The following is a 57,671-nucleotide window of genomic DNA, read 5'->3' as shown; positions in this document are numbered from 1 at the left end:
CATGAGGGATATCGAAACTAAGCATCATACTATTGGTGTGTTTCATGACTTTCCTTTTTTTAAATTACAATTTGAAATTGAAGGTTCTAGTTTATACACTCCTACAGATCCTCAGGAAAAAGAAGTTTATATACCAAAAGGGCATTATAATTTGTTTTATATTCCTAAAGTAGAAGGAACATTAACCTATGAGACAGATAGTAGAAAAACAGTAGAAATATTGTTTACAGAGCAATACCTAAAAAGATTAATCGGTAATGATTTTAAAGAATCTCTTACTCTCTTTGGAAACGCTATTGAAAATAAACAATCGTTTAAGATGTGGTCAAAAAGTAAACCTATTTCTTCAGAGCTATATAAGTGTATTCATGAAATTACAAATTGCAACTATAAAAAAAGTATAAAAAAGCCTTTTTTAGTAACTAAAGTAAATGAATTGTTACTTGTCTTACTGGCTAAAACAGATGAAACAACACAAGAGAACAAACAGTTAGCTGTAAATGACTACATAAGAATTCTTGAAATAGAAAATTACATAAAAAAGAATCTAAAAAAGCCTTTAACCATAAATAAGCTAGCCACTGGGTTTGGCATCAATACTTCAAAATTAAAACATGATTTTAAGGTTGTATTTTCTACTACCATTTTTAAGCATATTACTGCTTTAAGGATGGAAGAGGCCAAAAACATGCTACAATATAAAGGGTTTTCTGTTTCTGAAACTTCATATGAGGTAGGCTATAAAAACCCACAACATTTTACAGTCGCTTTCAAAAAAGTATACGGAATCCTACCAAGCTTATTGATGTCTAATTCTATATAAATGTTTGTTTAGCACACAAAGATCATATTTTCTTTGTCAATACATATTGTTCTCCTTTTATACCAATGATTACTTTATTATCGTCTATATATCCTGATTTGAGATAGGTATAATATGCATTTTTGTTTTTAAAATTAACTGACAATACTATCTCATTAATTTGAGGAATCTGATCTTTGATAAACTGCGTTGTCAATTGCATTGCATACTTCCCTATTCCTTTACCTTGATATTTTGGGTTTATTGATAACGAACGAATTAATATTGATTTTGGATTATCGGTTAGTTTGTATTTATCATTTCCTTGATCAAAAACAAAAAAACCAACTGGTAATTCCTCAAAAACAATTACTACCAATGTTTTCTCTGGGTTTTCCAAATCTTTCCTCTCATATAAACAATACTCTAAACTTGCTGTAAAATCAGATTGTTTTTTATCTAGACGGTATGAATTGAGAGCTTCAAAAAAAAGAGGAGTATATTCTTTTAATTCTACATTCATAAAAACAATAATCTTATTTATTTTTTTACTCTTATCAAAGATATCAAAAAAACACCCTCATTTATTCACAAAATAAATACCTTGTATCTATATATAAATATACATTTAACCTTGCTTCTGCATTAATTATGTTTTTTTTAACATGCTTTATACTAAATTTTAATGCAAATTTGTTGCGTTAAAACTCATAAAGTGATTTCTACAGAAAATTTACAATTCTCATATCCTAATGGTGGCGTTCAGTTACGTTTTCCAGATATATCTCTTGACAAAGGAGAGGAGCTTTTAATTTTGGGTAAATCAGGTATCGGTAAAACTACATTACTTCATCTATTGGCAGGGTTATTAAAACCTGACTCAGGGTTCATAAAAATTAACGATACAACTACGCAGTCACTTAGCAATCGTAAAATGGATCGTTTTCGGGGAGAAAACATAGGTATTGTTTTTCAGAGAATGCATACTATCCCCTCATTAACTGTAATAGAAACCTTAAAACTCAGACTGTATTTAGCAAAAAAAAAGAAACCGTATACTCATTTAGATACGATCCTGAAACAACTTAATCTCAGTACTCACAAAAATCATCGGGTAACAGAGTTAAGTACTGGTCAATTACAACGATTAGGTATCGCCTGTGCTGTTATTCATTCTCCTTCATTAATTCTTGCTGATGAACCTACTTCTAGCTTAGATGATGATCACTGTAATCAATCTATAGAATTGTTGAAGTCACAAGCCAAACAATCACAAAGTAACTTGATTATTATTACTCATGATACTCGTATAACTGCTGCTTTTGATACCATTATAACGTTATGAATATTTTTCTTCTAGCCATCAAAAACAGCACATCCAAAATGCTGTCAACATCTTTAAGCTGTATTCTTCTTGCCCTGAGTATAGGGCTATTGCTTTTTATCAGCCAAATTAATAAGGCACTTGATCATCAATTACAAAATAACTTTGCAGGAATCGATATGGTAGTAGGTGCCAAAGGAAGTCCTTTGCAACTCGTACTTTCTTCTGTTTTTCATATTGATAATCCTACAGGAAATATCACCTATGATGAATACACTAAACTAAAAAAACATCCTTGGACAAAAGAGGTGGTGCCTATATCTCTGGGGGATAATTATAATGGATACCGAATTATAGGTACTACAGCAAATTTTGCTTCTCTCTATAAAACTACGCTCGAAAAAGGTAAAAATGCTACAAATCCTATGGAAGTAGTTCTGGGGAGTCAGGTTGCAGAACAATCAAAGCTTACATTGGGTGATAAAATTCATGGTACACATGGGCTTCTGGCAAATCAAGAAGGAGGTAAACATGAGGAGCATATGATGATTGTGGTAGGGATATATCAATCTACGGGAAAAGTAATTGATCGACTTATCACAACACCACTAGAAACCATATGGATGCTACACCATGAGGATACCGAGGATGGGCATACTGATCATGAAGAACAACATCATGATCCACATAAAGAGGAACACCACTCATATGAAGAAGAACATCATAATCTACATGAAGAGGAACACCACTCACATAAAGGTGAAACTCATATTAAGGAGGTTACCGCTTTGCTTGTATCGTTTAGAAATCCAAGAGCTCTATTGATGTTACCCAGACATATAAACGATACTACAGGAACCATGGCTGCCTTACCTAAGTTTGAAATGGATAAGCTTACCCAAACTACTGGAATTGGTACTCAAACTATTCAATGGATTGCTTATATCATATTAGGTATTTCTGTATTGAGTATTTTTATACACCTTTATAAAACTATCAAAGAGCGTTCTTATGAATTGGCATTAATGCGTACTTATGGTGCTTCTAGATGGCAATTAGTACAATTAGTTGGCTATGAGGGGATATTAATTACTACTCTAGGGCTTCTGTTAGGAATTCTTTGTTCACAAATTGGTCTCTCTATCATGTTTACTGTTATAGAAAATCAGTATAAACAATCTATAACTACCATACATCTATATATAGATATTATTCAGGTTTCTCTGATACTCGCACTAGTCATATCAATCGTTATCCTATTTGCTATGTACCCTATTACAAAAATGGATATATCAAAAATTTTAAGTCATGAGAATTAAACATCTTATTATTGTAATATCAATATTTCTGGTATCTTCTCAATCGATGATCTGCCAAGAAAAAATAACATGGGATCATCTGGCAAAAGTTACTTTTACCGAAAAATACTTTCCTGCATGGGATACCTATTTTTTATATCCACATTATAAAGAGTCTGTAAAGCAATTGGAAGGAAAAAAAATAACCATCTCTGGGTATTTTCTGGATGTTGACCCCGAAGGAAAATTGTTTTTAATTTCTAAAAACCCAATGGCTTCTTGCTTTTTTTGTGGGGGTGCTGGTCCCGAAACAGCAATGGAAGTGCAGTTTAAAAAGATGCAAAAATTTAAAACCGATGATGTCGTTACATTTACAGGGATTCTCAAATTAAACCCAGATGATCCAGAGCATTTTAATTACATATTGACAGAAGCAGTAGGGCGTTTTAAATAATGTTCTTGATAGTATTTTATATAGTTCGTATTGATATCCTGAAATAATTCAGATAGTACGAATTTGTACGTTAAAACAAAAAACCGCTACATTGCTGTAACTGGTTCTTTACTTTTATTACTCGTACTGCTTACTCTTACCCGCCAATCTTTGACGCCACGAAGCACAGCTTCGCGGTAGCGGAGGAGTTTGATCTATTACAGCTTATCAACTAATAAAGAAAATTTTAAAAGATTTCTTGCAGCTTCAACAGCTTATTTTTATTATTTATAATATTCTCTAACTCTAATTTAGATTTGCTTTTAAATTTAACCATTAAGTCTTTAACTCAACTATCATATTGTTTAGAAAAATTACGAACAACCTTAGAATCAGGCTTAGTAATTACTTGAAAAATTCGTCTTCTTCTCTCTATCAGGTTTTTTGGAATAAGTGTCTCTATTTCATCACACAATAAGCAAGTAATAATTATGCTTTTGCCATTTTTTAGTTTGATCTCAGCATAATAATACTCATCCCAAAAAAACAATCGTATGTCCCTATGATATAATGGGAAAGAAAGATTTAATACCACCTTCTCAATATCAGAAAAAGAAAATTCAATGGTTTTGTTTTTCTTCTTGTATGTAAACTTATTATTTATTACTTCCAAAATAGTTTTATTGTTCTCTTTCTTATAATTAAAAAACAAGACAAGTAATGGAAGTAAATAACCGACCACTCCCCATAATAAAGCAACTTGAATAATTGTAAAAACAGTATTCATTGAGTCGCTAATTAAAAAAAATAGAAACATACCAACACTTACTATTCCCATTATTGTCAATGGCCTATACAGAAAAACTTTTTTGTATAATAAATTGCTATATTCTTTTCTCATTTTTCTATTTGAGATTAATGAAGTATCCTAACCAGATAGCGCTGATTTATACCTTAAAACCTGATAGCGCGGATTTGTACCTTAAATCCGCGCAGACAACTCAGAACATATCCAAAACCCGAGCCATAGAGTTACAAATTCACGCTATCTGGTTATATTTTCAGAACTAATAATATTTCCTACATCAAATCCATCGTAACAATCTATATTATTTTGTTCGACAAATAAGTATAGTTCTTTATTTCTCGCATCAATTGTATCTACACTATGATGTTCTACTTTTTCAATATGCAAATAATACTCTTGAACATCATCATCGTTTTCTTTTTCAGCCTCAAATATATTAACATATCGATAACCTTCTTTAACAAGTTTTTCTGCCGCCTTTTCTAACTTTTTCTTATCGGAATCGAGGAAAAAAAAACCCCAAAGTAGCTTGCTAGAAGTATCAAACTCATCTCCATTATTTACGTTTTCAAAAAAATCTTCTATTGTTTCTCTAATTATCATCTGGTTTTGATCTTATTTGTCCTGGGGCTTTTTTACCCGTTTCTTTATAATTTTGATTTACATCACTCTTTTACCATTCTAATATAGATTTCCTAGAACCAGATAGCGCGGATTTGTAATCCGTGCATGACGACTCAAAACATATCTAAAAGTACAACCTCTAATTCATAATCCAAATCTGCATAATTTCTTGCTGAACTAAAAACATAATCTTCTGGAGCAGCTACAATCTTATCTTTTACTGGATTATTATGAATGTAGTTAATTTTTTGTTTTATAAACCTATTGGTATTTACAACTTCTGCATGATATCCATTCTGCCAAACTTTATATTGTTGCTTTCTTTTTAAATGCTTGCATGCATTACTAAAATAGTCAAGCATCCATTCTCTCCTACTTTCAGGGTGTTCTAGTATCGTTTTTATTATTTTTTTTGAGGTAAACTTTTTTAAATCTCTAATAATATCTGATAATATATAATTTTCTTCTGCTTTACATAGCATATGTATATGGTTAGACATAATACAATAAGCGTATACCTCTAAACCTTTGTGTTTTTGGCAATACTTTATACTATCAATGATAACATACTTTTGCCGTAATCTTGTAAAAACATCTAACCAACCAACCGTCGTTATTGTAATAAAATACCCTTTATCGGCATTGTAGCTTTATATTTAGTAGACATAATAAAATTATAAAACATATATAGTACAATGATACCATATATCAGTTTTATTTTTCGAAACTAGGTATGAATTGAAGCAAAAAATATTTTTATTACTACTTATAATATTTAACCTCTCTTAAAACAAAAAAAACAGTTACAGATTAACTTACTGTAACTGTTTTTTTTTATTTCTTGCTCTTACCGCTTACTCATACGCTGCACAGATTACAAATCTGCGCTATCATATCCGAGCTATCGGGATAATTCCTTAACTTAATGACATTGGCTTCGCGGTAGCGGGGGAGTTAATCCAGAATCAAATAATCATCAATAAAATCTTCTTCATCTAACGAATATTGAGTTTTATAAGAGCCTATTTTATCTTTATTTACTAATAAATCAAAGATTATAAACATTGTAATTTCTTCCCTATTAATATGAAGAGTAGTCTCATTATATGAAATTTTAACATCCTTCAATTTACTCCCTTTAGGTAATTCATTAGATAATTCTTCTTCCAATTCATTATCTAAAACAATGCTTGCGAACATATCAAGAGAAAGATATTCTAGCTTTTCTAAATCTATTTTACACAAAAACTCTTCTAAGTTATTTTTCATATCTTCAAACTATATTAGTGTCCAGTTAATTTTCTAAACACAATATGCCCATTATCTCCAATGGTACCGTAAATTCTTAAATCTCCGCTTTTTCCCAATATTTTAAGTTTATGTGTAAAACCAGTAGACTTAGCTTCAGTTGCAGTTAATTTAATAATACCCTGTCTTCCTTTTGGTGAAACTATACCCTTACTAATTGCACTAACAAATTTAGCCTTCGTTGATTTATCTAATTTGTTCCATACATTTCTGACTATCCAACCAGATGTTTTAACTGTTCTGGCACTACCTCCAGATAATAATTCAGCTATCAATGGGTTAACAACGGCTACTTGCCTCTCTTTAAGTACAGTATTATTAGGCTCGTTAAAAATATAATCAATAAGATTAGCTATACTAAAACTATCATAACCATTTACACTTCGGTAAAATTCATTATAAATCTCAACTAATTCATTTGAGTTAGTTGTAGTATCATCTATCGCTAAAGAATATAGTTTCGCTGTCTCAAAATCACTATCATTTACCTCAATCGTTTTATCTATACCATCTTTAACTTCCACTGTTTCTCCAGTATCAGAATTTTTATATATAGTATCATCAGGATTGTTATTATTACTTCCATCTGCATTACCTCCATTTTGAGCATATGCAATAGCTTCATCTTGTGATACCACTTGTCCATTTATTACATATTGACCTGTATCAAAATTATAAATAGAGTCGGCTCCACTTGGGTCTGAAAAAAACACAGGGTTATTATCAAATGCGCTATATGTGCTTGCTGAATAATGAGTAACAGGATCAACAGAAGTCCATCGAGCAATTGCAGGATCATATTGGCGTAGTGGCATTTCATAAAGATCAAATCCTAGTGCTTCTTCATGCTCTATACCATTATACTTAAACTTCTGTGCAGTACTATTTCTATGAGAAGACATAATTTCATTATACCCTCTTTGCTTTAATCCAAAGGGGTAATAATTATTTTCCTCTATAATCTCATCTTGAGTAATTGATCCATTACCGTTAGCATCTTTATAAGATAGTCTGATGTTCCCTAAATGGTCTTTGTATTGATAAACATACTTATATCCATCTGCTTCTTTCTCTACGATCCCTTCTGGCTGGTTAAAGAACTCTAATACACCATTTTTATAGATATAATTACCTGTGTAATCAGTCTCTGTTGATGAACTTCCCTCTGTAACGATCTTTTTTAGTTTCACTCCAGTGGCGTCATAAATATAAGTAATATTTCCTGTTCCTGTAGTATTACTAATTCTTATTGTTTCTGGTAGATTTAAATGATTATAGATAATCCCTGTAATTCCTTTGTTAAAATCTGTAATCATATTCCCATTGGCATCATAGATATAATCATCATTGGTATTGGTACCATCTTTAAAACCAAAGGTTTTATTACCTGTATCAACCACCTTTTGTAGTGTATTACCTTCATTATAATGATAGGTAAGTATATCCATACCTGTATAGTTAGCCCCGTTTTGAAAGCCATTTCGAGTTAGAGACTCGATATTACCCATCTTATCATAGGCTACATTACTCAGGTTGTAATTAGTAGTATTTCCTGTAGCACTATTAATTCTATTTAATGCATCATAAGAATACCTATACCATCGTTGTGTATGATCATTAGCAGTTTTCCACTCTGTTTCTGCTATATTACCATTAAACAAAGGAGTAGCATTATGAGTTGATGTGTTATAATTGATCTTAAAACCAAATAAATCACCATTGGCAGTAGTTCCGTTATTGATCGATTTTAACCAGCCTCGTACATTATAATCATAGGCTATATCTTGTAATCCTCCTCCTACTTTTTTGGATGCTAATTGCCCCAAGGCATCATAGGTATTTGATACAATCGTTTCTGGAGTTTGCTCATTGATCTTTTGGGTTTGAGTAAGCAGTCTACCCATATGATCATAGGTAAAAGTATCTAGTGTAACTATTGCTGTATTTGCTCCTTTGGTATGACTCGTTTTGCTTTGTTTTACTTTTCCTACAAAATCAAATTCACTCTCTGTAACATCTGTTGTAGACAGATATTCATTTGTACTAGCTATATAAATTGCGCGTCCTTTTTGATCGTAATAGCTTACTGAGGTAATCCATTGGTTCATATCCAATACTTTTACCTTACTCCCTGTAGGTAATGATTTGGTAGTATTTACAGTAGGTTCTCCATAAACAGTTGCGGGTTGTACAAAAGGTTGTGCAGGAGTGGTGCCTAAGAAATCATAATTATCATAGTAATTAATGGTTAACACCTCTGCTGTAGTAACTTTGGGATACCCTCCATCATCATAATACAGAGATATCCCCCCAATAGTTGTAGCTGTTTTACTTGCCACCACCCATAAATCAGCCGTAAAATTATTGGCTTCTGTTTGCAATTGATCCCTTGTTGTCGCTGTAATTGTTATCTTACCTGTATAAGCCACTCTGCCAAAGGCATCATATTTGGTAAAGAGCCATTGGTTCTCTTCTTTTAAAAGAGCATCCTGAGTTAGGATTGGTTGATCTAGTTTGTTATACACTATATACTCCCATCCTTTACCTGGAATTTTCTTTTCTATCAATCGGTTTCTATGATCATATTTGTACTGATAGCATAATTCTGATAGCTCTATAGCAGACACCCCATCACCTACAGTTACTTTTGGTGGAATCACATAGGTAAGGTTCCCAAAATCATCATATACATAATAGGTATCATGAGCCAAATTATTGGCATATGTACGTTTTAATAGCACTCTACCTTGTTTGTCTTTATACTCTTTTGTAGTATGGTCATTGAGATAGGTTTGTGTGGGTTGCCAGTTCTCATCTTTGATACTGCTAACATGCAATCCGTTGGCTGGGTAATGCCCTGATTTAACCAATTGAGGTTGCTCTGTATCATTACCCGTAAAAGTTACCTTAAAGTGTACTACCTCTCTAGCGGTATTGGTAGCCCAACCAAACTTGATGGTATGATCTGTATCATTAATAGAATCTGCTTTCCATGCTTTACCAGGAGCGCCTTGTTCTAAGACTCTATTTAGAGGGGAGTTCTCAAAAACCTGCTCTGAGTATGGGTTGAGATCAGCATTGAGCATTCCTGAAAAATCCTCAGAATATCTATTCTTATAATATGTCTTGATTATCTGGTCAAGATCTCCTGTTTTGAACTTACCTGCAATCGTAGACGACTCAAAAGGAAGATACTCCTTGCTCTGTCGCCCAAAATCATCATATGTACTATGGGTAACAATATCTTTCTTATTAAAAGAAGCTCGTACAGCTATTTGTTGTATAGGCCTACCCAAACCATCAAAATAAGTAACATTCTCATGGATATTATCATTGCCTATAGTATTTGGTAATGTGGTGTACTCCTTTTGTGGGGTGCGTTGCCACACATAGTTTTGATCACTTAATGGATAATAGGTTGGTATAATAATTTTTGCAGAAAATGTGGTTCCTGACTTAATCCATGTATTCGGTTTTATTATAATAGCATTTGAAGCTCTTGGCATTCTATCTGCAGCTGTACTAGCACTTGTAATCGTTTTATTGGCAATGGTAACATTGACTGGAGTAGTTTGCGCCTGAACACCAAAGGTTATCAAGAAAACCCATATAATGACGGTGTATATACTGTTATTTTTCATGTTTTATCTTGTTATTAGTGTCCTTTGTAATGATATTCGTTTTGAGATACAATTTTACCCTGATGATCAATCACGCGTTTGAGTCTATGCATTGTATCATATTCATAATACAAGGTGTAGCCCTTGGGATCGGTCATACTGGTTACTCCTATCAAAGGATCATAAGTATAAGAAGATATCATAGCATTGGGTAATCCTACCCGCATTGCATGGAGCGCATCTCGTAAAGCCCCTTCTTTACCACTACTACCACGAGTACGGTCATTATCTGCATTTGATTGGGTTTGTAATCCAGCAATATATCCTGAGACTTCTATATACGATGCATTCTCGATCTTGGCAATAGGATAAGTATTTTGATACCCCCATATGTAAATAATATGACTACCATCTGCCCTTGAAACTTCTATAGGATTACCAGAGCTATCATATTTATGGTATCGCACCTTATCTGTTAATGGATTAGTTGTGGTAATCGCTCCTTTTGCTGTTTGTACACTTTTAGGAAAAAATGAATTGGTAGCAATCCCTGGCTTAAACAAGGTACGCTGGGTAGATAATAGCGTAGTACCCTTATAGGATTCTGTTTGTATAGGAGTGGCAATACGATGTAATTGCTCTAATTTGAAATATGCATTCTTATCATCAATACTTAAATTGGCCAACTGACTTCTTTGGTTAGGATAATAAGTTTTCGTTTTTAATTCACTCCCTAGACTATTTTTTACACTACTTTGCGTCTGAAAATAATTAGGGTGGTCGTATCTATATGATTTCTCAGTAACTACTGGATTCTGCCCATTGGTATCATAGATCGTTTCTTTACTTGAGGTTAGTGCTTTTTTACCTAATGAGATATAACTCTTGTTATAAATATGGGAAAAATTAGCATCACTACAAGCTCCTAAATCACCTGATCCACCATAAATATTGAATCCATTGGGGTCCATTGAATGAAGAAGATTAAAAGGTAAGGTTGATTCTGCCAGTGTTGAATAGGTATTATCTACCGATTTCAACAAAGTATACCCACTTCCATTTTTTTTATATACTTTTTGTGATTTTAAATTTCCTCCTGCCCAGCTTTTTACGGTATAGTTCATAAAGTTACCATACCCAACATCTTTAATCGTTTGAATATATATACTTTCTATTGGATAAGGAGCTAAGGGACCTCCTCCTGCACAAACGTTTTGATCAAAATCTGGATGTTTAAAGAATGTAAATGCAGATCCTGTACCAGCAGCTCCTGTATCGATCAAACGATATACCGGGGTAGGCTCATATTCATACACCGTCTTACCGTTATCAACTCCTGCAGCATTACTATCATACTCCGTTACTTGTGTATACTCAGCAGAAGGTCCCCCGTTTATATTTAATGAGTATGTAGGGTGAGAACTGATAGTATTTAAAATTTTTGGTTCTCCAGGAACTTTATATAAAATTCTATAATTATTATTTGATACTGGGATTAACACACGAGGTTTATTATAGCTATATTCTTTTTTGGTGGTAAAGCCTGTGTTGATACCATCATAACTGGTAATGGATTTGATACGCAACCCTCCCACCAGTATATCTTTATTTACGGTTTGATAGCCATTCAACTCTTTCCATGACACTGTAACATTGATTCCTGTACAACTGTAATTTGGGATAGAATTGGCAAATTCCTGTAACTGTAACTGATATGTTTTATTTGCAAATTGGCTAATGGTTTCAGAAAATCCATTATCCAATGTTTCACTCAAAGGTATTGGCTTTCTTTTGTATATTTTATTATCGACTTTTGCAAAAGCTTTACGAGAATTATCATTATTAAGACATGGGCGAAAGGAATAACGTAACGACGGGTCTTTAGCCTCAGCAGGGATCGTATAGCTGGTGGTCAATGTGTTTGTTCCACATCCCAGATCAGGAGATTCCACTGCAAAAAGCAAAGTTTTAAGTTTATAAATAGGCTCATTTACGGTAACAGTATATTTATTGGCTTCATATTCAAACTCGGTATACCCTCCCGTGGGGTAGGTTATTTTGGTAAGAACTCCTGCTTTTGACTTCTCTTCATTGGCAGTTCTATCTCCATTTCCTACTTCGGTTACATGTGGAAAAGTTCTAAATTGATTCCCCATAAAATAAAGTGTAGTGGTATGCTTATGCATATAACTACCACTATTGGTATTAGCATATCCCCAAAAATCCTGAGCTGCAGAAGCACGAACAGGTAATTGCGTAGCATTATACTCAAACTTGTATTCCTGGGGAGTAGGAGTATTACTATTGATCTTTACTCCTGTCAATTGTAAAGATTTTTTATAGGCATCGGTACTTAATTCACTTTGATAAATACGATCATACCACCCTCCTTTGCGAGTGTAATAATCATAAGAAAAAGAGATTTGTTTAATTAAAATATCACTACCGTTTATAGTATTATATACTTTGATATGATTTAACCGAGCGGATTGACTATCGATTCGATCCAGACTATAATCAAACAAAACATATCCTGATTTAAAATCAATTCGTTTCAATGTTTTTTCATGCGATTTATATTCTAACTCTCCTTCTTTTCTACTTACTGATGGAGGTAGCGGACTCCAACTTGGCAAAGGAGCGTCTACTGCGGAAGCTAAAGCCATAGAAATTTGATCCCCAGTTTTTTCCGTCTTTTTTTCAAACATATGGCTGTCATAAGCAAAAGTAACCTCATCAATTCGATTAGGTGAAATAGCTTTAGTGAGATAAGATGCTGTAGTATATTTTCTATATTGTGAAGCTAAATCATAATTTCTATAACGATCTATTTCCTCTGACACTCCAAAATACAGCATTGTACCATCTTCCATTAGAGCATTAAAGCCACGAGGGCTTCCGTCATCCCTTGAAATAGTTATAGATTTATAATCACGAAACACATATTTGCTTGTTGTATGATCATAGGTGAATGTACCCGAATTACCAGAATAATTAAAAAAATAATCATCTGCATTAAGGTCTGCTCGTTGCTGGCTAACATTTGCAAAAAATGAAGAAAATGAGCCGTTGAATTGTACATTACCAAAATCCAGAGCAGTTCCTCCTCCTGGTTGTCCTTTTACATTGGTTACAATCGCTCCACCAGCATTAAGGGTCCATCCTAATCCTACCCAAGAGGCTTCTTCATTTACCCTAATCCCTGAGGTAGCATTATAACTTAAACTGATTGGTATTTCTATATCCCCTTGCTTGATTGTATATAAAGGGATAGAAATATTAGTAGTTCCTAAATTGGTATTTACAGGAAATGCTCCATATTTACCTAAACTTGCCGCGTTAGGTGATATAGGGGTATAAGTGTTAAGTTCCTGAGCAATACCAATTCCTGATAAAAACAGGAATAGATAGATAATGTGTTTTTTCATTAGATGGTATATTTATGTATTTCTAGATTTAGACAACTTCATTTGATATTTTAATTTTTATTACAATTTTTACTCATAAAAGTGTACAATGTGTTTATGTCTGTGCATAAATTCAATTTGTTAGGGCAATAGTACAATATAGAAGTACCGTTTTTTGAAACTGTTTATTTTTTTAACTCCTATCTTTTAATTGTTGATGCCATCAGAATTTTTCTAATGGTAACTACTTTTACTATTTATTCTCTTTCTCTTATATTTCACGGATTGCGAATCCCGCTATCAGCTATATATCACGTTTAATTTAGGTTTCTATTACTAGTATATGTTTTGACTTATTAAATTGTTACCATCAATTTTTGAAAAAATTAAATATGAGCTATATTATATGTGCATATTGTCAATTTTAGAGCACTATTATTTACTCTACAACTAATCTAACAGTTTGATTTGTAGCTTAAACCTATACCATCGCTAGTCATAAAAAAACCAGTTACATTGCTGTAACTGGCTCTCTTACTTTGTTGCTTGCTCGTATGTTTTACGAGAAACATTTCTACGTTATCGAGTATACCTAATTCTAATCTATGCGATTCTTTTCTCTACAACTTCCCAGTTGATAATATTCATAATATTAGTCAGGTATTCTTTACGTTTATTTTGATATTTAAGATAATATGCATGTTCCCATACATCGATTCCCAGAATTGGGTTTCCTTTTTGTGTTGCTACACTCATCAAAGGGTTGTCTTGATTTTCGGTAGTTGTTATTTGTAATCCTTTTTCGGTTTGGATTAGCCATACCCACCCAGATCCAAAAACAGAAAGTCCCTGAGTTATCATCGATTTTTTAAAATCTTCAAAGTTCCCTAAGTCTTTTTCTATTCTAGCTACCAACTCCTTAGAAGGTGTTTTCTTTTCTGGGGATAAGCTTTCCCAAAACAAGGTGTGATTGTAATGTCCTCCTCCGTTATTTTGTATCGCTTCGGGTAGATTTTCTCCTGCCAGAAGATCTTCTATTGGTTTTTTCTCTATAGATAATTTTGATACGGCTTTATTAAGCTTATTAACATATCCTTGGTGGTGTTTTGAATAATGGATTTGCATTGTATCTTTATCTATAATAGGTTCTAGCGCATCAAATGCATATGGCAAGTCAGGCAGTGTAAAAAGCGTCTCAGCAACAAGAGGCTTTTTTACTTCTTCTTCTACTTTTGCTGGAGTTGTCTTTTTATTACAACTCGATAGCCATAAAGATGGAGCAGCTAGAGTTCCTCCCACAGCAACACTTCCTATTTTTAGAAATTTTCTTTTATCCATTATCTTCTATTTATGTGTTATTATCGTAAAAACGATCAATGATTTACTCTCCATATTTTGTATTTAAATCAAAGCATGAAGATGTATAGAGTATCGCTTTTTTATATTTCTATAGTTTAGTATAAAATTGTCTATAAAAATAAGCATAAAATAGAATTTGAGGCGCACAAAAAAGTAGCAAAAACGCGAAATAATCTTAAAATAATGTGAATATTCTTACAAGTTTAGGTCAAACAATAGTCCAACTATCTGCAAGGGTTTCTCCTAAATTAAGCTCTTTAATCTCTGAATCAGAACACAAACAGGCATCTAGTTTTTGTTTGATACTATCCTCTTCTAGGTTTTGACCAATAAATACAAGTTCTATTTTGCGGTCTCCTGTTATGGGGTGCCAATCTTTTTCTATTATTTCTTGATTATCTACAAATGAAGGATAGGATGTTCTTTCTGAAAAAGGCATACCAGACCACCATACTCCTGCGTAATCAGTTTGTATAGAACTACCTGCTTGCCCCCATACTAACGCTTGATCAGGACGCGAGTGTAACCAAAAAAGTCCTTTACTTCTTATAATTTGTGGAGGAAATTCTTCTTTCATAAAATGAAGAAACCTTTCTGCATGAAATGGCTTTCTTGCTTTATACACAAATGATGAGAATCCATAAGTTTCGGTTTCTGGTGTGTGATGTGGAGTATTGAGTTCTTTAATCCAACCTGCGCTTTGTTCTGCTTTATCATAATCAAAAATCCCTGTATCGATAATCTCTTTTATTGGAATTTTACCATAGGTTGCAGGTATAATCTTTGCTTCAGGATTTAAAGTATGAATAAATGAGATCAAATAATCGACCTCTTCATTAGAGATTAGGTCTGTTTTGTTTAAAACAATTACATTGGCAAACTCAATTTGATCTGTTATTAAATTAACTATGGTACGATAATCATTTTCAATATTGGTGAGCTGGCGATCAACTAATTTTTCTAGGCTCGCAAAATCTTTTAAAAAATTATAACTATCTATTGTTGTAACCATACAATCTATATAGCTATAATTACTAAGATTAATACCATTCTCTGCTCCTTCAAAAGTAAAAGTTTGCGCTACAGGAATAGGCTCAGAAATACCAGTGCTTTCAATTAGAAGGTAATCAAACTTGTTTTCTTTTGCTAAACGTTCTACCTCTACCATAAGATCTTCTCGCAAAGTACAACAGATACAGCCGTTACTCATTTCTACCAACTTTTCTTCAGTACGAGATAAGACAGTCTCATTTTTTACAAGTTGTGCATCAATATTTATTTCGCTCATATCATTTACTATGATAGCAACTTTGAGTCCTTCTCTATTATTGAGTATATGATTAAGTACAGTAGTTTTTCCTGTTCCTAAAAAACCAGAAAGAATAGTAACTGGTAGTTTTCTTGTATGTTGTATTTTAAAATCCATTATAGCAACTTTGTTGCAATAATAATAAAATTATACATAAATACAATTTTATATTTCTATAAATCCAAATTCTGAACATGAAACCACCAACATAATCACCTCATAATCAGATATCCTATAATTTATTATTTCTTGGTTAATAAATACAAGTCACCGTATAAAGAAATATGTCTTACTATCTGAGTGGTTTTAGCTCTTTTTATACTTCAAACGTATAGAATCTACAATTTCATGATTTTCAACTACGGTTAAACCCTATTAAAACAACAATCAAAACACTGTTTTTCAGCATTTTAACAACCAAAATGTTTTCAAAAATGACAGTATAATAATTGCTTTTATTAAAAGAATTAATAATTACCCCTAAATAATAATTAACATTTTGTTAAAAAGAAGTAAATAATCAACTTAGTACAATAGAAATAATTGCTTGATATTCTTTAGATAAAGCACTAATTTTTTTAAGCTTACATAAACTCAAATCTAAAACATAGAATAGAATACCTAACCAAAAATCAATATGTTATGAAAAAAAGTTATATTTTATTTTTGATTTTTATTATCATCTCTCTACTATTTGTAGATGGTATTTCTGCACAAAAAAAATTACAAACTGGTATACATCAAATGGAAAAAAATCACATTCTCGATCACACTTCTGATATCACCATCCTTTATTCTATTAAGGTTAAGTAGATTTTTTTACCAATTAAGGCTGGTATGTGTCATACCAGCCTTAACTTCTTAATCATAGAGCAATGAAAATCACATCAACATTAATCATAAAAACAAGGAATATGTTAAGCACTCCATATTAAGTTTTTAAGTTTTATTTTTTTGTTCTAAGTTTCGGTTAAGTCGAAAAATCATCGTTTGTAGCGATGATTTTTCTTTTACCCTAAGATTAATTTTAAAAAATCTACTTTTTTAGATCTCGATATAGGTAAGATATCTCCATTAGTCATAATTACCTGAGGAAGTTTTGTTTTTATGACTTTATTGATATAATTTAAATTAATAAGATACGACTGATGTATTCTGTAAAATTCATTATTATTGATTAACTGTTCTTCAAAACTTTTTAATGTTTTAGACACACACATAGGTTTCTTATCATGAATATGTATTTGGCAGTAATTTACATCTGCTTCAATATAAATGATATCCCTAAGCGAGACCATTTGTATTTGTTTTTCTTGAGGTATCGCTATTCTGGTTTTTGGAACCTTGTTATGTATTCTCGATAAGATTTGTTGCAACTCTATTTCTTTTGTTTTATTTATATAAAACGTATTGATGTATAGTTGTAATTCTTCATAGTCTAAAGGAGTAGTGAGGGATATTATTTTTTCTTTTTTTAAAAAATTTATTACTTCTTTATCATTGGGTATTATCACTAAATGATCAATAGTGTATTTTTTTATTTTTTTAAGAAGGTCAAATGGGATTTCTAAATTTACTGTGATATCTAATAAAACCAGATCTGGTTTTACTTTTTGGAGCATCTTTTCTCCTTCTTTATAAGAGTTTGTTTTTTCATAAGCTCTTATATAAAAGAAATTAGCTTGTAAATATGCTTCAATATTTTCTAGTAAATTTCTGTTCTCCCCTATCAGAAAACATTTCATTCTTCGTTAGGATTTGATTACATAAAAATAACTACCTCTATAACAAATAGAGGTATAACAATATGTTTAATATGTTTGACCAAAAACAGGGAGTATACTATTGTGTTTGAAGGTTTATTATAGACTGGGTACATCTATCAATAGTCGTTTTCTAGTCACGAATTAGAATAAATATAAGGAAAATAACCCAAAACAATCTATATACAATGTATTAAACGTCTATTATGTAATAGGAAAGTCTATTTCACCTTGAAACATCTGTAAAATATAGCATTATCCTTAAAAAAAACCAATAAAACGATAGTATACTAGATTTTGATATACCTTATTGTTTCTAGTTTTTTTATGTAATACTATTTACACTTTGAATCCACTAGATATAAACTTATGATTTTGATTTACGTGCGTTTATAAAACTTTTGATGAATGATAGAAATGCAATCAATGTAAATAGTATCATAATAGAGACTCTTACAACTCCGATGGTACTTTCTCTATGTATTGCTCCCATAAATGGTTTGTACAAACCTATCAAAATTACTAAAGTTAATAGTACCGCTATATGTGCTATTACTTTATTTTCTTTTTTAATTCCTTTATTTAAAAACAATAGGATGACACCAATTATCACAGGGATTAGTGCTGTTATTGAGGGTGACTCTGAAGAGAAATAACTCCAAGCTCCTAAACTTATTAAGACTAAAGCATTTAATAAACTTGCTATATATGGTTTCATTTTTTTATTTTTTTTGTATTACTATATCATAATTAGTATCGTTCTTCCTAGGTCAAAACAAATATTCTAATTTTCAGAAATTCACCCATAAATTGTATTTATTTCTGTAGTAACCATTTCTTCTATGGCTTTTTCATATTGCTTTCTATCAAAAGAAAAACTTAATTCCTCATATTTGAAATCACTTTCTGAGAGTATTGAGAAATTTTTAAAATTAGACCATTTTACAGTATCTTGATAAATATCAATATTACAAGCAATGGTATGATCTCCTGGTATACCAGAATTGATATACTCTAAAAGGACAAAACGATTATCAAAATAGATGTATTCATTTACTGTATCTTTCAAAAAATGATTATGTGTATGAAATGCTATGAATGGAGAAATCCCTTCATAGGCTCCTACCATAAATTGATCATCATTCTTTTTTACTTGATTAATTTCTATTGATCCTAATATATCTTTAAGATCATACCCATTGATATATATGGTAGTAGTTAAATAGTCATCTACATTAGAGTGTACTATCCCAAATTCGATTGTGTCCATTTTTTTTCACAAAATTAGCTATTTAGAACAAATCTAAATAACTAATTTTACAAAAATTTATAAATTATGTCTATTTCTACAGATTATTATAATATACTATCTCATTTTACAGACGAACAAATACTTATTAGAGAAGCTACTAAAGAGTGGGTAAACAAACATGTGCGTCCCGTTATAGAAGAATATAGCCAAAAAGGGCAAACCCCAACACATCTTATCAAAGAATTGGCAGAAATCGGTGCTTTTGGATTAATTATACCAGAAAAATATGGAGGAATGGGTACCGATTATATTGCTTACGGACTTATGATGCAAGAACTTGAAAAAGGGGACACTTCTGTAAGGGTATGTAGTTCTATACAAACTTCTTTGGTAATGTATTCTATATGGAAATTTGGTTCAGAAGATCAAAAGAAAAGATATTTACCCAAATTAGCTACTGGAGAATATCTTGCTGCTTTTGGACTTACCGAGCCTAATCATGGTTCTAATCCTTCTGCAATGCACAGTTACTTCAAAATCAATGATAACAAAATCTTACTCAATGGGTGTAAAATGTGGATTGGTAATGCTTCTAAAGCTGATATTGCAATTGTTTGGGCAAAAAATGAGCAAAACCAAGTACAAGGAATTATTATTGAAACCAATAAAATTGAGAACTTTACCACTTCAAAAATCGAAAACAAATGGTCATTTAGAGCTTCTAATACAGGAGAGCTTATTTTTTCTGACACTGTGGTTTCTAGAAATCAAGTACTAGAAAAAAGCAATTCGATAAAAGATGCATATGAATGCTTGAATGTTGGTCGATACGCTATTGCCTGGGGAAGCTTAGGCATTGCTATGGATTGTTATGAAACAGCTTTACAATACTCAAAAGAGCGAATACAATTTAATAACCCAATAGGTAGCTATCAATTAATCCAAAAAAAATTAGCCGAAATGATTACTGAGATCACAAAAGCGCAATTGTTATGCTATCAACTAGGAGTACTTATGAATGAAGGAAAAGCCTCGTATCAACAAATATCAATGGCAAAAAGAAACAATGTACAAATGGCCTCTCAAATTGCAAGAGAAGCCAGGCAAATTTTGGGTGGCATGGGGATAACAAGTGAGTATTCTATTATGCGACATATGATGAATCTTGAAACTCTTATTACCTACCAAGGTACACATGAAATGCATCTATTAATTACAGGAAAAGATGTTACTGGTTTTAGTGCTTTTGCATAAACTATCGTGTTATTTATACAAATTTTATCACCCAAAATAACAAATTACATATATTACATTTATACTCTATTTCTACATAATTTTTGTAGAAATAGAGTTTTGTTATAGCGAATTTAAAAAGTTTAAAAATAAATGAAATGATTACTTGTAAATCAGTCTAACTTATCGTCTGTTATTGCATAGCCACCATTTCTCTCTTTACAGTATTAAATAAAGTTTCTAACTCTTTTTTATCCCCCCCATTTTTATGAACAAAATTGATGTAGGTTACTATTGCTTTTTTTAATTCTACCTTTGTCTCATGATGATTCAGGGTATCATTATCGGTTAAGCATAAAAGATAACACACCAAACGTTTAAGAATTTTTTCTGCCTCTTTATCAGAATTTAACTCTTCGTATGTATTCACCATATTATTACAAGAAATAACATATATCTGTATAAACGGAACATTATCACGAATACAATCTGATTGATATGTATTCAAAACTTCGGCTCTGTATAAAGCGTCTTTATATCCTGATAAAGCCTCTTCATATCTTCTTTGGTCAAATAAAACATTGGATTCTTTTGTTTTGGTTTTCCAATAATTCTCAATGTGGGTTATACATAATTCACTCATTAGTTATAGTGGTTTTTATTTGGTATCTATTTTTATTGGTATCTCTGTTATAATTCAATATTTGTATCGCTGATGCTTTGATTTTAAAATCTTTATTGCTTTTTTTATTTCGGTAATTTTTGATAACTCAGAAACTGCTTTTTTCATATCTTTTTGCATAAGCTTATGGTTCCTAACCTTTATATCTATCTGTTTTTTTTCTACTTCTAATAATTCAATAACGTATTGCATTGTGCCAATCATTTTATAATTTTCAGTATAAAAATACAAAAGTTAGCTTTAACTAACTTTTTAAATTATCTTAAACTAATATTAAATTATTAAAACAGTGAATCAAAACAACGTATGCATTGCCTTAACTATTAATAAAACTGGAGGATTGTTTTTTTTATTCTAAAACTCTATATCTATTGCAGATATATATAATCAAAAGTAGAATTTGTTTAATTACCTATTTTGAGAAAATTTCTTTCTCACCCTACTCAACTGATATGGTGTTATGCCCAAAAAATCAGCTATATAATAATGAGGAACTCTATTAATCAAACTTGGGTACTCTTTAAGAAAAAGGCTATACTTTTCTAAAGAACTCAAATTGGTAAGCGCGACCAATCTAGATTGTATTCTTGCATTTAATTTTTGAAAAGCTGTATTGATAAGCTCTGTTACTTCTTTATTTTGATAGATACAAGACATTACTTCTGAAAAATTTGCCGTCAAAATTGAGCAATCTTCCAAAGCTTGAATATAAATTGACGATTTGGTATCAGGTACATAATTACCAGAAACAATATCATTTTCTTCATAAAAATGAGTGGTAATCTCCTTATCATCATTAATAATAAATGCTCGTAATACGCCAGACTTCACCTTTCCTATTTTGGTATTCTTTTGACCATATCTCAGGAATAGATCTCCTTTTTTTAAGAAAACAATTGTATGTAAAGATTCAATAAACATTGCTACCGTATTATAAATTTATTTCTATAACTACACTCAATAACAACACTATAGAACAAAATAGTATTCAGCTATTCATAAAAATAACATTTTTTTAAATAAAAAAAGCCATCTCTGCTCTGTAGAGATGACTTTTTTTGATACTAGAATAGTAACATTACAAATTTGTAATTTTTATAAAGGAATTTCACCTTCTGATTCTTCTACATATTCTTTGTTTTCAAAATCACTTTCAGTCTCAACTTCTTCAGAAACCTCTTCATTTTCTACCTCATCTACTACAACCTCTTGAGTATGTACTTGATCATCTGCCTCATTTGGAATTTCACTATCAGTCAGGGTTTCAGATTGTATCGCTCTAAATTTCTCTAACTGCTCTTCTTCTCCTGTAAAATATGGAAAAACATCCATAATCAGAGATTCAGAGATTGCTGGAATAGAATATTCACCCATAGTATCTTTCATTATAGCATTTGTGCTATCAAAAGCTTCTTTTATATCATTTGCCTGTACTAATAAATACATATTTGATTTTCTTTCTTTACCGCTTTCTTCATCAAATGCAATCAAAGAAACTTTGGTCTTAAACCAACGATCACTATTTTCAAATGGGTGTATCTCTGCAAAATTTGCCATTTTTATATTAGTGATTTTAAACTCTTCACTAATGTATGAAGACATTTCTTCGTTAATTCTGGTTTCGGCTTCGGTATAGGATAATGCATCTACCAAATAAGCTTCTGTTGTCATTTTTTGTGCTCCAGAATCATCTAATTTTCTATACTTTACTTTACACTCATACCAAGTTGCGCTCATATTTTTTTTTTAAGGATGGCAAATATAAATTTTAAAAAAAGTTTTGACTACTGATCTGTACAATAGATATTCACATTTTATATTTAAAGACACTACTTATCGCAAAAAACAACATTATATATTCTTCTTTAAAAATCAAACCTTTAAATAATAAAAAAACAGAGAGTTCAAATAAAAACTTTTTTAAAAAACGCTTTACAAAATCAAAAATTGTAGATATTCCTCTTGTTTACTCTAAATGCTTCAAGCTATTTTATAAAATTATTAGTATTGCAACATTGTTGCTTTTTGAATAAATTTGTACTTTTGCGCCCTAAAATGGTTTTCTTCTAAAAAAAGACACCTTTTTTTCACTATATAATTATTTGGCACTTACAAAAAACCATTGAAGGAGTATAAAAAACATATTGCTTTATTTTTTGCTTTACTATTTATAGTATCACAACTTGACTATGCGTTTCATAATCTCTTTGAGTGCCATGCTGATACTAATACTGTATCAATAACAGAATTAAGTATTAAGAATGCTCCTATAACTGGAAATAATTCTTTTTTTGATGATGTCTGTGATTGCTTACTCTGCCAACAACATCAAATTACCAAATTATATCTTGATCATAGTTTTGAAATAGGAATAAAGAACAACACCTATTATCACTATAAATCTATAGTATATAAAACTTCATTACTATATAGTCACCTACTTAGTAATACTTCTTTAAGAGCTCCTCCTGTAATAGTATGATAGTCTAAAGTCATCTTATTATAATTACTTCAACTTTTTACATATATCCATTATCATTTATATATAATGATATTGTATATGCTATAAGGCTATATACTCTGTTGACGTATCTTAATACTTGCTTTACTATCAACTTCTCTATTCTCTAAGATTCATCATTTTTTGAAAAAATTACTAAATCGAATTGAAGAGCTTACTGTGTAAAAGTACCTCAATTGATACCCTCATTTTAGTTTTTATGATACAAAGAAGTATTCATATTATATGTCTACTGTTTTGCTTAACAGCATATAGTCAAGATTTATATTCAGTCAAAATAAAAGTCGTTGATAAAGACACAAATACTCCTTTGGTTGGAGCTCATATAAGCATTAATAATAAACATACGGTCACTAATACAGAAGGAGATTTTTATTTTAAAAACATTCTAGCACAAGAGTATACACTTTCTATCACACATATTGGTTATAAGCCCTATCATACTACAATAGAGATTCCTCTATTTGCAGCTAACATCATTGCTATAGAAGCTAATCAATCTGTGCTTGAAGAAGTAATTGTATCTGGAGATACTAATCAAAAAAGAATACAAAAAAGTTCTTTATCAAAATTAGAAGTCAAAAAAGATTTTCTTGAACAAAATAGAGAGAATAGCTTAATGCAAACGCTCAAAAAAATTCCAGGGGTAAGCTCTATATCAATTGGATCAGGGCAATCCAAACCTGTAATTCGAGGCCTCGGGTTTAATCGAGTTGTGGTTGTAGAAAACGGAATTAAACACGAAGCGCAACAGTGGGCAACAGATCACGGACTAGAAATCGATCAATACAATGTAGAAGAACTAGAGATTACAAAAGGGGCTTCATCTCTACTTTATGGCTCTGATGCTATCGCAGGGGTTATAGCAATCAAATCAGGAAAACTTCTTGCAAAGAACTCTTTTTCTGGTGAGGTTCATCTTACTGGTAGAAGTAATAATGATCTTTTTGGAGTCTCTGCTGGAATAAAAAAACGATATGATAACTGGTATTACAAAGCTCGAATAACACATCAAAATTATGGAGACTATAAAGTTCCTACAGATCAGATATATTATGAAAACTACGTTTTTAATTTACATAAAAACTACTTACGCAATACCGCTGGACAAAATTATGATATCAGTTCTTCTATAGGATATGTATCTGATCATTTTCAGTCTGAAACTATTATTACTAATGTAAATGCTAAAAGTGGTTTTTTTGCGAATGCTCATGGTCTAGAAGTAAGAACATCTCAAATAGATTATGATGCTAATAATCGGGATATTGATCTACCACACCACAAGGTCAATCACTTAAAAATTATAAATAACTCTAAAATTACTTTACCAGATCATACCCTTATTCTAGAGGTAGGTTATCAAAATAATCATAGAGAAGAACATTCAGAACCAGTACCTCATGGGTATATGCCAACACCTAGTTCTACAAAAGAACGTCGGTTTATAAAAAACACGTATAGTATTAATGTAAAAGACCATATTCATGCATTCGATACTCATAAAATCGCACTAGGAATTAATGCTGAATACCAAAACAATACTATTGGTGGGTGGGGATTTTTGATCCCAGAATACAATAGACTTACCATTGGTGCTTTTGCTTATGATCAATATAAAATTACTGATAGTTTCTACCTAGAAGGAGGACTACGTTATGATTATGGTACTGTACACACAAAACCTTATTATGAGTGGTTTGATTCTCCTATAACAAATAGTGACGGAACTATTACTCAAGAAAGAAGACAACGCTCTAGTAAAACCAATTTAGAGTTTGGTAGTTATAGCGCATCTGTAGGTATCAGCTATCTCAAAAAGAATTCCTCATATAAACTGAACCTAGGTAAAAGTTTTAGAATCCCCCTAGCTAGTGAGTTGGCTTCTGATGGGGTAAATTATCATATGTATCGATATGAAGAAGGTAGTATTGATCTAAAACCAGAAAATTCATATCAAATTGATGGAGAACTAAACGCAACTATCAATAATTTTGAAATACAACTTAATCCATTTGTAAATTATTTTGAGAATTACATATACCTCAACCCTACTCCTGCTTATTACGAGACTTTACAAAGGTACCAGTATACTCAGAGCGAAGTTTTTAGATATGGTGGTGAATTAACGGCTCTTTATACACCAAGCCCTGCATTCTCTTTATCTGCTTCCTTAGAATATGTATATTCTAAACAATTGAGTGGTGATAAGAAGAATTTTACGCTTCCATTCTCTCCTCCTTTGTCTACAATATTCTCTGCCAAATACAACATAAATTCATGGTGGTTTTTTAAGAAAACAAGTGTGTTTTCTGACCTAAGGATTACTGCTAAACAAAATGATATTGTTCCCCCCGAGAGACCAACAGACGGGTTTTCATTGCTAAACTTTGGTGTTCAAACAGAAACGCACTTGTTCTCACAAAAACATCCATTACAGATACAATGCAGCGTAAACAATGTACTGGATAAAAAAATATTTGACCATACTAGTTTTTACAGACTAATACAGGTTCCAGAACCTGGAAGAAATGTATCGATTTCGATACTACAAAAATTTTAAATCTAATCTTTTAATTATGAAAAACACATTCAAAGCAACCCTATTATTTTTTCTAAGTTTATTCATCATTTCATGTAATAGTGATGATGATAACTCTGTTATTTTCGAAGAGAATATCAATGCAGAACGTTTTACTGGCATAGAACTAGGTAACTCTCAATTTGTCCTACCTCAATCAAACGTAGATATCCATACAGAATTTGATTATACGGGTACTAGTAAGGTTACCAAAATTTTATTTGATGTAACTCCTTTTGATGTTCCTGTAGTAAAAGACGGAGAAGTTGCTTGGGAATTATCTAATCACCTTGTTCCTGTAGAGCGTTATGAAGGGCAACTAAACCCTCATATCCACTATCATGTATATTTTGATGAAGAAAATAAGTATGAACCTTCTTTTAAGCCTGCAGAAGGAGTTTATAAATTCAAGATTACAGCAGAGCATGAAGATGGTTCAAAAAGTATCGTTACCAAAGACCTTCATATCATACAAAAATTCAAAGACATGAAAGTTGGTGACAATAATGTTGCCGTACTGGGAACCGATAAACTACAAACAACCTATCAGTATGTATCAGGAAATAATACTGTAACCGAAATAAAATATCAGTTATGGTTTAAAGAATGGAGAGAAGGCCAAAATGTAGCAGTAGGAAAATGGGATAATGTAGAAATGATACTTCCTAAAGAATCTTATAACGGCAAAAAAAATCCAATGATCGATTACATGTATAATCTACCAGAGGGTATTCCTGCTGAAGGATATTGGTTGAATATTTATGTAACAGAAGGTGGAGAAAGTGAAGCGGTAAAACTATCAGTTCCTTTTGAAGTAAAGTAAAACGCTAAAAGACTATCTGAAAAAAAGTGCTGTTTTTTTTCGGATAGTCTTTTTTAAATATAAAAGCAATGAAAACATTTATAAAATCAATTTTCTTCCTTATGATTCTGGGAAACATCTGTTCCTGTAGTAGTGATGATGAGGAAACCGACACAGAGAAACCTACTATCACAGTAAACTACGCAGAGGGATTCCCGAAATCATGCACGGTCTTACAAAAAGGAAATCCATATATCATAAAAGTGAAAGCTGCAGATAATGTGGCATTAGCTTCTTATGCTATCGATATACACCATAATTTTGATCATCATACACATGATGACCAAGGTGCGCAATGTACATTGGATCCTATAAAAACACCAAAATCTCCAATGATTTTTATGGAAAACTACCCTATCAAAGGAGAAGTAAAACAATATGAGATCACACAGTCTATTACTATTCCTGAAGGAATCGATGCTGGAGATTATCACTGTCAGATTTCAGTAATCGATGTGACTGGGTGGCAAAGCAGAACCTCTATTGATATAAAAATACAATAGACTACTATCAAAAAATCGAGCAAATTGACTTTACTCGATTTTTTGATATTGTTTTTTATTAAATAGTATATCAATTCAATTAGTTGCAAATACAATAAGAGGAGTATCTAATTTTTAGCATATACCGATCCACTGCAAGCATCTCCTTCTTCAATACCTGTCAACCAACTTTTCAAAGTTTCTGTTCGCTTCTCTGTAAGATTCTTTAGATAAGAAGCTCTACACATCGGGTGGATCGACCCATACATATAATCAGGGTAATCAGGATATTTCATTGCTAACTCAGCATCTCTAAATTGTATCCAAATTCTTTGAGACTTCTTTAAGTGCTGTAAAAAAAGAGTGTCTTTTTTATAAGTCTTCAAAATTTCCTGATACACATTATTCAAAATTGTATCTGATTTTTTAAGCTCATTATAAGCTTCTCTATTCATTTCTGCTTGTGTTTGTGAAAAACAATTAACACTCAATACCAACAATAATAGCACTACTACTCTATTCATTTATATCTTTTTTTTTGAAGGATGTATCTTTTAAATACAAAAGTAGGATAATACCATTTGTTACCAGAATTTAACACATTTTTGTTTTCATTCACGGCATGAATTCTACTATTCGCGTTAGTAACAGGAATAGATTCTACAATACTTTTGCCCCATATTATTTAAACTAAATAAAAATAAATGTACAAAAATTACTTTTTGGGGTGCTTTTTGCTTTTGATAACTACAACTATCTGGGGGCAATCTTCTGTTTCTGGCACAATTTCTGATCAAAATGGTCTCCCCTTATTAGGGGCAACCATCCAAATAATGAGTACTACTATTGGAGGGATCACCAATGAAAATGGATATTTTGAACTAAACAAAACTCCATTTGGCAATTATACACTGGAAATTGCCATTTTAGGATTCAAAAACAGACGTATTCCTATTACACTTCAAAAAGGAAAACCAATCTCTCTTACCATAACGATGACAGAAACCAGTCAAAATCTGGAAGAAGTTATCCTACAAGGTAAATCTAAAACACAACGAAAACGTGAAGAACCAATAAAAATAGAAGTTATTGATGTAAATCAATTACAAGCACAATCCATTAGTTTACCACAGATCATGAATCAAACTTCTGGAGTAAAGGTAAGGCAAACAGGAGGCATTGGTAGTAGTACTAGTATTAACATCAATGGTTTGCAGGGTAATGCTATCCGTTTTTTTAGAGATGGCATTCCTTTGGATTACTTAGGAAGAGCTTTTAATCTAAGTATGGTTCCTATAGATCAACTTGCTAATATCGAAATTTATAAGGGGATACTACCTGTAGATTTGGGAGCAGATGCATTAGGAGGAGCCGTTAATTTTATCTCTAGACAAAATAATGATAACAACCTTGATCTTACTTATAGTGTGGGTTCATTCAACACACATCAAGCAAACCTTAATGGGTATATAAACATTCCAAATTCAAAATTATTTGCGTCTGTTTCTTCATATCTTATTAGTTCAGATAATAATTATACAATTGATGTTGATATTCCTGACTCAGAGACGGGAGTTCCAACTACCGCATCTGTAGAAAGGTTTCATGATGGTGTACAAAGTCTGTTTGTAGAAACAAAATTAGGAATGCGTGACACCAAAATAGCTGATCTATTTGAGTTTGGATTCTCTTATTTTGATATGTATAAAGAATTACAAAATAATATCAGGCTTACAATACCGTATGGAGAAGCTATCTACGAAGAAGATGCTTTAATTTATTCTGTTCGATACCAAAAACAAATAAATAAATTACACTTAGATTTATTTTCTGCATATAGCAACCGTACTACCTTATTTGATGACACTCCAGAAAATAGGTATAACTGGCTTGCAGAAGCTTCTCCAATACCAGATAATGATAATGGCGGAGAAACAAACCAAAATTCAAAATCATTCAGAAATCTAGAATTTGATAATTGGATTGCTCGAATCAATCTAAGCTATCAATTACATGAAAACCACACTCTTAATTTCAATCACAATTATATTTATGAAAAACGTATAGGTACAGACCCTTTGGCTCCTGCTTTTGGAAAAGATGTTGATGTTTTATCTTTTCCTGCAAAATACACTCGCAACATTACGGGTATAGGAATTACCTCATCTTTCTTCAATGGAAAACTTGACAATATTTTCACTGTAAAAAGATATGGTGTAAAAACAAGCTCTATATCTTCTACTTATGATTATTATGGAATCATTCCAGAGTTTAAAGATGATAGTTATGGTTTTGGTAATTCTATAAAGTATAATTTCAATAAAAATAGATATGTTCGATTTTCTTATGAACGTGCCAGTCGTATTCCTGAATCTGAAGAATATTTTGGTGATGCTTTATTTATATCGGGTAACTCCTCTCTACAACCTGAATTAAGTGACAATATTAATCTTGGTTTTTATACAAACCTCAACAAAAATAGAACACTGTGGTTAGATATTAATAGTTTCTACAGAGATATTCAGAACAACATATTTTTACGCCCCTATGGATTGATTTTCTCTCGTTACCAAAATACTGCTGATGCCAGTATTTTGGGAGGAGAGTTTTCTTTAAAAGGTACTGCCACAAAAAATATCAGTTTTAATCTGGCTGTGACATATCAAGATATCAGACGCAAAAACACTGAGGAAAACTCCAGATCATTAGAAAATTCGCGACAGCCTAATATTCCATATTTCTTTGGTAATATAGGATTACGTTACCACCCAAAAAAATTAATTGGTAAAGGAGACTGGCAATTTTATAGTAACTACAGTTATGTAGAGCAATATTTGCTCAATGCTGTCTCTACAACGCAAGAGCCCCCTCTTTTTGGTGATGTAGACAGTATTGCTGGAGCCAATATAATTCCTACACAAAATATAGTAGATATGGGGATGACCTATAAAATGCCAACTATTCCGCTCTGGTTTAATGCTGAAATTAACAATTTATTGGATGCTAAAGCTTTTGATGGTTTTAGAGTTCAAAAACCAGGAATCAATTATCGATTCAAAATCAAATATTCTATTAATTAAAAAGTGAAATATGAGTAAGCTTACGTTTAAAATGTTATCAATCCTAATGGTAATTGCAATGATAGGTTGCAGTAGTGATGATAACAATCCTGAAACTGACACCCCAGGTACTGAACCCCCGGTAGATAAAAAATCAAGTGTCGCCCTTTTTGTAATAACTGACCCTAATACTTCCAGTGGTTTACTAATCCCAGGTGAAGAAATGTTCTCTGGTGAAATTGATCCTTCTTCAATTACAAATGCAGTACAACTTTCTGCCATGAGAACCATTGGTGAAGCAATTGATGGCGATATTTATAACACCTCTAATTCTGCAGGAGACACAGGTTTACAAAAATTTAGTTATACTACTGACAATACTTTTACAGATGCTGGTTTTATTGCCATAAATGCAAGACGTTTTATTTTTGAAGTTGTAAGCTCAACCAAGGGATATTACACAGATTCAAACAGAAGCCGTACTGCCATACAAACGTTTAACCCTTCTACTATGCAACGTACTGGTGAAATTGACATTACTGATGCAATTACTCCACTACTAGATAATACCGTTGCCAGTACACGATTGGGTTCTTTTATGGTAGAAAGTCAAGGAAAATTGTATACGCAACTGTTCTTTTTGAAAGAAGATGGAACTCATGCGTTTGATATTACCTATGTAGCTGTTTTTGATACCAACAACGATACATTTATTGGATTAACACAACATAATGGTTATAACTGGTTAGGTTTTGAAAGAAAAAATTCTAATTATGTAAATGTGGCTCCAAATGGAGATATTTATCTCTCCAGCCCTGTTGGTAATCCTACAGATCCTGCTTATTCAAGAACTCTTCGTATCAAAGCGGGTGCTAATACCTTTGATGACTCATGGAAACTGGATTATGATGATTTTATAGGCGGACATAGCTTTTTATTAGGTGGTCCTGCTATCATTGGAGATAAGTTATATATAAAGCTTAAATCTACTGCTATGGCCCCAGACTGGAGCAATGGTGCAGATGAGGATTTTGACGCCTATGAAGTTGATATTACTTCTAAGGAAATTACTAAAATTACAGGTATTCCAGGAAGCGCATTTTTTGGCTCTAGTATAAATGGACCAATAGTTATAGATAGCAAAGTTTATTTTGCAGTAAGTAACTCTACATTTCAAGGGTATTACACTTATGACTCTGCTACCAAAGAGGCAAAAGAAGCTTTTTCTGTAAAAGGTGGTGTCCCAAACCAATTAACTGTAATCAAATAACATATCGTATGTACAGTCTGGCAATAGTAACTTCTTTTCTTTCTGTATGGTGTCTTTATGCTATATCAGAAAGAGTAGACTTTGTCAAAAAGAACATAACTCTTGTCTTATCAAAAAATACTAAGGCTACTCAAATAGTAGCCTTAGTGTTTTTCTTTGCATCCACCTTTGTGTTATGTTTCTCTTTGGGGCTAGTTACTGGTATATTCTCTAGCTTACTTATTTGGATGACATTGGCTAGTAGCGTATTGTTATTTGCCCCTTTTCCAAAATTAAAATATACCCATCTTATCCTTTTGGGGGTGCTAATCATTATTATAGAATCCTTATTTACTATTACTTACTAATTATGCCTGCCAATAAAAAATATCTTACCACTTCTAATTGGATAAAATTCAGTAAAATATCTGCCACCATACTAGGCGCTATGTTAGCATCTGTAACACTACATCTAGCATTGGCAATTTGGGTTGGTTTTGAATACATTATCCCTACCTCTCTTTTTTCTGTTTTTATACTGTGGGGATTTTTTATGATCATGGTGTATTGGATAAAAAGTCCATGGAAATCCTGGGGGATCTTTTTATTCATCATTTCTATTTCTGTAGCAGGGATTTATATGGCAAAAAACTAATTTGATGAAAGATAAACGGAATTATAATGTTTTTTTCAATACACATACTGTAAGTGGTATTGTTATCAGTGTTGGACTTTTTGTATGTTTTTTTGCTGGAGCTTTTGCTCTTTTCCAAACTAATATCAACAAATGGGAGGCTAATGCAAAAAACAAAGAAAAACTTACAGTAGACTACGAAAAAACACTGACTACTATCAAGAAAAAAGGGTATGTTATGGACGGACGAACCTTTTTTATCCAAATGATGGATAACCCTCTGCCTTTTATTATGGTCATTTCACGTCCGCTTAGAGCAGAAAAGAATACTAATACTCAAAAAAAAGAGCAAAAAAATTACTCTGAAGCCAAGGTTGAAGCTAACGGTCCTATCTCTGTAAAAATCGACCCTGATACTTATCAAATTGTCGATCAATACAGTGCAGAATCCACAGAATATTTAGGCACTTTTTTATATCACTTACATTATTTTGATCAAATTCCTAAAGTAGGACTTTATATTTCAGGATTGGTTTCTTTATTCTTCTTATTTGCGATCATCACTGGGACTATAATACACTGGAAAAAAATAGTTTCTAATTTTTTTACATTTCGACTAAAAGCATCTATCAAAAATTTATGGTCTGATGCGCATGTAGCTTTAGGAATTATAGGTCTTCCTTTTCAATTTATGTATGCGGTTACGGGAGCATTATTTGGATTAGTAATACTTGTTTTGCTACCCTCTACAATAGTATTATTTGGTGGAGATCAGGGTAAGTTATTAGAATATATAGCTCCTGCATACAAAACCTTTGATATGGCTAATGAAACTCATTTAGAAAGGCCAAACATTAATCAATTAATTCAAAATGCACGTAAAGAACTACATATTGATGACACTGTATTAGCTTCTGTTAATGTTAGCAATTACAACGATAAGAATGCTCATATAATGGCAGAGTTTCGAGTAAAAAAAGAAGGTAACTTTTATGATGATGCTTATATCACATATCGATTAAGAGATGGTAAGATAGTAGAAAAGAAAATGCCAGAAACACACCCATACAAAAGTAGTGTTTTGCATACCGTACGAAAATTACATTTTGCTCAGTTTGGTGGATATTTGGTAAAGACTATTTACTTTCTACTGTCGTTAATTACCTGTTTTGTTATTTTATCGGGAGTTATGTTATGGCTTGAGGCCAGAAATAATAAAATGTATGAGAAAAAGAAAAAGTTCAACACAGCAATAGGGGCAATATATCTGGGTGCAAGTATGGGATTGTTTCCTGCTATAGCCTTCTTTTTTTGTATTACCAAAATCATTCCTCTTGATATCGAAAATCGTTTCGGGCTAATGAGTAATGCATTCTTCCTTTTCTGGTTAGCTTATACATTATATGCTTTTATCTCTAAGGATTTTCATAAAATTAATAAACATGCACTGATTTTGGCAGGTATATTGGGAATTGCTATTCCGTTTCTAAATGGGCTACAGTCTGGATTATGGTTTTGGACCTCTTTACAGTCTAACTATATCGATTCTTTTTTTATTGATATTAGTTGGCTTCTATTAGGTGTCATTTCTTTGATTACTGCTTTTTCTGTACAGCGACTAGTGTCTCATAAAGATAAAAGAAAAACAAAAAACAGTACCTCAAAAAACAGGAATCATCAAGAGGTTATTGATACTCCTATACTAGCAATGAATGAATCAATCAGCACAAATAATTAAACAAATTAATTAAAAACACAAACAATTGAATACACAACAAAAAATTATAGTCTCATGGATACTAATCACACTTGGAGTTGTCACACACAATACTCTAGAGGTTGGAGAAAGTATTTTTTTTAAATCATTACCAGAAAAACCTTTTAATGATGGAGTTCCGATAGCGGTTCATATCATTCATATTCTAGCCATGATACTACCTATGGTTATTGCATTTATAACATTATTTTATGCAAACAATACCTTTAAGATATTTTCTTTGGTTTATGCCATAGTGCTTGTATTACTTAATACAGCACATTTAGCAGAAACTCTAGGTGCTGGGTTTTCTAATTATTCTCAAATCATCTTATTACTATTTATTGTTATTGTAAATGCAATAATAATACCACTAATAATTAGGTGGAAAAAAGAAAATCTCATGTAAGCATATCGTGCTTATATATACAAAAACTTAAAACCTGAACTTTCATTCTTTTTATATTTAGACAAAGAAGCCAAATACTTTTTACAGTATTTGGCTTCATTTATTTTTATGCTTAAACTCGTTTTATGTATTAGAAAATATTATCTAAACGTCATAAAAGTTGATATCTGCTGTGTACCTTCATACTTTAACCCTATGCTCACGCTATTTGTAGCAGAATCATAAATATAGATATTATTACCATCATTTTCTGTATTTCCAACAATAGCAACTTTACCGTCTCCTATAAGTTCCATCGCTCTTCTTGGGTATTTTAATAACGGAAGATTTAATTTTTCTGTTGTTTTTGTAATTAAATCTATCAAATGATATTCTATTACAAATCCTCCTTGATAATCTTTATATTCTTGAATAAGATCTCCTCTAAACACCTGTACCAAAGCTTTATTACTACCTAAATATAAAAACCCTCCTGTATGATTACCACTAAATTTTTCTGTAAGGTTGAAGAAATAAGAATTATCAAACTCTGATTCTCCTGCTTTTATTTTTACAATTCCTGAAGGAATCGTTTCATTTGATGCCCAATAGTTTGTATTACACGCTGCAATATACAGATCACCGTTTTCTGCAAATCCATGAGAAGATACTACGCTAAACCCAAGTCCTGCCGCATTTTCTGTATATATTGTTTTTTCATAATTGAATGTGGTTGCATCAAAAATTGCAACTGGTGCCCTGTTATAAGATGCAAAATTCTCATCAGAATGTATGTAAGGAACAAAGATTTTACCATCTTTATGTATATATGCTGAAGGTACTGCTTGTGAGTTTGGATCAACTGGAAGCGTTATGGTTCCATTAGATTCCTCAGTCATATTTTTGGTATTTATAATTTGATAAGAAAAAACACCATCAGATGTAGATCTTGGTCCACTAGAAATCAATAATCTAGTATCATCTAAAAACTCAAAAACAGGACCACCACTAATTCCTAAATTGGTAACAGATCCTATATCTACCAGGATACCATTTTCATCAACTTCATATTTAGTTAATTTCTCGGCAGAATTCAAATAAATAAAACCGTCTTTTCCTACTACAGGTACATTGTATGGTAAATCAGGGATTTCTTGTGATTTATCAATATCGGCAGTACCTTCTTCTACATCTTTTAGTATATGAAAAGGGTATGAATCAATCGTAGGAAGGCTTAATGCCAAAAGGTAGCTAAACTCTTTTTTCTCTCCACCGTTCCCATCATTTCCACCATTAGGTACTGGATTATCATCGTCTTTACTACACGCGCTTACTAGTAGTAATATTCCAAAAATTACGGCCAGATTTGTTATTTGTTTTTTCATGTTTACAATTTTAATACTTAGTTTTACTATAGATTATTATTACTTTAGGAAGTATCTGAATTTTAGAAACACAGCTCTTCCTGGTTTCTGGAGGTTAAAATTATCATAGGCTTCTGCATTAAAGACATTGCGCAATTCAACACTTAGATTATACGTGTTTTCAACTGCAGAAAATGTAGTTCCTATATGGCTTAAAAATTGGTTGGGTATTATATTTTTGGTTTCTGTTATAGATATACTGGGATAATTAAGAAAATACTCATGTACATAATTTGCCGCATAGTACATAGACATATCTATTTTTGAAAAAATCTTTCCAAAATTGAAATTGGCATTTACATTGGCAAACAAATAGGGTGTATTTGGCATCTTATCTCTATACACTCTACTCCTTGTCGTTGTTCCTGCCACATATTTTTCATTATTGAGTACCTGCTGCCATGTAAGGTTACCACTAAGGGTAAGTTTTTCTCTAGAATACTGAACATCATATTCTACTCCTTTTATCAGTACATTAAGTACATTCTCATAGGTGCTAAAAACTCCGAATTGCTGTATAAAAATAAAATTATCTACATCTCTCTGAAACAGATTAATTTCATTTCTCAAAGACCATTTACTATTTGTATTCAGTCGGTGTGTCATTCCTATATTTAGGTTATGACTTGTTTCTGGTTCTAAGTTTGGGTTTGCCAAAATACGTAACCCATCTCCAAAAATTTCTATAGGTTGTGGAATACGGTACCCTTTTTCATAAGAAGCTTTTATATACCATTGAGGTTGTATAAAATATCTACTAGAAAATGCATATCCTATATGTTGCTGAGAAGTTCTTATATCTTGAATTCCAAATTCATTATGTTGAAACTGTACTGCATTCTTAGTAAGCATATCAAAATTATAATACTTGAGAGATGCTACATTTTCTAATTTACTATCAAAAAACACCGTTTGATATCCTAATCCGCTCACTGTTGTATTCAACGTATTTGGGGATCTAAATGGTTCATTATTTTTAGCGTTCAACCTATTTTCTCCTTTCCTTTCAATCATAGAGCCAATATGATTTACACTTATTTGATGTGACTTGGCAAGATCATATGTTGCATATGCTCTATATAAAAATTGGGTTTGATCATACTCAAAGATTGTTTTTTCTCGCACCAGTTCACCAAGGTTATTATTTTCTGTACGTACAATGTTACCTTGCCAGTCATATCGATTTGAAGAGGTATCAATACTCTTACTAGCAACCTCATTATACAGAACAAATAGATTCACATCTAATTTATCATTGAGTAGCTTTGTCTTAGAATATTCTATACTATAGGTCGTGTTATTCTCTTCTTCGGTAGCTTCGCCAACAGGAGTACCATAAATTCCACTTTGTATTTCTTGTTCAATGGTTGCTACTGATATTTTTGCCATTAGATTATCAGCCCATTTTACATTGGTAAAACCTACACCAAAATTACCCATAGCTGAGGTATATTGATCATGAAAACGCTCTATGTCTAACTCTTGCTCTTCTCCGTTTACAAAAACAGGTTGGTCATTCATTTGATAGTTATTATCACTATAATTATAAAAACCAGTTGCTTTAAAAGTCAAGCCACTTTCTTGAAATCTATATTTACTATTCAATGCAGCTCTGTGTGTATTAAAAGATCCTATACTATAGGAAGCATCCAGAAATGAATTTGCTTTTTTATTGGTAATTATATTTACAGCTCCTCCAAGGGCATCAGCTCCTAGTTTTATAGGTACAACTCCTTTATAAACATCAATACGATCTACAAGATTTACAGTAAGGTTATTAAGGTTGAAAGAACTACCTAATTGATCTACGGGAATATCATCTACAAAAATACGCACTTGTCTTCCTGAGAGACCATTTAAAGAAAATTCATATCGAGATCCAAGACCTCCTGATTCTTTAATTCTAATACCTGATGTTTGGTTGAGCACCTGATTTACATCAGTTGTAATATTTTGAAGTTTTTTTGTTGCTATAGAATTTACTGTAAAACTTTTTTCTTTGATCTGAGTAGCATTACTCTTTCCTTGTACTACAATTTCGTCAATTTCTGTTAAGTCCTCTTTCAAAACTATTGACAAAACTAATTCTTGTCCTGGGGTAAGTACAACTTCTTTATATTGTTCTTTATATCCTATTCCTGAAATCACCAAGGTATATGGTGTATTTGATTGTACTTTATTCAATACAAAGGTTCCATCTGTATTGGTTGCTGTTCCTTGATTTGTACCTTTTAAAAAGATGGTTATCCCTATGGCTGGTTGATTTTGACTATCCAAAACGGTACCAATAATCGAAGAAGAAACTACTTGTGCTGACAAATTAGCAATAAAACAAACAAACAAAGTTGTTGTTATTAAAGCCCTAAAAATTCTGTTCATTTAATTTAGACTAAATATGAATTAATTGCAAAAATCTATAATAAAAGTGATTTGAGAAAGAACAAATCTGTAAACGACATTTTATACCCCATGAACGTCATTTTACATAAATAGCTTTTGAGACTTTCTACTTTTACTTACTAAATGAAGTTTTAATGTTCTGTCTCTTGCTTCAAAATTAAAAGTTTGTTTCAAACGAATACTTGGCAGACTTGCCTTGAGGTAAGTTATTATAATTAGTATATGCAGAATTGCTTTTATTATGTATATATTTTATTTGTAGCCAATTATAGAAAAACTGTAACAATTTAAAAACTATCTTATCCTTTGTATATAAAACTATATACAAACATGAACAAATATATTATTCTCATCCTTTCTTTATCTTTTTTAGGATTTATCAACGCACAAGAACAAGACACTCAGCCCTTTTTAAAACACCATGAAACTATTGATTCGCTTATGCAGATTAGTCATGAAAGAGGTATTTTTAATGGCAATGTTTTAGTTACAAGAAATGACTCTGTTGTATATCAAAAATCATTTGGATATACAGATGGTTCAGGGCAAACTAAACTAACAAAAAACTCTATTTTCAGTCCAGGTTCAATTGCAAAAGAATTTGTTGCTGTTTCTATTATGATGTTAATTGAGAAAGGTGATTTACACTTAGACGATAAACTTTCTCAATTTGATTTAGGGCTACCAGGGTGGTCTAAAAAAATCACCATAAAACATCTTTTAAACTACGTTAGTGGGGTTCCTAAAATTGATTATGATAATGTAAAAAATGATCAAGATATTTTAAAAGATTTACAACTTGCACCCAATTTAATGTTTGAACCAGGTACAGGTTTTAATTATAATAACAATAGTATTTTTCTTCAAAAAAAAATTATCGAAAATGTTACAAAAAAAACATTTCAAGAGTTTGCAGAGGAGAATATTATTACTCCTTTAAAAATGACAGATGTAGGGTTTGATCTTGATTATGAGTATCCAAATAGGGTTAGATGTTTTGACGTACATAAGCAAAATACTGCTGAAACTTCCCCAAGTAAAGGTTGGTTATGGGTCTCAATCGATGATTTGAATAAATGGATTACTGCTTTACATAACAATAAATTAATTTCTAAAGAATCACTAAAAACACTTCTTCAAAACCAATATTTTAAAGATAAAAAGTGTATTCTGGGCTCATCTGATGACCAATTCACAACACATATTCATGGTGGTCAATTCTATCAATTTGAAGCAGCTTTTATTAGTGAATTCAAGAATGATCTTAATATTATTTTAATGTCCAACAATAAAAACCAATCCTTTAAAATAATTCAATCTGTGCATAATATAGTGAAAGGAAAATCTTTTAGTTTGCCCAAAAAATCTATCTATAGACAAATCCGTAATAAATGTCATGAAAATATTGATTTAGGCATTAAGTATTATTACGACTTAAAAGAAAGCAGTTCAAATATCTACAGTTTTGAAAACCCAGAGGAGTTAAATGGACTTGGTTATGATTTATTATCATCAAAAAAAGTGAATGAAAGTATAGAAATATTCAAATTAGCTGTTTCTGAATTTCCTGACAATGCAAACGTATACGATAGCTTAGGAGAAGCTTACTATAAAAATAAACAATATGATTTAGCTTTATTAAACTATAATAAATCATTAGTATTAAACCCAAAAAACAGAAATGCCGAGGAGATAATTAAGAAGATTAACAACATACTAAAAAAATAACTGGCTACAACATTAGTAGCTGTTGCACAACTATCTTTTTTGATAGTAAACTAAAATCTTAAACGAAGTCCTAAATAATTAGTTTTAAAAATCAGTTAGTTGGGGTTGTTTAGGAAACCATAAAGGATAATTCTAAAAATATTTCGAGTCGTGCAACAGCCGCACTATATATAGTAAATAAGGTGATTAGTACTTAATCGAAATGTCGTTGTCTATTTGCAAAGTAATCAAATATTTAATGTTATAGCTAATTCCTAATAGACCTCAAAAATATTCAGTATGTAGCTAATGGAAAATAAGAGTTGGAATGAGTAAAATTGAATAAAATATAAAGAAATAATTACTAAAAAATTAATTTAGCATTCGTTAAAACATAAACAAACTCTTAACACGCTAAAATTTATGAAAAGCTACATTTTAATCTATTTACTATTATTATTTAACAGTATTCATTCTCAGGAAGAAATAATAATAGAGGGAATTGAAACCAATATAGAGGAAACTGAACCTTCTATGAATAAAAAAGTTTTGAAAATCCAAGATGAAACAACAATAACATATTATTCGCTGGAGGAAGCTTTAAAAAATCCTGAAAGTGTAAAAGAATTACAAATTAGAGATAAAGCACTTAAAGAACTTCCTCAAGATATTAAAAAATTAGTTAATCTTGAATCCTTAAGAGTTCATCATAATAGGTTTGAAAAAATACCTGATTTCATTTTTGAAATGAAAAAAATTAAACATTTTGAGATAGGAGGAAATAAATTAAAGATCATACCTGAGAAAATTGGTAAAATGACACAACTTGAATATCTAGGATTAAAAGCTAATGGATTAACAAGCCTTCCAAAATCAATTGGAAACTTAATTAATTTAAAAACACTTAATTTAGATTTTAATCCACTAATAACACTTCCTGAATCTATAAAAAAATTGACTAAACTAGAAAATCTTTATTTTTCTCATGCTAAATTTTCAGATGAAGAATTAAAAAAAATTAAAAAATTATTACCTCATTATTTTGGTAATTAAAACTTAGCTACAATAATTTGTCTATAACTCATAGCCCCTTTAGGAAGCAAACTCGTCATACAAGGGACCTTATAAATAACCTAAACCAAAAGTAACTTGACAGAAACAATAAGAACAAATTCTCGAAATAATGATTTTAGTAAACTTGTAAAATTGCTTGATTTTGATTTAGCTGAAAGGGATGGCGATGAACATTCTTTTTTTGCTCAATTCAATAAAATAGATGAGATTAAACATGTTGTGGTAGTATATGAGAATAAACTTCCTGTAGCTTGTGGAGCTATAAAAGAATACGATAAAAATGCTATGGAAATAAAAAGAATGTTTACCCTTCCTGAATATAGAGGAAAAGGATTAGCTTCAGTTATCCTTTCTGAGCTTGAAAAATGGGCTTCTGAATTACAATATAAAAGATGCATTTTAGAGACAGGCATTAAACAGCCTGAAGCCATTAGGTTATATAAAAAAAACTCATACAAGTTAATTTCTAATTATGGACAATATCAAAACGTTGAGAATAGCAAATGTTTTGAGAAATTACTAAAATAAAGGTTATACAAATATTATTATTCATACTTGTGTTGGTTTTTCAGCTTTTAATTATATCACTATTTTTTGATTTGGCTTTATATATTAAAGTATTGTTGATTTTATTAAAGATATTTTTGTACTATGACAAAGGGTTTTACCTTCTTAAAAAACAATTTTCCTGAGATTATTTTTCAGATAATAGCGGCTGTAATATCATTTATTTTTTACTCATATAGTCAAGATGATTCTATAAAAATAGCTCCTTACAAAGTTTCTTTTTTCTTAAACTATGCCTTTGCAGCAATGATTATTAACTATGTATTGTTGCCTAAAATATATTCTAAAAAGAAATTTTTTCTCTTTTTTATTGCAATGTCTCTAATAGTTTCAATTGTTATTATGGTTGATGAATTTATATTGGAACCGATATATTTTCCATATACAAGAGGAACTTATTTTCCAGGGGTATTATTTACTCTTATAGAGACACTCCCTATAATTGGTTTTTTTGTAGGGTGCAAGTTTGCTTGGGATTTCAACAGTAAACAGCGTGAAATTGAGAAACTAAAAAACCTAGTTCAAGAAAGTGAGTTACAGTTTCTAAAATCTCAGATAAATCCACATTTTCTATTTAATAATTTAAATAATTTATATGCACATGCTATCGAAGAATCGCCAAAGACTCCGTCCATTATTTTAGAGTTATCATCTGTTTTACGATATATGCTATATGATTGTAAGGGAAATTTTGTTTCTCTTATCAAAGAAATAGATCATTTACAAAATTATACTGCTCTTCATGAGTTACAAATAGGCCATAGAGGAGATATTCGTTTCAATACAGAGATCATATCTCCTGATTATGTTATAGCTCCATTAATATTAATTGTTTTTATAGAAAATGCTTTTAAACATAGTACTGCAAGTCAATCTGAAAATATTATAATTGATATAGAAACAAAGGTTACAGAAACTGGTCTGCTTACTTTTTGTTGTAAGAACAGTTTTTTACCTAATACCAATACATCCATGCTCTCTCATGGCATTGGCTTAGTTAATGTAAAAAAAAGATTACAATTACTATATCCTAATACGCATGAGTTACAAATTACTGACATCAACAATCTTTTTGAAGTGACATTGACTGTCCAGCTAAAATCTATTAAATAATGTTACATTGTATTATCATAGAAGATCAACCGCCTGCACAACGTATTTTGAAAAAATACATTTCGGATACTGATACACTTACACTTAAAGAGACTTTTGCAGATACCATAAAGGCTACCGCATATCTGAAAGAGAATCAAATAGACGTAATTTTTCTGGACATACATTTACCTAAAGTCTCGGGTATTGATTTTTTAAAATCGACACCTAATCATCCAAACGTAATACTTACTACTGCATTTTCTGATTATGCATTAGAAAGCTATCAATATAATGTAATCGATTATTTATTGAAACCTATCTCATATGAACGGTTTTTACAAGCTATTTCAAAATTGCAGGTACTTCAAAAAGAAAAGAAACCCAAAGACCTTTTAGAAACTATTTATATAAAATCTGGATATGAACTGATAAAACTAAAAGCTTCAGATATCATTCATATCAAATCAGATGCTGATTACACAGAAATAATTACAGCGCAAAAAACACACATAAGCAAAAACTCTCTAAAACACTGGTTAGAAAAATTAGACAGTAATTATTTCTGTCAGGTACACAAATCTTACTTAATAAATATTCAATATTTAGTAAAGGTTTCGGGTAATACAGTTTATTTAACGAATACCGTTATTCCTATTGGTAGAGCATATAAAAAGTATTTTATGACTCATTATTTAAATGATGGTGTTTAAGCTTATTTTTTACAGAAATATCATTAACCACAAAACCCTTCTCTATAAAAGAAGGGTTTTGTAATATATCTAAATACATTATATATCTACACAAAATTATACCAATGGCTATTCTCTTGGTATTCTTCTATTTGAATAACTGTATTTTTAGAGTGAAAAGAATTAATTAACTGAGAAACATCTAATTTTAATATTTCTAAGCAGTTTTCTACCAAATCTTTACGAAATCCTTTTTCTTCCATTTCTAAAACAAAATTAAAAGAAATAATTCTAGAGAAAACTTTTCCTAGGTCAATCATTTTTCTCTGTTTTAATCCCAAAGTAAAAACGAATTCTATATCTTTTTTGAAATATGAATATGATTTATTGGTAAGATTAAAATCTTTAAGAAAATTATAGATATTAAACTCCTTTTTACGTTTCATAAGTTTACTTATGATTTCTGTAATTTGAGTATATAGCATTTCATTAGATCCTTCAAATATCTGAAAAGCTCTACTATCCATAATTCCTCTACCTCCTATATTATCCATATGATACCCTTTGGAGCCAGACAATTGTGTTAATGTTTGTGCGGCTTCTTGCATCAAATCGGTTATATAAGCTTTCATTGTATTTGCTTCTACTCCTTCATTTGCCAAATCATTCTCTATACCACTATGGTTACTACTCCTAAAACACATTGCCGAGGCGATAGTAAAACTGCTTTGAACTCTTGATATTTGATATTGAATTTGATCGAGATCGATTAGTTTTTTTCCTCCTACAATTCTCTCATTACAATGCTTTATACATTCGTCCAGCATTCTTTTTATAAACCCTAGTCCCATCCCTGGAAATTGCATTCTACTTCTATGTAGAACATCTAACATCATTTTTACTCCCGAGGTTTGTGGTTCTAGCTTATATTGAGAAGGGATTTGTACATCTACTTTGTTTTTTCCGTAAGGAATCATATAAAGTCCCAAATTATCATAATATTCTTCTACAATTATTTGTTGATTAGGCTTTGTGACATCACAAACAAAAAAATCAATATCTCTTTTTAAGCTACCATCACTATTCTGTCCTCGAGAAGTAATCAGCCAATAATCTGCCATTCCTGTAAGTCCCTGCCAATGCTTGGTTCCTTTTACAGAATAGTTATCTCCTTCTTTTTTATTATAAGTTTGCATGCTTAGTGCATCACTTCCAAAATCAGGTTCGGTTATCATCAAACCTCCCATATTTTGTTTTTCTAAAAATCGCTTGAAAATATCATTTTTTATAGACGCATTTGCATATTTTGCTACTGGTTCTAAGAACAAGGCAATGTTAATTCCAAATGTCAATGATAAAGCCAGAGACTCATATGAAGCTGCTGACAAAATGCTAAGGCATTCTTTTACTTTTAATCCTCTACCGCCAAACTCCTCTGGGATTGCTACAGATAAAGGTGATTTTGACATAATATCTCTAAGAGCAACGACTGGCAAACTTCTTTCTTTACTGAATTGATTGATATCATATCGTTGATGAAATACGTTTTTTAAAACATCTTCAAAATCTTTAAGATATTCTTTAAAATTTTTATGCATTTTATTTCTGCTATTTAAGTTAAGATCTTGTTATGATGCGCAGGCTTCACAGCTATCTTTTAATGAATTTACTAATTTGTGCGCTACTGATTCTGAGCGCTGATAATATAGTGATTTCACCCCTAGTTTCCATGCTTCGATCATTAATTTATTTACCTCTTTGATCGATACATCAGGAGGGATGTTTATATTCAATGACTGACTTTGATCTATATACTTCTGCCTTATAGAGGCTTGGGTAATAATTTCGTATGGATTAATCTCTTTAAATGTTCTGAACACTTTTTTCTCATGCTCTGTCAACCCTTCTAAGTGTTGTACTGATCCGTGTTTCATTAAGATGGAGCTCCATATTTCTGGTAGGTCTAACCCTTTTGATTTCAGTAATGACTGTAAAAATTTATTTTTTCTGGTAAAGTTTCCTTTTGCCAGACCAACTTTATAATAATTACTATTATAAGGTTCTATTCCTGGTGAGGTTTGCCCTAATATAGAAGAGGAGGATGTGGTGGGCGCTATTGCCATAAGCGTAGTGTTTCTTCTTCCATATCCTTTTAGAAGTTCAGGTTCTCCATATTCTTCTGCCAAGAGCTTAGAAGCTTCTAACGCTTTTTCTTCTAATTCTTTAAAAAACTTGGCTGTAAATTGTTTTGCTTCAAAAGATTCAAAAGGAATTGAGTTTTTTTGCAAATACGCATGATACCCCATTACTCCTAATCCCAAAGCACGATGCCTTTTTGCAAATCTATGAGGCCTTTCCATATAGTGCATTCCTTCACTTTTGACTATAAACTCTTCCATGATTGCATCCAAAAACCAAACGGCAGTTTGTACCGCATCTGTAGTAGCCCATTCATCATACAACTCCATATTCATAGAGGCCAAGCAACATACAAAAGATTCATCTTTACTAGCTGGTAAAGCAATCTCTGCACATAAGTTAGAATTATATATTCTCATCTCTTTATCCTGATATACGTCTGCCGCATTTTTATTGACGGTATCAGAAAATTGTATGTATGGCAATCCTTTGGCTTGTCTAGATTTTAACACTTTGGCCCAAAGAGCTCTTTTTTCCATATCACCATCAATCATTTCTTGCATCCAATAATCAGGAATACAGACTCCAAAAAATAAGTTCTGTATGGGGTTACCTACATCTTTTATATTTAGTAATTCTGCACAATCAGGGTGATCTATATCTAAATATGCGGCAAAAGCTCCTCTACGCACTGCTCCTTGCGAAATGGTATCCACCATTGCGTCAAACATTCTCAAAAAAGATACTGGTCCAGACGAAGTACCGTTTTCTGTAATCTCTGATCCTCTAGAACGTAATGCTCCAAAATATCCAGAGGTTCCACCTCCCATTTTTGTCATCATTATCGATTCACTCAAACTATGCGTAATTCCTTGGATAGTATCTTCTGTATACGACCCAAAACACGAAATAGGCAATCCTCTTTTTGTTCCCATATTGGCCCATATAGGAGAGGATAATGACATCCACCCGTTGGAGATAAGCTCTTCAAACTTAACTCGTAACTCTGGCTTATTTAATCGTTCTGCTGCTGCTTGAGTAATTCTGTAAACAGCATCTTCTATAGTTTCTCCTTCTAGAAGATATCCCCTTTTTAACATAATATGGGATTCTTCTGACATCCAGCGGTATGGTTTCATATTGATTCTTATTGTATTGTTCTTAAAATAGGTCGTTCGCAGTAAAAGATTGATTATGCTTTGTATAATCTACAGGTCGTTTTGCAAAAAAGTCATCATGGGTATTGGCAAAAATTTCCTCTTCAAACCATAGCATACTATCAATCTCGGTTTTGTCGATTTCAAAAACGGCTGGAATACCAATCGCTTTTAAACTGTCATTCACCCTAAATTTCATAAAGGTGACTAATTGTGATTTTGATAAATGAGACAATTCTCCTTGCTCAAAAATCCAATCTAGAATACCTTCTTCTGTTTCTATAGAATCTATAGCGGCAGATTGGATTAGTTGAATTGTTTCTTCATTAAAAAACTCTGGGAATTCTTCTTTGATTATATTGAAAATATACATCCCTGCCTGAGCATGAATTTGTTCATCTTTTGATGTCCAAGCAATAATATTACTCGTATTTTTTAGTAATCCTTTGAATCGTGTAAAGGATAAAATAATAGCAAACTGACTGAATAGAGATACATTTTCTATAAAAAGTGAAAATACGGCTAGAGATAATGCAAAATCTTGTTTTGTATGTCCTGGAGCTAGTTTTAAATATTTTTTTAATAGGGATACTCTTGATTTGAGAGCAGGGATTTCTAATGCATTTTCAAAATCACTGTTTAAATTTAAAACTTCTAATAATCTTGAGTATGCTTCAGAATGTCTGAATTCACATTCGGCAAAGGTGCTTCCCAGTCCATTAAATTCTGGTTTGGGTAATACATTGTATAAGTTTCCCCAAAAAGCTTTTACTGTTACTTCTATCTGGGCAATGGCTAATAAGGTATTTTTAATAGCATGTTGTTCTGTAGCGTCTAGCGCTACTTTAAAATCTTGAATATCTCCTGTAAAATCAACTTCAGAATGTACCCAATAAGTGTGATTAAGGGCATTTATAAATTCTAATACTCCAGGATATTCAAATGGTTTATACGCTATTCTTTCATCAAAAATACTCATGCCTTTTTCTGTTTAAATGGATTAAATAATTATGCCCTACTCGATTGAATTAATTGTACAAAATCCAATGATCCTAATTGTACAATTTATGTGAGATTACAAATTTATTTATATTAAGTCTAAATAAAATAAAGAGGTTTTTTACTTGTCAACAGATTTGTTAACAGACGAAGTGTTGTTACGGTTTTTACCAACAAACAAAGGGGCTAAGCCCCTTTGTTTGTTTTTGTACCTCCTCTAAATTTATTGATCTTGAGAGGTACTATTTTTGATAAAATTTTCACCTATTTTATTTTGATTTAGGCTACTAGCTACTATTCTAAATCATTTTGCTTACATCAAAATTTTCTTGATTTAATCTAATTTTCAAATTGAGATAACTTGAACTTCCTATTGCTCCAATAATTGTTGGAATATCGTATTTTTTATCATCAATAGTTCCTGTTATAAATGTATATCCTTGCACTCTAGAATAATCCATCCTAATCAACTTTTTATTCCTATAAACAGACTCTATATTTTCAAAATTAATTTTTGAATAACTAAACTTTCCAAATAAAGCTTTGTAAGCAAATGTATATTTCCCTCCAGGATATAATGCCACAACCATAAATGTATCATACAATTCTATAATTGGTATATTATACCTAATCATATTGTATAACTTTTTGATGCCTTTATATGCCAAATTAAGACATAAAAGAGCTCCTGCAATGGTTAATAAATTCCCTAATTCAAATTTGAATTCAATTTCATCAAATGACCATTTCAAGAAAAAAAGAGCTGCACAAACAACAACAATTCCTAGAATTATAAAAGTCATTCTAGATCCATCACTCAGGTAATATACTTTCTGGGGTTTCATATTTTTGTTTTAAAACTATTCGTATTCCTTTTTTTTTGTCTTAGTTCTACCTTATCAGTTGCAAACATTGTTGGATAAAACAACAGAACTCAGGTTTTGTGCATCATTGTTAATACAAACAAAACTCACGATCAATACGACCTCATCTTTCTATTTTCTTAAATGTACAATTTTTTATGATCACTCTATCTGCAAACCTATATATCAATGGGTTAAAAGAAAAAACCATCATGAATTCATTTTCTGGCTTTTCTCCTCTACCACAACCGTAACAGATTATTTGCTTGCTTTTATTTATTCTTTCCAAATAGGAATAGTTACAAAACTATCATTATACCATTTTACTTTTAATGGCTCTTTTGCATCAAGGATTGTTTCATCCATCACCGCCTTTCCTGTTCCATAATTTAATGGAGAAAAAGAGTTTTTATTGACATTGAGATATACTACCAAACGGCTTCCTTTTTCTAGTTTTTTACTGACCAGATGTGTATTTATAAATGGTATCACCTCTTTTGTATTTGGAGTCAAAAGGTTTCTCTTACTATCATCTTTTGCATAGCTTGCTCGGCCTAAGAAATAAGAAAGGTGAAAATATGTGCCATCAGGTCTCAACTCATATAGTGTAACACCAATATCCATATCTTTTTTATTGATACTTGCCATTATTTTTCCAGAAAAGGATCCATTAATCACAATTTCTTCTGTAAGAGGTTTACTTATAAAATTAAAACCGTTACTGGTATCAATGTCATCTCTAATAATTGGATCGGGATAATAGTCGTTATTACCTGTTTCTCTATCTTTAAAATCAACTTCTTGATATAAGTGTTTTTGGTTTATCGGTTTTTTGGAGTGTAATGCATAAAACGCTCCTGATTTCTTTTTGGTTAGATACAATCGCAAAGAGTCATTACTCATTTTATCTATAGATGGAGCACCACGCCATTCACTGGCTCCCATAACCTGATAGTTGATTTTATCTTTTAATATTTGGGGCTTATCTCCTTTTTTAAGAATGTAATCTAACCACTGATAGGTAATTTTTTTTGTATCGATTAATGCTCCTTTATCTACTTTATACCCCTGTAAAATAGAATCTCCTTTTCTTTGCGCTCCAAAATGTCCATAGGGACCAATAATCACATAATGATTTGCTTTTGTATTATATGTATAATGATCTCTTACATAGGATAGGCTCGAGTTTTGTGAATCGTTGTAATATCCATCTATAGATAAAATGGGAATATTGATATTTGCAAACTCTGTTTTATATGGAGTCATTTTTTGCCAATATTCATCAAATGAAGGGTGTTGTATCCAGCGCTGAAAATATTTATTTGGTGTACCATCGATACTGTCTATTTTTTTGAATGCAACACCAGATTCCCACCACTTATTCTGCATTTGTCTAAAACGTTGCCTGTCATTACCCACAATTGTATCCAGATATTTATTATTACCCACATACAATGACCATGAATAATTAGGAGTGATAAAAACATTATTTTCTATTGGCAATCCTTTTCCTGGTCTGTTTGCTACATATGGAACTATGGTTTTTAGGGCAGGATGTATTTTTTTTGTGGCCGCCCATTGTGAAAATCCATTATAGCTCCCTCCAAACATTCCGATACTGCCATTACACCATTTTTGTTTACTTACCCAATCTATTACATCATAGCTATCTTCTGCAACATGCTCATATGGGTATATCTCATCAGGACTAAATCTTTTACCTCTGGTGTAAGCTATTACCGCTACATACCCTCTGTCTGCGAGTTCTTTTAATGTTTTAATATCTCTACCTTTATCTCTTACATATATGGTATATTGAAGTATTACTGGTTTTGGTGTCTCTGTATCTTTATGCTGAACTATCATGGCAGAAATGGTTGCTCCATTCTGAGTTTTGATCAAAACATCCTCTACTTTGTATACTACCTGTGCCGCTGTTTCTGTTGTCAGTTCTTTTTTCTGATTTGAAGTGTTACAACTTATCAGAAACAGGAGTACTATTTTAAATAATATCTTCATTTATTATATGTTTGAGTTTAAATACCATTCTGATTTTACAACTATTATTTTGATTAGATGTTATTCCAAATATCTAAATAAATTTTCCAGATATTGTTTTCTTTTTTCCAAACGATTACATACTTCCCTTTCCACGAATTTTCTTCTCCGTTTGTTTTTTTGGTTATTCCTTCATAATAGCCATAATCATAGGCTGTATCTCCTACAATTTTTATTTCTATCTGAGTAATTTTATGATAACTTGTCTCTATTCCTTCAGGTAGCCTCCAATAGCCTAAAATACCTTTTGTTCCTTCTATAATCTTTCCTTTTTGAGGAAATATTTTTGCGTTCTCTGTGTATGCTTTCCCTAACATCTCATAATTAGAGTTCATTACATATTTTGAAAAGTTTTGAGTGTTTTCTATAATCTGGTTGATCTCTTCTTTATCGCCAATATAGGTTTGTGAAAATCCATGAGTATAGGTAAAGACTACAATTAAAACCGTTATTATTACTTTCATCTTATTGTTTTTTATGAGTTGTTATTACTTGAAATCACCTTAATAATACTATCTGAAATATCATATACATTCTTATTTCTCTGATTTGTCAATATGATAATTGTAAAATCATCTTGTTTAAACCTACGTATTAAACATTCATAATTGGCTGTAGATCCTTGATGAGAATGTTCTATAATTTTATCATTTTCCCACTCTCCTAGCCCTAGAGGAGATTCTATATCATCTCCTTCTTTTACGGTTTCAGAGAGAAATTGTACTGATTTTTTAGTAATAATATTAAAAGCATCTAAGTTTTTGAACCAATGATACATATCCTTTGTTGTTGAGCTAAACAACACACTTGTTACTGATACTTTATAAGTATCTTCATTAAACTCAGCATTAAAAGGGATTGCCATTAATTCTTTATCTGTATACGGGTACTGATCTTTAATAAGTGTATGCTCTAATCCATAAGGAATAAACAGGTTTTTGGTTGCGTAATTTTCAAAACTTTGTTGTGTGATTTTCTCAACTATATTCATCAATAGAATTGGACTGTTATTTGTATATAAATAATCCGTTCCAGGCTCAAACTCCAGCTTTTTTATTTTTTGAATATCTCTAAAAACATCTTCGTTACTCATGCTTATATTTTTACGAAAATAATCGCCCCATTTTACCTTGGGTAATCCACTAGAATACTGTAACAAGTGTTTTATGGTTATTTTGGAGGACCATTCTGGTAGATATGGTAAATATTTTTTTATTTTATCATCCAATTCCAACAGTTTTTTTTCTTGCAATTGCATGATTGCTACAGCAGGAAATTCTTTATAAACAGAACCAATATTAAAACGATAATCTTTGGTTAATACTGTCTTTTTTGTACCATCTGAATAGCCAAATGATCGCTCATAAAGTATTTTTTTATTTTTTAAGACTAAGATATTCCCATTAAGTTTTCCTTTTTGAAATTGTATGTTTAGTACTTTGTCAATTTCTTTTTCTACTATAGATTCCTGAGTTAATTCAATTTCATTAGAAGTCTCGTTTTTTTGTACACATCCAGAAATAAATGTATTGATGACTACACAAAAAAATACGGTCTTGTAGCTATTAGTTTTCCTCTTCATTATATTTTATCCAGCTTTTCTATAAAAAATTTTACTTACAACTTTCCATTCTCCATCTATTTTTAACAGGTTCATATAGTCTATAAACATAAATGTTGGATATTCTATTTCTAATTTTGCGCTTGCTGTATTACCTGCTACATTGATATAAGCAATCTTTGTTTTTCTATCATTTTTTGGCCCTGGTTTTATTACTTTTTTAAAGAATTCTAATGCATTCACTTCTTTGTATACTCCTTTTGAGATAAACTTCATCGTTGCATCTTTATGAAATGCCTTTTTTAAAGTTTCAAAGTCATTATTGGTTCCTCCATCTAAATAATAAGACACTGTTTTTTCTACGAGACTGTAGTCTGAATCCTGTGCGATACCAAATGCCATACTAGTTATATACATTGCTAGGGTGAAAATTATTTTACTCATTATCAGATTATTATTTATAATTAATAGTTGTTTTTAAAATCTTTAAAAATATGTAATGCCGTTTGTTTCAATAATCGATTGGCGTCGGGGAAACTTGAATTTGCTATTATCGAAATTCCAAAATCATGTTCAGGATATATAATTAGCCAGTTTTGGGTTCCGTAAATACCGCCATGATGTTCTATATGCATCCCGTCTTTATCTTCTAATATTTCCCAGAAATAACCAATCCATAAATTTTCTAAATCTCTAAATAGTTTGGTATGAGATTCTTTGACTACAGGGTTTTGATCGTTTAATTGAAATTTTATATAATTCAACATATCTGTAGCATTTGATTTTGCCCTGCCTGCTGCTCCCCATAATTTGATTGGTTTTTTGAAATTGGGCATTACTTCTCCTTTTGCATTATGCCCGTTTGCCAAAAGCTCCTGCTCTTCATTTGTAAGATTGATCTTTGTATTATCCATCATTGCAGGCTCAAAAAGGTACTCTTGCAATACGTCATCAAAAGGTTTTTTATACACTACCTCCAAAATATGTGCTAATACATTGGGGGCTACATTTGAATATGAATACTGCGCTCCTGGTAAATACTCAAGTTTTATTTTTTTTAGTGTATTCAACAATGAGTCTTTGGGATAATATGTGAGTAATTCTTGTGCTTTTGTATATGAGCTACGGGATGGATTTATATATAGTTCATCAACTCCTTCTATGTTTAGAGGTAACCCACTAGTATGTGTTAATAAATCTTGAATTGTAATTGGTTTTTTGTTGTATGAGAGATGTTGATATGCATTTCCTATATACTTGGTGATAGGGTCTGTCAATTTTAGCTTAGCCTCTGTAACCGCTTTGGCTACCAAATATCCTGTCATTGTTTTGGTTACCGATGCAACCTCATAGAGTGTTTCATTGGTAGGGCTATTAGCTTTTCCTTTATCTAATTCACCAAAATGTTCTGTATAACCAACTCCATTAGCATATACTGCTATAGATACAGCATTAAGTCTATAATCTTCTAGTAACTTTCTAGCATTCTCTTTTATTGATGTGTTGAGTAATTCCTTCTCTGTTTGTGGTTGGCAACTGTGACTACACACAGTTGCCAATAATAAGATAATAAATAGTATAGGGGTAATCTGACTTTTTATCATACAATTTGTTTTTGCTACATTTTGACAATTTGTAGAGCTATAGATTTTGATATCAATAGGGTCTTGACTTGTTATCAATTTCTTGTCTACGGTATAATGTTTATCTCATTGTTTTATAGTTCTGAGTTCAAAATATTCTGAGTCGTTTTATTTTCCGGAACACCAAACATTGCTGCTTCCCCCCTCTTCTGTAATAAACAGCCTTATAATTTGATGTTTGAATGTGTTCCGGGTTCAATATTTTTTTAAGTATATTCATAAATGTATTTCCTTATTCACCCATACCCCAAATAAAAATGCATAAGCGAATAATTTCTGTACATAGGCGTATTTTTATACAATCATCATACTACAAGTTATTTTTTTTCAGCATTTTGACCACTTGCAGTGCTACAGAGGCTGATGCAGTAGGATCTTGCCCTGTTATCAATCTCCCGTCTATGATGTAATGTTTATCCCATCCGTTTTTTGAATACATAAAATTCCCGCCATTCTTATTAATTGTTTCTTCTATAGAAAAGGGAAATGTTTTATAATAGGCTTTCTCTTTGTTTTCAAAAATATCAGGGTAGCCATTTACTTGTTTTCCTTGGTATAAGTAGGTACCGTCTTTCATTTTTAGATTCACAATCCCTGCGGTTCCATGACAAATGGCTGATATGATTCCATTGTTTTGGTAGATATGAGTTGAAATATTTTGAATCATTTCATTTTCTGGAACACCAAACATTGCTGCTCCCCCTCCGCTGTAATATACAGCCTTATAATTTGATGCTTCAATATCTTCTGGTTTGAATGTTTTTTTAAGTAAATTCATGAATGTAGCATCATAAATATATTTTTTCTGAATGCTATCTGATGTTTTTATATATCCAATAGGAACTGCTCCTCCTTCTGGACTTACAAAATCCACTTTATATCCTGAGTTCACGAATACATGGTATGCTTCTACAATCTCAGCAAAATGATTAGCGGTATTCATCGTCGTAGTTCCATATGTATGTTGATTGGATACAACAAAGAGTATTTTATTGTTTTTTGTATTGCTTTCTTGGCATGAAACAGTACAACTCATCCATAGAAAAACAACTAATAGTAAACATCTAATTTTTAGCATTCTAAAAAGTTTTACTGCAATATCTTATAATTGCAGTAAAAAAGGTTTTCTATTTATAAATTAGAAGTACTGATTTATAATTCTGAACCATTTTCTATAAAACATTGTGCAGATCGCCAATCTCTCTTCTATAGATCTCTACCTGTATTCACAGAATTAAACACCTATAAACAAAGCTCTTATAGCAAAAAAAAGATTATTTCTTATATGTAGCTGGGGTTGTTCCTACAATTTTTTTAAAGGTTGTAAAAAATGTAGATTTAGAATTAAAGCCACATTCATATCCTATAGCTTCTGTAGTGTATTTTGTTTCTTCTACCAAAAGACGTTTGGCTTCCTGAATTCTATATTCGTTTATAAACAAAGAAAAACTTTTGCCTAAATTATCATTTAAAAATTGAGATAGTTGATGTGGTACTATATCAATCTCATTGGCTAGATCAATTAATTTGAGATTGGGGTTTTTGAACATTTTTTTATCTCTTATTGATTCTTCTAGCTTTCGCTTGATCACTTCTGCTTCTGATTCGTCTATTTTTTTATTGGCATATTTGACCTGCCTCCCCAAAAAAGAGGTTTCTTTTTTCTTCTTAAAAAACCACAATAATATTAATAAGTAAAAAACAAATGAGAATGATAAGGCACCAGCGATATACGATGTATATGAGGTGGTATTATATGCTATCCAAATGATAAAAACCCCTAGAAAAATACTTACCATCCATATATTCTCTTCTTTGGTTTTTCTTTCTTTAGTTAACATACCTTTTAAAACATCTTTCAGTAATATCCCCGATAGTATTATATATAATAACCATTGAAAATAAATCCCTTTGATCAGGTATTTTGACCATAGAGTTCTATTGGGCCAATATGGGTATATGATCCCTAGTACACCAATTACCAACAAAAAAGGAATAATATGATACCCCCATTTTTTTGTACTCCTTTCTTTGATCATTGTATGTATATACAAGTATAGTAATGGCCCTATTAAGACACAGGCAGAGATTCCTATTTGAACAAATACTCCTGATAAATTAGAATTAAAATACAGAAAAACAGATTTTATAATTCTAATGCTGACGACAAATAAAAGGGCTCCCAAGAAATAATTTGAAGGATGTTTCAGTTTAGAAAAAAAAGCAAAAAAAATGCTTAATACAAACCCATTAAACGCTCCTAAAGCACTAAATAAGAATAATATTTGAGTTTCAAAGTTCATATAACAATAGGGTCAAAAATACAAATGTATATCTCTGCTACAAAGTAACAGAAAATAAGGTTCTTTATAATTATATTCTAATAAAACACTTGTAGAACACAAAACTACTTTTTAATACCATATAGCTGATTTATATATTTACCTACAACAATTGCTGTTATAATCATCATATAAAATTGTCCTACTAGCCCTATAAGTATTGCTGCCTTTTTTGCCAAATCTGTTACTGGTAGTATATCACCATAACCAATGGTCAAAATAGTAATATAACTATAATACATCAATTCCTGAGTTATTGTTTCGGGATTAGAGGGGTCTATAATTATCCCTGCAAATGAACCATGATGTGTCATCTCTATACTTAAACAAATAAAAAAACCAATGAGTCCCAACGAGATATAACCACTTATTAGCCCCAAAATCACATTTTTATTTACTAATTCTGCTTGCCAAACTTGTTTGATAATTTCAAAAGTAACCACCACATAAAATAAAAAGTAGCTTCCCATTTTTATAAAATTGAAAACCCGCTCATAAGGTGGATCATCTAGTAAATAAGATCCAATAGAAACGCCTGTCACAACCAATAACCCACAAAAAAACAGGGCTGCTTTTTTATTTTTTGACAGTAATAAAATTCCTGCCATAAGGTTGATTAAAAATAAAATTGGAGATACAATATTCTCAAACAAGATCAAAGGAAAGACCAACGACCCAAAAAGAATAGTTATCTGGCTAAAAAAGAAAATCTCAAAACGGTATGCATAAAGCTTATCTATCATATTTGTAGTAGCGTTTTTATCCTTGGCAACAATATCAACACCATTACCAGAATTGTTTTGCATGTTATAAAAATCGTTGCCCCCATCTTTACGCAACATATCTTCAACTACACGCTCCCCAAAGTTACCTAATTTTTGCCTTCATTCATCTTATTAAAGCAAAGGAATAAACTCATCAACATCATTCACCACCGCCCCCAATTCTTCTGGTACAGGGGGTAGTTTTGTACCATCTTCTATAGCCTCAGCAGTTTATAACCTATGCCTTTTTCTCTAAAAATTCTGTGGCTATTATTGAAATATGTGGGCTTTCTAAAAACCTAAAATCAAGAAAAAACCTAAGATATTCTGTCATGTCTTCGTCCTTTACCTTCTCTACATAGATCGGTAATTCTTTTTCTAGATAGAACTTCATATTGATCACAGTATGCTCAATAGGTATATACAGCTTGATTT

The 57,671-nt window shown here is 31.4% G+C and carries 52 protein-coding genes and 1 pseudogene (1 of these 53 running past the window's edge); 21 read left to right on the top strand and 32 right to left on the bottom strand.

The window, feature by feature from the left end; genetic code table 11:
• On the top strand, positions 1-823 hold the 3' portion of the coding sequence (locus tag DG508_RS14300; protein WP_159090844.1) for a helix-turn-helix domain-containing protein. Its footprint begins 164 nt before the window's first position; the window shows 823 of its 987 coding nt (coding positions 165-987); the start codon falls outside the window, past its left edge; the stop codon is at positions 821-823.
• 22 nt (positions 824-845) lie between these two features.
• On the opposite strand, the gene DG508_RS14295 is transcribed toward DG508_RS14300, so the two are convergent.
• Complete coding sequence (locus tag DG508_RS14295; RefSeq protein WP_108868802.1) at positions 846-1,325, bottom strand: GNAT family N-acetyltransferase; 480 nt, start codon at positions 1,323-1,325, stop codon at positions 846-848.
• 192 nt (positions 1,326-1,517) lie between these two features.
• On the opposite strand from DG508_RS14295, the gene DG508_RS14290 reads away from it, so the two are divergent.
• Genes DG508_RS14290 through DG508_RS14280 form a run of 3 tightly spaced genes read left to right on the top strand, consistent with a single transcriptional unit; the run spans position 1,518 to position 3,878 of the window.
• Positions 1,518-2,147, top strand: coding sequence for an ABC transporter ATP-binding protein (locus DG508_RS14290; RefSeq protein WP_234418237.1), 630 nt, complete (start codon positions 1,518-1,520; stop codon positions 2,145-2,147).
• On the top strand, positions 2,144-3,445 hold the full coding sequence (locus tag DG508_RS14285) for an ABC transporter permease (RefSeq protein ID WP_108868800.1): 1,302 nt from the start codon (positions 2,144-2,146) through the stop codon (positions 3,443-3,445). The genes DG508_RS14290 and DG508_RS14285 overlap by 4 nt, the downstream gene beginning before the upstream one ends.
• Complete coding sequence (locus tag DG508_RS14280; RefSeq protein ID WP_108868799.1) at positions 3,435-3,878, top strand: hypothetical protein; 444 nt, start codon at positions 3,435-3,437, stop codon at positions 3,876-3,878. Before DG508_RS14285 ends, DG508_RS14280 begins: the two co-directional genes overlap by 11 nt.
• A gap of 328 nt (positions 3,879-4,206) precedes the next feature.
• Here the strand turns inward: DG508_RS14280 and DG508_RS14275 are convergent, their stop codons facing one another.
• From DG508_RS14275 to DG508_RS14240, 8 genes and pseudogenes are all read right to left on the bottom strand, one after another.
• Positions 4,207-4,758: a hypothetical protein gene (locus tag DG508_RS14275; protein ID WP_464115336.1), complete on the bottom strand. Its 552-nt coding sequence runs from the start codon at positions 4,756-4,758 to the stop codon at positions 4,207-4,209.
• Positions 4,759-4,902: 144 nt separating this feature from the next.
• Positions 4,903-5,268 carry a ribonuclease E inhibitor RraB gene (locus tag DG508_RS14270; RefSeq protein ID WP_108868797.1) on the bottom strand — a complete coding sequence of 122 codons (366 nt, stop codon included), beginning with the start codon at positions 5,266-5,268 and terminating at the stop codon, positions 4,903-4,905.
• Between the two features lie 134 nt (positions 5,269-5,402).
• Positions 5,403-5,956 (bottom strand): annotated as a pseudogene (locus DG508_RS14265) (REP-associated tyrosine transposase).
• Positions 5,957-6,243: 287 nt separating this feature from the next.
• Positions 6,244-6,558: a hypothetical protein gene (locus DG508_RS14260; protein ID WP_108868796.1), complete on the bottom strand. Its 315-nt coding sequence runs from the start codon at positions 6,556-6,558 to the stop codon at positions 6,244-6,246.
• A 14-nt stretch (positions 6,559-6,572) separates the two neighbouring features.
• Positions 6,573-10,238: a DUF6443 domain-containing protein gene (locus DG508_RS14255; RefSeq protein ID WP_108868795.1), complete on the bottom strand. Its 3,666-nt coding sequence runs from the start codon at positions 10,236-10,238 to the stop codon at positions 6,573-6,575.
• Positions 10,239-10,252: 14 nt separating this feature from the next.
• A complete protein-coding gene (locus tag DG508_RS14250) occupies positions 10,253-13,645 on the bottom strand; it encodes an RHS repeat domain-containing protein (protein ID WP_108868794.1) in 3,393 nt (1,130 codons plus the stop codon).
• Between the two features lie 582 nt (positions 13,646-14,227).
• A complete protein-coding gene (locus DG508_RS14245; RefSeq protein WP_108868793.1) occupies positions 14,228-14,962 on the bottom strand; it encodes a superoxide dismutase in 735 nt (244 codons plus the stop codon).
• A gap of 229 nt (positions 14,963-15,191) precedes the next feature.
• Positions 15,192-16,409: a GTP-binding protein gene (locus DG508_RS14240; protein WP_108868792.1), complete on the bottom strand. Its 1,218-nt coding sequence runs from the start codon at positions 16,407-16,409 to the stop codon at positions 15,192-15,194.
• A 525-nt stretch (positions 16,410-16,934) separates the two neighbouring features.
• Between DG508_RS14240 and DG508_RS21045 the strand changes: the two genes are divergently transcribed.
• Positions 16,935-17,105 (top strand): hypothetical protein, encoded by a 171-nt coding sequence (locus DG508_RS21045; RefSeq protein WP_159090842.1) that lies wholly within the window; start codon positions 16,935-16,937, stop codon positions 17,103-17,105.
• Positions 17,106-17,302: 197 nt separating this feature from the next.
• On the opposite strand, the gene DG508_RS14235 is transcribed toward DG508_RS21045, so the two are convergent.
• The 3 genes from DG508_RS14235 to DG508_RS14225 all read right to left on the bottom strand — a co-directional run bounded on the left by DG508_RS14235 (position 17,303) and on the right by DG508_RS14225 (position 19,325).
• Positions 17,303-18,037 carry a LytR/AlgR family response regulator transcription factor gene (locus DG508_RS14235; RefSeq protein ID WP_108868791.1) on the bottom strand — a complete coding sequence of 245 codons (735 nt, stop codon included), beginning with the start codon at positions 18,035-18,037 and terminating at the stop codon, positions 17,303-17,305.
• A 385-nt stretch (positions 18,038-18,422) separates the two neighbouring features.
• Positions 18,423-18,773 (bottom strand): hypothetical protein, encoded by a 351-nt coding sequence (locus DG508_RS14230; protein ID WP_108868790.1) that lies wholly within the window; start codon positions 18,771-18,773, stop codon positions 18,423-18,425.
• 81 nt (positions 18,774-18,854) lie between these two features.
• Positions 18,855-19,325, bottom strand: coding sequence for a hypothetical protein (locus tag DG508_RS14225; protein ID WP_108868789.1), 471 nt, complete (start codon positions 19,323-19,325; stop codon positions 18,855-18,857).
• A 66-nt stretch (positions 19,326-19,391) separates the two neighbouring features.
• Between DG508_RS14225 and DG508_RS14220 the strand changes: the two genes are divergently transcribed.
• Complete coding sequence (locus DG508_RS14220) at positions 19,392-20,561, top strand: acyl-CoA dehydrogenase family protein (RefSeq protein ID WP_108868788.1); 1,170 nt, start codon at positions 19,392-19,394, stop codon at positions 20,559-20,561.
• A 172-nt stretch (positions 20,562-20,733) separates the two neighbouring features.
• Here the strand turns inward: DG508_RS14220 and DG508_RS14215 are convergent, their stop codons facing one another.
• From DG508_RS14215 to DG508_RS14200, 4 genes are all read right to left on the bottom strand, one after another.
• The gene (locus DG508_RS14215) at positions 20,734-21,183 is read right to left on the bottom strand and encodes a tetratricopeptide repeat protein (RefSeq protein WP_108868787.1); all 450 of its coding nucleotides are present in this window, start codon (positions 21,181-21,183) and stop codon (positions 20,734-20,736) included.
• A 54-nt stretch (positions 21,184-21,237) separates the two neighbouring features.
• Positions 21,238-21,414, bottom strand: coding sequence for a hypothetical protein (locus DG508_RS14210; protein WP_159090841.1), 177 nt, complete (start codon positions 21,412-21,414; stop codon positions 21,238-21,240).
• A gap of 216 nt (positions 21,415-21,630) precedes the next feature.
• Positions 21,631-22,143, bottom strand: a complete 513-nt coding sequence (locus tag DG508_RS14205) for a Crp/Fnr family transcriptional regulator (RefSeq protein ID WP_108868785.1) — start codon at positions 22,141-22,143, stop codon at positions 21,631-21,633.
• A 174-nt stretch (positions 22,144-22,317) separates the two neighbouring features.
• Complete coding sequence (locus DG508_RS14200; protein ID WP_108868784.1) at positions 22,318-22,959, bottom strand: DUF4494 domain-containing protein; 642 nt, start codon at positions 22,957-22,959, stop codon at positions 22,318-22,320.
• Positions 22,960-23,344: 385 nt separating this feature from the next.
• Between DG508_RS14200 and DG508_RS14195 the strand changes: the two genes are divergently transcribed.
• The 4 genes from DG508_RS14195 (at position 23,345) to DG508_RS14180 (ending at position 27,689) form a co-directional block, all read left to right on the top strand.
• Positions 23,345-23,704, top strand: a complete 360-nt coding sequence (locus DG508_RS14195; protein WP_108868783.1) for a hypothetical protein — start codon at positions 23,345-23,347, stop codon at positions 23,702-23,704.
• 238 nt (positions 23,705-23,942) lie between these two features.
• On the top strand, positions 23,943-26,306 hold the full coding sequence (locus tag DG508_RS14190) for a TonB-dependent receptor (protein ID WP_108868782.1): 2,364 nt from the start codon (positions 23,943-23,945) through the stop codon (positions 26,304-26,306).
• 16 nt (positions 26,307-26,322) lie between these two features.
• Entirely contained in the window at positions 26,323-27,147 is an 825-nt protein-coding gene (locus DG508_RS14185; protein WP_159090840.1) for a hypothetical protein, read from the top strand.
• A gap of 68 nt (positions 27,148-27,215) precedes the next feature.
• Positions 27,216-27,689, top strand: coding sequence for a DUF4625 domain-containing protein (locus DG508_RS14180; protein ID WP_108868780.1), 474 nt, complete (start codon positions 27,216-27,218; stop codon positions 27,687-27,689).
• 107 nt (positions 27,690-27,796) lie between these two features.
• On the opposite strand, the gene DG508_RS14175 is transcribed toward DG508_RS14180, so the two are convergent.
• Positions 27,797-28,192 carry a lysozyme inhibitor LprI family protein gene (locus DG508_RS14175; RefSeq protein WP_108868779.1) on the bottom strand — a complete coding sequence of 132 codons (396 nt, stop codon included), beginning with the start codon at positions 28,190-28,192 and terminating at the stop codon, positions 27,797-27,799.
• A 180-nt stretch (positions 28,193-28,372) separates the two neighbouring features.
• Between DG508_RS14175 and DG508_RS14170 the strand changes: the two genes are divergently transcribed.
• From DG508_RS14170 to DG508_RS14145, 6 genes are read left to right on the top strand one after another with little or no spacing between them, the layout of a single operon-like run.
• The gene (locus DG508_RS14170) at positions 28,373-30,748 is read left to right on the top strand and encodes a TonB-dependent receptor (protein ID WP_108868778.1); all 2,376 of its coding nucleotides are present in this window, start codon (positions 28,373-28,375) and stop codon (positions 30,746-30,748) included.
• A gap of 10 nt (positions 30,749-30,758) precedes the next feature.
• Positions 30,759-31,997, top strand: coding sequence for a DUF4374 domain-containing protein (locus DG508_RS14165; RefSeq protein WP_159090839.1), 1,239 nt, complete (start codon positions 30,759-30,761; stop codon positions 31,995-31,997).
• 8 nt (positions 31,998-32,005) lie between these two features.
• Positions 32,006-32,344, top strand: coding sequence for a hypothetical protein (locus tag DG508_RS21040; RefSeq protein ID WP_159090838.1), 339 nt, complete (start codon positions 32,006-32,008; stop codon positions 32,342-32,344).
• 2 nt (positions 32,345-32,346) lie between these two features.
• On the top strand, positions 32,347-32,631 hold the full coding sequence (locus DG508_RS14155; RefSeq protein ID WP_108868775.1) for a hypothetical protein: 285 nt from the start codon (positions 32,347-32,349) through the stop codon (positions 32,629-32,631).
• Between the two features lie 4 nt (positions 32,632-32,635).
• Positions 32,636-34,348, top strand: a complete 1,713-nt coding sequence (locus DG508_RS14150) for a PepSY-associated TM helix domain-containing protein (RefSeq protein WP_108868774.1) — start codon at positions 32,636-32,638, stop codon at positions 34,346-34,348.
• A 25-nt stretch (positions 34,349-34,373) separates the two neighbouring features.
• The gene (locus DG508_RS14145) at positions 34,374-34,775 is read left to right on the top strand and encodes a hypothetical protein (RefSeq protein ID WP_108868773.1); all 402 of its coding nucleotides are present in this window, start codon (positions 34,374-34,376) and stop codon (positions 34,773-34,775) included.
• 140 nt (positions 34,776-34,915) lie between these two features.
• Here DG508_RS14145 and DG508_RS14140 read toward each other — a convergent pair whose 3' ends face one another.
• Together DG508_RS14140 and DG508_RS14135 are read right to left on the bottom strand one after the other, a co-directional pair.
• A complete protein-coding gene (locus DG508_RS14140; RefSeq protein WP_108868772.1) occupies positions 34,916-36,139 on the bottom strand; it encodes a DUF4374 domain-containing protein in 1,224 nt (407 codons plus the stop codon).
• A 39-nt stretch (positions 36,140-36,178) separates the two neighbouring features.
• Positions 36,179-38,557 (bottom strand): TonB-dependent receptor, encoded by a 2,379-nt coding sequence (locus DG508_RS14135; RefSeq protein ID WP_108868771.1) that lies wholly within the window; start codon positions 38,555-38,557, stop codon positions 36,179-36,181.
• A gap of 351 nt (positions 38,558-38,908) precedes the next feature.
• Between DG508_RS14135 and DG508_RS14130 the strand changes: the two genes are divergently transcribed.
• The 5 genes from DG508_RS14130 to DG508_RS14110 all read left to right on the top strand — a co-directional run bounded on the left by DG508_RS14130 (position 38,909) and on the right by DG508_RS14110 (position 43,731).
• Positions 38,909-40,306, top strand: a complete 1,398-nt coding sequence (locus DG508_RS14130) for a serine hydrolase (RefSeq protein WP_108868770.1) — start codon at positions 38,909-38,911, stop codon at positions 40,304-40,306.
• A 402-nt stretch (positions 40,307-40,708) separates the two neighbouring features.
• Positions 40,709-41,338 carry a leucine-rich repeat domain-containing protein gene (locus tag DG508_RS14125; RefSeq protein WP_108868769.1) on the top strand — a complete coding sequence of 210 codons (630 nt, stop codon included), beginning with the start codon at positions 40,709-40,711 and terminating at the stop codon, positions 41,336-41,338.
• A 96-nt stretch (positions 41,339-41,434) separates the two neighbouring features.
• Positions 41,435-41,887 carry a GNAT family N-acetyltransferase gene (locus DG508_RS14120; RefSeq protein ID WP_108868768.1) on the top strand — a complete coding sequence of 151 codons (453 nt, stop codon included), beginning with the start codon at positions 41,435-41,437 and terminating at the stop codon, positions 41,885-41,887.
• A gap of 123 nt (positions 41,888-42,010) precedes the next feature.
• The gene (locus tag DG508_RS14115) at positions 42,011-43,039 is read left to right on the top strand and encodes a sensor histidine kinase (RefSeq protein ID WP_108868767.1); all 1,029 of its coding nucleotides are present in this window, start codon (positions 42,011-42,013) and stop codon (positions 43,037-43,039) included.
• Positions 43,039-43,731, top strand: coding sequence for a LytR/AlgR family response regulator transcription factor (locus DG508_RS14110; RefSeq protein WP_103866188.1), 693 nt, complete (start codon positions 43,039-43,041; stop codon positions 43,729-43,731). The genes DG508_RS14115 and DG508_RS14110 overlap by 1 nt, the downstream gene beginning before the upstream one ends.
• A gap of 86 nt (positions 43,732-43,817) precedes the next feature.
• On the opposite strand, the gene DG508_RS14105 is transcribed toward DG508_RS14110, so the two are convergent.
• The 13 genes from DG508_RS14105 to DG508_RS14045 all read right to left on the bottom strand — a co-directional run.
• Positions 43,818-45,308: an acyl-CoA dehydrogenase family protein gene (locus DG508_RS14105; RefSeq protein ID WP_108868766.1), complete on the bottom strand. Its 1,491-nt coding sequence runs from the start codon at positions 45,306-45,308 to the stop codon at positions 43,818-43,820.
• A 30-nt stretch (positions 45,309-45,338) separates the two neighbouring features.
• On the bottom strand, positions 45,339-47,000 hold the full coding sequence (locus tag DG508_RS14100; protein WP_255412574.1) for a ribonucleoside-diphosphate reductase subunit alpha: 1,662 nt from the start codon (positions 46,998-47,000) through the stop codon (positions 45,339-45,341).
• Between the two features lie 10 nt (positions 47,001-47,010).
• Positions 47,011-47,985, bottom strand: a complete 975-nt coding sequence (locus DG508_RS14095) for a ribonucleotide-diphosphate reductase subunit beta (RefSeq protein WP_108868764.1) — start codon at positions 47,983-47,985, stop codon at positions 47,011-47,013.
• A 319-nt stretch (positions 47,986-48,304) separates the two neighbouring features.
• Positions 48,305-48,850, bottom strand: coding sequence for a hypothetical protein (locus DG508_RS14090; RefSeq protein ID WP_108868763.1), 546 nt, complete (start codon positions 48,848-48,850; stop codon positions 48,305-48,307).
• A gap of 294 nt (positions 48,851-49,144) precedes the next feature.
• Complete coding sequence (locus tag DG508_RS14085) at positions 49,145-50,887, bottom strand: CocE/NonD family hydrolase (protein ID WP_108868762.1); 1,743 nt, start codon at positions 50,885-50,887, stop codon at positions 49,145-49,147.
• A gap of 53 nt (positions 50,888-50,940) precedes the next feature.
• A complete protein-coding gene (locus DG508_RS14080) occupies positions 50,941-51,390 on the bottom strand; it encodes a YybH family protein (RefSeq protein WP_108868761.1) in 450 nt (149 codons plus the stop codon).
• Positions 51,391-51,401: 11 nt separating this feature from the next.
• Positions 51,402-52,508, bottom strand: a complete 1,107-nt coding sequence (locus DG508_RS14075; protein ID WP_108868760.1) for a serine hydrolase domain-containing protein — start codon at positions 52,506-52,508, stop codon at positions 51,402-51,404.
• Positions 52,509-52,514: 6 nt separating this feature from the next.
• The gene (locus DG508_RS14070; protein ID WP_108868759.1) at positions 52,515-52,931 is read right to left on the bottom strand and encodes a nuclear transport factor 2 family protein; all 417 of its coding nucleotides are present in this window, start codon (positions 52,929-52,931) and stop codon (positions 52,515-52,517) included.
• Positions 52,932-52,951: 20 nt separating this feature from the next.
• On the bottom strand, positions 52,952-54,091 hold the full coding sequence (locus tag DG508_RS14065; protein ID WP_159090837.1) for a serine hydrolase domain-containing protein: 1,140 nt from the start codon (positions 54,089-54,091) through the stop codon (positions 52,952-52,954).
• A gap of 349 nt (positions 54,092-54,440) precedes the next feature.
• Positions 54,441-55,208 (bottom strand): type 1 glutamine amidotransferase domain-containing protein, encoded by a 768-nt coding sequence (locus DG508_RS14060; RefSeq protein ID WP_108868757.1) that lies wholly within the window; start codon positions 55,206-55,208, stop codon positions 54,441-54,443.
• A gap of 196 nt (positions 55,209-55,404) precedes the next feature.
• Positions 55,405-56,433 (bottom strand): helix-turn-helix domain-containing protein, encoded by a 1,029-nt coding sequence (locus DG508_RS14055; RefSeq protein WP_108868756.1) that lies wholly within the window; start codon positions 56,431-56,433, stop codon positions 55,405-55,407.
• A 104-nt stretch (positions 56,434-56,537) separates the two neighbouring features.
• The gene (locus DG508_RS14050) at positions 56,538-57,278 is read right to left on the bottom strand and encodes a potassium channel family protein (RefSeq protein ID WP_159090836.1); all 741 of its coding nucleotides are present in this window, start codon (positions 57,276-57,278) and stop codon (positions 56,538-56,540) included.
• A 196-nt stretch (positions 57,279-57,474) separates the two neighbouring features.
• Positions 57,475-57,671 (bottom strand): hypothetical protein (locus tag DG508_RS14045; protein WP_234418236.1); only part of this gene is annotated, 197 nt, incomplete at its 5' end.

This window comes from Aquimarina aquimarini, assembly GCF_900299535.1.
GTDB classification, from domain to species: domain Bacteria; phylum Bacteroidota; class Bacteroidia; order Flavobacteriales; family Flavobacteriaceae; genus Aquimarina; species Aquimarina aquimarini.
The sequence above is the reverse complement of the archived record's forward strand: the minus strand, read 5'-3'. Positions and strand labels throughout refer to the sequence as shown.

Coding starts and splice junctions, on each gene's coding strand:
- DG508_RS14180 (WP_108868780.1), top strand. CDS start 27,216: ATGAAAACATTTATAAAATCAATTTTCTTCCTTATGATTCTGGGAAAC.
- DG508_RS14235 (WP_108868791.1), bottom strand. CDS start 18,037: ATGAAATGTTTTCTGATAGGGGAGAACAGAAATTTACTAGAAAATATT.
- DG508_RS14155 (WP_108868775.1), top strand. CDS start 32,347: ATGCCTGCCAATAAAAAATATCTTACCACTTCTAATTGGATAAAATTC.
- DG508_RS14135 (WP_108868771.1), bottom strand. CDS start 38,557: ATGAACAGAATTTTTAGGGCTTTAATAACAACAACTTTGTTTGTTTGT.
- DG508_RS14220 (WP_108868788.1), top strand. CDS start 19,392: ATGTCTATTTCTACAGATTATTATAATATACTATCTCATTTTACAGAC.
- DG508_RS14085 (WP_108868762.1), bottom strand. CDS start 50,887: ATGAAGATATTATTTAAAATAGTACTCCTGTTTCTGATAAGTTGTAAC.
- DG508_RS14280 (WP_108868799.1), top strand. CDS start 3,435: ATGAGAATTAAACATCTTATTATTGTAATATCAATATTTCTGGTATCT.
- DG508_RS14140 (WP_108868772.1), bottom strand. CDS start 36,139: ATGAAAAAACAAATAACAAATCTGGCCGTAATTTTTGGAATATTACTA.
- DG508_RS14185 (WP_159090840.1), top strand. CDS start 26,323: ATGAAAAACACATTCAAAGCAACCCTATTATTTTTTCTAAGTTTATTC.
- DG508_RS14115 (WP_108868767.1), top strand. CDS start 42,011: ATGACAAAGGGTTTTACCTTCTTAAAAAACAATTTTCCTGAGATTATT.
- DG508_RS14190 (WP_108868782.1), top strand. CDS start 23,943: ATGATACAAAGAAGTATTCATATTATATGTCTACTGTTTTGCTTAACA.
- DG508_RS14095 (WP_108868764.1), bottom strand. CDS start 47,985: ATGAGTATTTTTGATGAAAGAATAGCGTATAAACCATTTGAATATCCT.
- DG508_RS14055 (WP_108868756.1), bottom strand. CDS start 56,433: ATGAACTTTGAAACTCAAATATTATTCTTATTTAGTGCTTTAGGAGCG.
- DG508_RS14050 (WP_159090836.1), bottom strand. CDS start 57,278: ATGCAAAACAATTCTGGTAATGGTGTTGATATTGTTGCCAAGGATAAA.
- DG508_RS14065 (WP_159090837.1), bottom strand. CDS start 54,091: ATGATAAAAAGTCAGATTACCCCTATACTATTTATTATCTTATTATTG.
- DG508_RS14125 (WP_108868769.1), top strand. CDS start 40,709: ATGAAAAGCTACATTTTAATCTATTTACTATTATTATTTAACAGTATT.
- DG508_RS14150 (WP_108868774.1), top strand. CDS start 32,636: ATGAAAGATAAACGGAATTATAATGTTTTTTTCAATACACATACTGTA.
- DG508_RS14070 (WP_108868759.1), bottom strand. CDS start 52,931: ATGAGTAAAATAATTTTCACCCTAGCAATGTATATAACTAGTATGGCA.
- DG508_RS21045 (WP_159090842.1), top strand. CDS start 16,935: ATGAAAAAAAGTTATATTTTATTTTTGATTTTTATTATCATCTCTCTA.
- DG508_RS14230 (WP_108868790.1), bottom strand. CDS start 18,773: ATGAAACCATATATAGCAAGTTTATTAAATGCTTTAGTCTTAATAAGT.
- DG508_RS14245 (WP_108868793.1), bottom strand. CDS start 14,962: ATGGATAAAAGAAAATTTCTAAAAATAGGAAGTGTTGCTGTGGGAGGA.
- DG508_RS14165 (WP_159090839.1), top strand. CDS start 30,759: ATGAGTAAGCTTACGTTTAAAATGTTATCAATCCTAATGGTAATTGCA.
- DG508_RS14240 (WP_108868792.1), bottom strand. CDS start 16,409: ATGGATTTTAAAATACAACATACAAGAAAACTACCAGTTACTATTCTT.
- DG508_RS14205 (WP_108868785.1), bottom strand. CDS start 22,143: ATGTTTATTGAATCTTTACATACAATTGTTTTCTTAAAAAAAGGAGAT.
- DG508_RS14090 (WP_108868763.1), bottom strand. CDS start 48,850: ATGAAACCCCAGAAAGTATATTACCTGAGTGATGGATCTAGAATGACT.
- DG508_RS14260 (WP_108868796.1), bottom strand. CDS start 6,558: ATGAAAAATAACTTAGAAGAGTTTTTGTGTAAAATAGATTTAGAAAAG.
- DG508_RS14075 (WP_108868760.1), bottom strand. CDS start 52,508: ATGAAGAGGAAAACTAATAGCTACAAGACCGTATTTTTTTGTGTAGTC.
- DG508_RS14130 (WP_108868770.1), top strand. CDS start 38,909: ATGAACAAATATATTATTCTCATCCTTTCTTTATCTTTTTTAGGATTT.
- DG508_RS14200 (WP_108868784.1), bottom strand. CDS start 22,959: ATGAGCGCAACTTGGTATGAGTGTAAAGTAAAGTATAGAAAATTAGAT.
- DG508_RS14275 (WP_464115336.1), bottom strand. CDS start 4,758: ATGAGAAAAGAATATAGCAATTTATTATACAAAAAAGTTTTTCTGTAT.
- DG508_RS14175 (WP_108868779.1), bottom strand. CDS start 28,192: ATGAATAGAGTAGTAGTGCTATTATTGTTGGTATTGAGTGTTAATTGT.
- DG508_RS14215 (WP_108868787.1), bottom strand. CDS start 21,183: ATGAGTGAATTATGTATAACCCACATTGAGAATTATTGGAAAACCAAA.
- DG508_RS14105 (WP_108868766.1), bottom strand. CDS start 45,308: ATGCATAAAAATTTTAAAGAATATCTTAAAGATTTTGAAGATGTTTTA.
- DG508_RS14080 (WP_108868761.1), bottom strand. CDS start 51,390: ATGAAAGTAATAATAACGGTTTTAATTGTAGTCTTTACCTATACTCAT.
- DG508_RS21040 (WP_159090838.1), top strand. CDS start 32,006: ATGTACAGTCTGGCAATAGTAACTTCTTTTCTTTCTGTATGGTGTCTT.
- DG508_RS14110 (WP_103866188.1), top strand. CDS start 43,039: ATGTTACATTGTATTATCATAGAAGATCAACCGCCTGCACAACGTATT.
- DG508_RS14225 (WP_108868789.1), bottom strand. CDS start 19,325: ATGGACACAATCGAATTTGGGATAGTACACTCTAATGTAGATGACTAT.
- DG508_RS14295 (WP_108868802.1), bottom strand. CDS start 1,325: ATGAATGTAGAATTAAAAGAATATACTCCTCTTTTTTTTGAAGCTCTC.
- DG508_RS14250 (WP_108868794.1), bottom strand. CDS start 13,645: ATGAAAAAACACATTATCTATCTATTCCTGTTTTTATCAGGAATTGGT.
- DG508_RS14210 (WP_159090841.1), bottom strand. CDS start 21,414: ATGCAATACGTTATTGAATTATTAGAAGTAGAAAAAAAACAGATAGAT.
- DG508_RS14255 (WP_108868795.1), bottom strand. CDS start 10,238: ATGAAAAATAACAGTATATACACCGTCATTATATGGGTTTTCTTGATA.
- DG508_RS14060 (WP_108868757.1), bottom strand. CDS start 55,208: ATGCTAAAAATTAGATGTTTACTATTAGTTGTTTTTCTATGGATGAGT.
- DG508_RS14285 (WP_108868800.1), top strand. CDS start 2,144: ATGAATATTTTTCTTCTAGCCATCAAAAACAGCACATCCAAAATGCTG.
- DG508_RS14170 (WP_108868778.1), top strand. CDS start 28,373: ATGTACAAAAATTACTTTTTGGGGTGCTTTTTGCTTTTGATAACTACA.
- DG508_RS14270 (WP_108868797.1), bottom strand. CDS start 5,268: ATGATAATTAGAGAAACAATAGAAGATTTTTTTGAAAACGTAAATAAT.